Below are 56924 nucleotides of genomic sequence, written 5' to 3'. Positions count from 1 at the left end.
CCGCCTGCCGTTCGGCAAGGGCGAACAGCCGAATGAGATTGACCGGATCCTTCTCGAAGGCGCTTTCCGAAGCCAGGTTGAGCCGGCCATTCTCGATGACGAATTCGGGAAACCCCTTGACCGCGCGGCGCCGGCGGTTGCGGCCGGTGAGCTGGCCGATCAGCCGCGACAGCGGCTGCGGCGCCTTGGCGTGCTGTTCCTCCAGCGCGGCACAGAAGATCCGGGTCAGATCGCCCACATCCTTGGCCACGAGGAAGTAATGCTTCATGAAGCGCTCGACGTCCTTCATGCCCGGGTGCTGGGTATAGCCCAGCCGCACGGCAATCTCGCGCTGTACGTCGAAGGACAGCCGCTCCTCGGCCCGCTTGGTGAGAAAATGCAAGTGGCAGCGCACCGCCCAGAGAAAGTCCTCACCCTTCTTGAACCGCTGATAATCGGCACGGGAGAACACCCCGGCCTTGATCAGGCCGGCGCCGGAGCGGACCCGGTAGAAATATTTCGAGATCCAGAACAGGGTGTTGAGGTCGCGCAAGCCCCCCTTGCCCTCCTTGACGTTGGGCTCGACCAGATAGCGCGAGGTGCCCTGCCGCCGGTGGCGCTCGTCCCGCTCGGCCAGCTTGGCGGCGATGAACTCCGGCCCGGAGCCGGCGACCACCTCCGTGTCGAAGCGGCGGACCATGTCGGCGAACAGCGCCTTGTCGCCCCAGATGAAGCGCGCCTCCAGAACCGCCGTGCGGATCGTCATGTCGGAGCGGGACAGGCGCAGGCATTCCTCCACGTTGCGGGTGGCATGGCCGACCTTCAGCCCCAGATCCCACAACATGTAGAGAATGTATTCGACCACCTGCTCGCCCCAGGGCGTCTGCTTGTAGGGCAGCAGGAACAAGAGATCGACATCCGACCCCGGCGCCAGGGTGCCCCGGCCATAGCCACCGACGGCCACCACCGCCATGCGCTCGGCGGCGGACGGGTTCTTCACCCGGTAGACGTGATGCAGCGCATAATCGTAGATGACGCGGATCACTTCATCCTGCACATGGGACAGGCGCCGGGCGCACAGGGTACCGCCACCATCCTCGAACAATCGCTCCTCGGTCACCTCTCGCGCCTGACGCATGGCCGCCTTCAGCAAGGAAAGGACTTCACCGCGCACACGCATGTCCGACCCGTCGCCATCATAGGGCGCGGTGAGGGCCGTCAGCTGGTGGCGCAGCTCCTGCGAATCGATCAGTCCGGCAAGCGGATCCGCTGTCTTGCTCATGGGTTCAGGTCCGCGTTCTTCCTGTGTTTTGGCCGCGCCGGTCTATCCGGTTTTCGTGCAAGCGGAGCGGGAGGGTACGCGCCCGGCCGCATCCGGTCGAGTCCGGCGTGCAACATGCCCGCCTCACACGCCATCGCGCGCGGCCGCCGCCTTCACCTGGTAGAGCAGCTGTTCCAGGCTCTGCTTCGACAGACCGTCGATCTTCTGCGCCAGCAGATTGGCAAGTTCGGTCGCTGCCGGATCAAGCCCGCCGGTATCGATGGTGACCTTCGGGTCGGACATTTCGGCAAGCCGCTGCAGCTCCTCCGCCTCGTCCCAGATGACATTGAAGAAGGCAATGATCCGCTGCACCATGAACCAGGTCGGCCGGCCACGCCGGCCATGTTCCAGCGCCGACAGATAGGCGGACGAGACCGCCAGCGCCGCCGCCATGTCGGCCTGGGTAATGCCGCGCTTCTTGCGCAACTCCCGCACCTTGGCGCCAAAAGGGGTCACAGGCGCCCTCCACGTCCCGCCTTGCGCAGGCGCACATAAAGAGCACCGCCACCGCCATGAGTGGCGTGCGCTTCCTCAAACCCGACCACCAACGACCTCATTTCGGGAAAGGCGAGCCATTGCGGCACCACCCGGCGCAGAATGCCGCGCCCTTCCGCCGCCATGCTGCCCGCGCCCTTGCCGGTGATCACCAGCACCAGGGTGAACCCGCGCGCCTGCGCCTGAGACAAAAACCCACGCAGCCGCACATGGGCCTCGGCCTGGGTCAGGCCATGCAGGTCGATCCGGGCATCGATCGACCGGGTGCCCCGGGCCAGCTTGCGGCGCTGACGCGGCTCGATCGGCGCCAGCGGCGGGGGGGCAGGGCGCGCCGGCGGGCGAAGCGCCGTCTGGGTCTTGGACGAGGTTGGTCGGCCTGCCTTTTCCGCTGGCGCCTCTCCGGCTTCCGGCGTCTCCGGTTCCACCGGCTCGGGCCGCACCGAGCGTCCGGGCAGCGGCGTGACATGGGCGGTGATCTGGGCCCACAGCTTGCGCTCATCGGGAGACGGCAGGCGTCCGCCCTTGCGTCCCCGGCTCACGAGGCGCCTCGCGGCAGCAGCACCGTCATCGCCGCCTCATGCTGGATCGGGCCGGCCTTCTCACCCGCCGCCGCACCGGAGCCGAAGAACACATCGCCCCGGGCAGCTCCAGTGATTGCCGAGCCGGTGTCCTCGGCCAGCATCAGCCGGTGGAACGAACGCATCCCGCCGCCCGCCGCCAGCGGCAGTTCCGCCGAGACGAACACCGGCGCGCCGTAGGTGTGAAAGCCTGCATCCACCGCCAGGCTGCGGCCGGTCATCAAAGGCAGGCCCGCAGCTCCGACGGGCCCCTCCTCAGGCGAGACCTCGGTGACCTCGCGAAAGAAGATGTAGGAGCGGTTGCGCCGCAAGACCGTGTCGATTTCCTCGGGATTTTCCGCCAGCCAACCGCGCAGCACCGACATGGTCACCGTGCCGGGCTCGGCCAGCCCCCGTTCGATCATCACCCGGCCGATCGGCGCATAGGGATGCCCGGTCTTGCCGGCATAGCCGACCCGCATGACACCGCCCTCGTCCAACCGGATGCGGGCGGACCCTTGCACGTGAATGTAAAACGCATCGACCGGATCGGCGAGCCAGACCAGCTCCAGCCCGCGCCCGGAGAGCGCCCCGTCCATGATGGCGCCACGATCCGGCGGGCGTCGGAGGGTGCCGTCACGGCCACGAAGCCCGAACGGCCAATCCTTGTCGGCCCAGGCCGGGCGGTTCGCCTCGGTGAGCGCCACCAGCTCGGGCGGGCGCCGCAGGAGTGGATAGGGATAGGCGGCGCTCTTCGTCCGGGCGCCTCGATATTCCGGTTCGAAATAGCCGGTCAGGAACCCTTTGGCGGCGATCCGGTGCGGCGTGAAGCCATCCTCGAAGAAACGGCGTGCGGCCGAAGCGTCCGCTGCCGCCCAGGCCGCCCGGGCGCTGGGGCACAGCGCAGAAAGCGCCTCGGGGTCGATGCCGAAGCTGCCCTTCTTACCGGCAAAGCCCGTGTCGCAATGGCGCAGGAAAGCCGCGAGCGCGGCCCGGTGGTCATCCTCCTCCCACCCGGGCACGTCGGTAAATGTTATGGGGTGCAGAAGAGGCATTGCCTGTCCGGGCTTGTCGGATGCGGCTGGCGCCGGCGAGGCTCCGGCCAAGACCATCCCGGCCATCAGCAGCAGAACGCCAAGAGGGGCGGATGGTGACCGCCCCTCGATGGATCCCGGCCGGGCCACGGCCCTTACTCGACCGATTCGGTCGCGACCAGCTTCCAGTTGGGATCACGCGATCCGGTGTCCCGCGCGAAGGTCCAGATGTCGGTGACGTCGCTCACCGTGTTGGGGTCGCCATCGACGATGGCGCCATCCCGGTCCCGCGTCGCGGTGATCAGTTCGCTGCGGAACTTCACCGTCACCTGCGCGGTGCTGCCCTTCATCGCCGCCTCGACGATATCGGCCTTGTCGATGCCGACGAAGGTGGACTCGATGGTCTCGCCACGGGACTCCCGGTCGGAAATCGCGGCGACGAACCCTTCGTAGACATCCTTCGACAAAAGCCCCTTCAGGGTCTTGCGGTCACCGGCGGCGAAGGCCGACACGATCATCTCATACGCCGCACGCGCGCCCTGCAAGAAGCCCTGCGGCTCGAACGAGCTGTCCGCCGACAGGATCTTGCGCAACGCCTCGTTGAGGGCAGAGCCTTGCGGCGCCACCGTTTCCAGCGTCGCCGTCTGCGCGGCCGGCGTCGACGACCCGCCCTGTCCCGGCAGCGGGATGACGTTGTCTTCCACCGGCGCGGGACGCGCCGAGGCGTCCTTCTCCCGATCCGGAGCCGAATAGGGGTCGAAAGGCGGCCGCTCGTGACCTGTCCGCTTGCCCAGAACGCTGCGCAGCCTCAGGAAGATCACGACGGCCAGAACCAGGAAAATGATCGTGGTGACGTCGAACATTTCGCTCATTTCATTTCCGGTCGGTTGACATCAAGGGGAGCGCTTGCCGCCTGGCGACGCCCGGGCCGGTCGCGGGTCCACGCCACGCTCCCTGAATTTTCTTATGTAAGGCTCCTTGAACCAACATCCAACCTCAAGCACAAGCCCCCCGTTCGATTTCACGTGACGCCAAGCGCATTTTACTCGCAATCCGGCCAATTGTTTCCTACCTAAAGGGGCGTAAATCACGCCCGCGCGCCCTACCCCTTGCGCGCGTCATTCCACCGGCCCGCCCGCAGAGGCCGGCCAACCAGCGCAACGGTGCCCATGCCCATCGGTCTGATCCTGCTCCTTGTCCTGATCGGTCTGCCGCTGATCGAAATCGCCGTCTTCGTCGAGGTCGGCTCGGAAATCGGTGCGGTCTGGACCATTCTCCTGACCATCGCCACGGCCGTCGCCGGGTCGGTGATGCTGCGGCTGCAAGGGGTATCGCTGCTGACGCGGATGCGCGCCGAAATGGACGCCGGGCGTGTGCCCGGCGAGGATCTGGTCCAGGGGGCGATGATGGTCGTTGCCAGCATCCTGTTGCTGATCCCCGGCTTCGTCACCGATGCCATCGGCCTGCTTTTGTTCGTGCCGCCGCTGCGCGCGGCACTGGCCCGCGTTGTCGTGCGCAACGCACCGGTCACCGTGGTCCATGCCGATGTGCGGCGGCAGCGCGGTGAAGGGGTCGTCGATCTCGACGCCAGCGACTGGTCCTCGGTCGATCCGAACGACGGCCAACGCCCGACCAATGGCCAATCCGGCTCGCCCTGGATCACCGATGAACGCCCGCATGGCGACGACAACCGGCGCGGGCATTGACACACTCCTGATCGATTAACGGGATTTACACTCCACCTTCGCTAATCTTCGTGCGCGGCCTTGCGGGCTGCGGGGGCGAAGCGAGGATAGAGCGAACATGACGTCTGCGGCGAACGGGCGGATCGACTGGGTCGATACGGCAAAAGGCTTCTGCATCATCTTCGTGGTGATGATGCATTCCACCATCGGCGTGGAGATCGCCGCCGGAGAGCCCGGCTGGATGGGTGCGATCGTCGCCTTTGCCAAACCCTTCCGCATGCCGGATTTCTTCATGATTTCCGGTCTGTTCCTCGGGCTGGTGATCGATCGTCCCTGGCGCAGCTACCTTGATCGCAAGGTGGTGCATTTCGCCTATTTCTACGTGCTGTGGCTCACCATCCAGTTCGCGGTCAAGGCGCCGGTGATGGCCGGCGAAATCGGCTGGGCGGGCGTCGCCGGTCAGTATCTGCTGGCCTATGTGCAGCCGTTCGGCACGCTCTGGTTCATCTACATGCTGCCGGTGATGTTCGTGATCACCAAGGCGCTGCATCGTTCTGGCCTGCCCTGGTATCTGGTGCTCGGCGCCGCCGCCCTGTTGCAGATCGCCCCCATTCACACTGGCTCGGTGCTGATCGACGAATTCGCCTCGCGCTACGTCTTCTTCTATTGCGGCTATATCTTCGCCGCCCGCGCCTTCGCCCTGGCGGACTGGGCCCGGCACCACCTGCCACTGGCCTTCGCCGGGCTGCTCGCCTGGGGCCTCGTCAACGGCGGCCTCGTCTTCACCGGACACAGCGAATGGCCGGTGATCAGCCTGGCGCTTGGCGGCGCCGGCGCGCTCGCCGTCATCGTCGTTTCGGCGCTGCTGACCCAGCTTGGCGTCTCCGCGCCGCTGCGCCATTGCGGCGAGAACTCGATCGTCGTCTATCTGGCCTTCTTCTTCCCCATGGCGGCAACCCGCATCATCCTGTTGAAGACCGGGATCATCCCGGATGTCGGCTGGATTTCCCTGATCGTCACCGCCGCCGGAGTGATCGCCCCGCTGGTGCTGTGGTGGCTGATCCAGAGAACCGGTCTGGGCACCTTCCTGTTCGTGCGCCCCGCCTGGGCGCGCCTGTCCGGCACGGGCGCCGGCCGGACCCAGCCGCAGGCGGCGGAATAAGCGGAGAAAGCGACAAGCGGGGTTTTCTCAGGCCGTCAACGCAGGCATGATCCGCGCCATGTCGACACAAGATCCCGCCTCCGCCCTTTCGCCCGACGACCATCTCATTCTGGTCGACGGTTCCACCTTCATCTTCCGCGCCTATCACGCGCTGCCGCCGCTGACGCGCAAGTCGGACGGCCTGCCGGTGGGCGCCGTCGCCGGCTTCTGCAACATGCTGTGGAAGCTGTTGCAAGAGGGGCTGACACCGGAAGAGGGCGACGAGCCGACCCACATGGCGGTGATCTTCGATCATTCCTCGAAGACCTTCCGCAGCGAGATCTACCCGGAATACAAGGCACAGCGGCCGGAACCGCCGGAGGATCTGATCCCGCAGTTCGGGCTGATCCGCGAGGCGACGCGGGCCTTCTGCGTGCACAGCATCGAACAGGAAGGTTTCGAGGCGGACGACCTGATCGCCACCTATGCGCGCGCGGCGGCAGCCCAGGGCGCGCGCGTCACCATCGTGTCCGGCGACAAGGATCTTATGCAGTTGATCGGGCCGCGTGTCGGCATGATCGACACCATGAAGAACAAGATCTTCGGCGAGCCGGAGGTGTTCGAGAAATTCGGCGTCGGCCCCGACAAGGTGATCGAGGTGCAGGCGCTGGCGGGCGACAGTGTCGACAACGTGCCCGGCGTGCCCGGCATCGGCCTGAAGACCGCCGCCCTGCTCGTCAACGAGTTCGGCGATCTGGATACGCTGTTGGCGAAAGCCGACACGATCAAGCAGAAGAAGCGGCGCGAAAACCTGATCGAATTCGCCGAACAGGCTCGCATCTCCAAGAAACTCGTCACCCTCAAGGATGACGTACCGGTCGCACTTCCGGCCAGCGCGCTGGCGGTTACCGATCTGGACGGCACTCGTGCGGTCGCCTTCCTCAAGGCGCTTGAGTTCACCACCCTGACCCGGCGCGTCGGCGAAACCACCGGCGCCGATATCGCCGAGATCGAGCCGGCCGAGCTTGTCATCAAGGGCTGGCACGAGCCGGATGGCAAAGGGCGCCAGATGGACAATGGCCGCACGCCGGCGGGCACGGCGGGCGGCGGCGACAACACCACCACCGCAGCCGACCCTGACGGGGGATCCGCCGGCTGGCAGCCGCAGACGGTCGCCGATGCGGCTGCCGAAGCGGCGAAGGCCGCTCCGGTGGATGCCAGCGCCTACGAGACGGTGACGGACACCGCCCGGCTGTCCGCCTGGATCGCCGAGGCGGCGGAGACCGGATATGTGGCCGTCGACACGGAAACCACCTCGCTCGATGCCATGCAGGCCGATCTCGTCGGCGTCTCGCTGGCCACCGCGCCGGGCCGCGCCTGCTACATTCCGCTCGGCCATGTGGACGGGGACGGCGATCTTCTCGGTGGCGGTGACCTGATCGCCGGGCAGATCCCGCTGAGCGAGGCGCTGGCGCTGCTGAAGCCGATGCTGGAAGATCCGGGCATTCTGAAGATCGCCCAGAACCTCAAATACGACTGGCTGGTGCTGCAGCGCTACGGTATCGAGGTCGGACCGCATGACGACACCATGCTCTTGTCCTACGCGCTCGACGCAGGGATCGGCGGCAATGGCATGGACGCCCTGTCCGAACGCTGGCTCGGGCACACGCCAATCCCCTTCAAGGAGGTCGCCGGCTCGGGCAAGTCGATGATCACCTTCGACAAGGTGCCGATCGAGACCGCCGCCGCCTATGCGGCCGAGGATGCCGATGTCACCTTGCGGCTGTGGCAGGTCTTGAAGCCGAGGCTCGCCGCCGAGCGCATGACCACGGTCTATGAACGGCTGGAGCGGCCGATGGTGCCGGTGCTGGCGAAGATGGAAGCCCGTGGCATCGCCATCGACCGGCAGATGCTGTCACGGCTGTCGGGCGATTTCGCGCAAGGCATGGCGCGGCTTGAAGCGGAGATCCACGAGCTGGCCGGCGAGCCGTTCAATGTCGGCAGTCCGAAACAGCTCGGCGACATCCTGTTCGGCAAGATGGGCCTGCCGGGCGGCAAGAAGACCAAGACCGGCGCCTGGTCGACCTCCGCCTCGGTGCTCGACGACCTGGCCGCCGAGGGGCACGAGCTGCCGGCGCGGATCGTCGAATGGCGGCAGCTTTCCAAGCTGAAATCGACCTATTCGGACGCGCTCCCCGGCTTCGTCAATCCTGAGACCAGGCGGGTGCACACCTCCTATTCGCTGGCGGCGACCACCACCGGGCGGCTCTCCTCCTCCGAGCCCAATCTGCAGAACATCCCGGTGCGCACCGAGGCGGGACGGAAGATCCGCAAGGCGTTCATCGCCGAGAAGGGCAACAAGCTTCTCTCCGCCGACTACAGCCAGATCGAATTGCGCGTCCTGGCGCATATGGCGGATATTGAACAGCTCAAACAGGCCTTCGCCGATGGGCTCGACATTCACGCCATGACCGCCAGCGAGATGTTCGGCGTGCCGATCGAGGGCATGGACCCGATGGTCCGCCGCCGCGCCAAGGCGATCAATTTCGGCATCATCTACGGCATTTCCGCCTTTGGCCTGGCGGCCCAGCTTGGCATCTCGCGCGGTGAGGCATCGGATTACATCAAGACTTATTTCGAACGCTTCCCGGGCATCCGCGACTACATGGAAGCGACCAAGGCCTTCGTCCATGCCAACGGCTATGTCGAGACGATCTTCGGCCGCCGCGCGCATTATCCGGAGGTCAACACCAAGAACCCGAACATGCGCGCCTTCTATGAGCGGGCGGCGATCAACGCACCGATCCAGGGATCGGCGGCGGATATCCTGCGCCGGGCAATGGTCCGCATGGACGACCGCCTCGCGGCTTCGAAGCTGACCGCACGGATGCTGCTGCAGGTCCATGACGAGCTGATCTTCGAGGTGCCGGAAGCGGAAGTCGAGCCAACCATTTCGCTTGTCCGCGACGTGATGGAAAGCGCCGCCGAACCGGCGGTGCGTCTGTCGGTGCCGCTGCAGGTGGATGCCCGCGCCGCCGACAACTGGGACGAAGCGCACTAGGGTCCAGACCCATCGTCGCCCGCCAGCCCGGCCCTAGCGCCGGCGGGCGGGCGGCATACGCTCCACGGCGGAGAGCCCCTGATCGAGGGCTGCCGCCGCATCGGCCCCCATCTCCCGCACCAGATCCTCTTGGAAGCTACGCGCCAGCTGCACCAGCTCCCGATAGGCCTGCCGTCCCTTCGTCGTCAGCTCAAGATGCTCCAGCCGCCGGTCGTCGCTGTCGGCGCGGCGGGTCAGCCAGCCGCGCCCCTCCAGCGCCGCCACCGCCCGGCTGACCTTGGTCTTGTGCATGGTCGAGCGGCGGCCGATCTCCGTTGCCGTCGCCTCCCCCACTTCCCCCAGGATGGCGATGCTGCGCCATTCCGGCCGGGTCAGGCCGAAGCGCATCTTGTAGGCCGCCGCGAACCGCTGGCTGACCGCGTTCGACGCGCGCACCAGGCGGTAGGGCAGGAAAGCCTCAAGCGGCAGGATATCGGGCATGGCACTCCCTCCGGCGGATGACGCAAGACGCGCGTTGATAGTTACAAACTAAACGGTTACAAATGCAACTATCAACTGTCTGGGTTCAGGAGGGATCAGACGTGACGCTCCAGTACATGCCGGGCTTCGGCAATGACTTCGAGACCGAAGCGCTGCCCGGCGCCCTGCCGCAAGGCCAGAATTCGCCGCAGCGCGCGCCCTATGGGCTTTATGCCGAACAGCTGTCCGGCTCGCCCTTCACCGCGCCACGCGGCACCAACGAGCGCTCCTGGCTGTATCGCATCCGCCCTTCGGTGAAACACTCCGGCCGGTTCGCGGCCCATGACCTGCCCGAGTGGAAGACCGCGCCGAATGTCGGCGACCACGCGCTGGCGCTGGGGCAATTGCGCTGGGATCCGGTGCCGATGCCCGAAGCCCCGACCGACTTCCTTTCCGGCATCCGCACCATCACCACCGCCGGTGATGTGCACACCCAAGTCGGCATGGCCACCCATGTCTATGCGGCAAACGCCGACATGAGCGACGACTATTTCTTCAACGCCGATGCCGAATTGCTGATCGTGCCGCAGGTGGGCGCCTTGCGCGTCGTCACCGAGCTGGGGGCGATGGAGGTGGCGCCGAAGGAAATCTGCGTCATTCCGCGCGGCATGGTGTTCCAGGTGGCGCTGTCTGACGGTCCCGCGCGCGGCTATATCTGCGAGAATTACGGCGCCAAGTTCACCCTGCCGGACCGCGGGCCGATCGGCGCCAACTGCCTGGCCAATCCGCGCGACTTCAAGACCCCGGTCGCCTGGTACGAGGACAAGGAGACCCCGTGCCGGCTGATCGTCAAATGGTGCGGCACCTTCCACGCCACGGAACTCGATCACTCGCCGCTCGATGTGGTCGCCTGGCACGGCAACTACGCGCCCTACAAATACGACCTCACCACCTTTTCCCCGGTCGGGGCGATCCTGTTCGATCATCCGGATCCGTCGATCTTCACCGTGCTCACGGCCCCGTCGGGCGAAGCGGGCACCGCCAACATCGACTTCGTGATCTTCCCCGAGCGCTGGATGGTGGCGGAGCATTCCTTCCGCCCGCCCTGGTACCACCGAAACATCATGTCGGAGTTCATGGGGCTGATCTATGGTCGCTACGATGCCAAGGAAGAAGGGTTCGTGCCGGGCGGCATGAGCCTGCACAACATGATGCTGCCGCACGGGCCGGACGCGGCCGGCTTCGACAAGGCCAGCCGGGCCGACCTCAAGCCGGAAAAGCTCACCGGCACCATGGCCTTCATGTTCGAAACCCGCTTTCCCCAGCATCTCACCCGCTTTGCGGCGGAGCTCGACACGCTGCAGGACAATTATCTCACGTGCTGGACCGACCTGAAGAAACGGTTCGACGGCACAATCGAAGGCAATTGGGATTAATCATATGAAACTTGCCACACTTCGCGACGGCAGCCGGGATGGCCGGCTGGTTCTGGTCAACAAGGCGCTGACCCGCTGCACCGAGGCCGCGCATATCGCGCCGACGCTGCAGGCCGCGCTCGACACTTGGGACGAGGTGGCGCCGAAGCTCGCCACCCTCGCCGAGAGCCTTGAGCATGATGCCGTGCCGTCCATGCGCTTTCACGAGCATGACGCGCTGTCGCCGCTGCCGCGCGCCTACCAGTGGGCGGACGGCTCGGCCTATGTCAATCACGTGGAACTGGTGCGCAAGGCGCGCGGCGCGGAAATGCCGCCGAGCTTCTGGACCGACCCGCTGATGTATCAGGGCGGCTCCGACAGCTTCCTCGCCCCGCGCGACCCGATCCGCATGGCCGACGAAGCCTGGGGCATCGACATGGAAGGCGAGATCGCCGTCATCACCGGCGACGTGCCGATGGGCGCCAGCCGCGAGGAGGCGGCTGCGGCAATCCGGCTCGTCATGCTGGTCAATGACGTGTCCTTGCGCGGGCTGATCCCGGCGGAGCTGGGCAAGGGCTTCGGCTTCTTCCAGGCCAAGCCCTCCTCGGCCTTCTCGCCGGTGGCGGTCACGCCGGACGAACTGGGCGAGGCCTGGGACGGCGCCAAGCTGTCGCTGCCGCTTGCCGTCGACCTCAATGGCGAGGCCTTCGGCCGGGCCGAGGCCGGCATCGACATGACCTTCGACTTCCCCACCCTGATCGCCCATGCGGCCAGGACCCGGCCGCTCGGCGCCGGCACCATCATCGGCTCCGGCACCGTTTCCAACAAGCTGGACGGCGGGCCGGGCAAGCCGGTCGCCGAAGGCGGTGTCGGCTATTCCTGCATCGCCGAGATCCGCATGATCGAGACCATCGAGACCGGCGCGCCGAAGACCCCGTTCATGCGCTTCGGCGACACGGTCCGCATCGAGATGCCGGACCGCGACGGCCATTCGATCTTCGGTGCCATCGAACAGACGGTGGAAAAACATGACTAGGCTCCTTGTCGCAGCGCTGGCGCTTTCGGGTACGTTGCTCTCGGCCACGGCCCGCGCCGACGATCCGCTCGCGCCGGTGGCCGAGGTGATGCGGATCACCGCCGGCAACTGGGCCGATGACGGGTCGGAACCGCAGGAGCTGTTCACCGAGGAACGGCTCGACCGCCTGTTCAGCCGGGACTTCGTTGCCCGCTACCGGGCCGCCGCCGCCTTTCCGGCGATGGAGGCCGGCACCTCGCCGTTCGACTACGACGTGATCGTCAATGCCCAGGACGGATGTCCACTGACCGACCTGTCGATCGCCCGGGCCGAGGACGCCAAGACCGATGAGGCGGCCGGATCGAGAGCGCCCGCCATGGTCATCGCCCGCTTCAACGCCACCGCCTGTTTCGAAGAGGCGCCCGAGGCGCAGGCGCTGAGCGAGGTGCGCTTCACCATCGTCAACGAGGACGGGCGCAGCGTCATCGACGACATCCGGACCGACGCAGGCGATGAGGAATTCGGCTCGCTCAAGGCCGAACTCGACGCCATCGCCCGGCAATAGCGCAACATCCACGACAGCTGCCGGCAAACGGACGGCAAGGCGCAAGACAAGACGATCAGGAGACCAGCATGGCCAAGGCATTCGCCTCCCAGGGCGACATGAGCGAAAAGAACATCTCCTTCACCGAAATCGGCAGGGACCTTTGGGCCTTTACCGCCGAAGGCGACCCGAACACCGGGGTCATCATCGGTGACGACAGCGTCATGATCATCGAGGCGCAGGCCACCCCGCGCCTTGCCAACAAGGTGATCGAGAAGGTGCGCGAGGTGACCGACAAGCCGATCACCCATCTGGCGCTCACCCACTATCACGCGGTGCGGGTGCTCGGCGCCGCTGCCTACAACGCCCCGAACATCATCATGAGCGAGAAGGCCCGCTCCATGGTGGTGGAACGCGGTGCGGAGGATCGCGAATCCGAGTTCATGCGCTTCCCGCGCCTGTTCCAGGGCTATGACACGGTGGACCAGATCCCGCCGCTCAACTGGCCGACCACCACCTTCAACGACCGCATGTCGGTCTATCTCGGCAACCGGCGGGTCGACCTGATGTTCCTCGGCCGCGCGCATACCGCCGGCGACATCGTCATCTATGTGCCGGACGAGAACGTGATGTTCACCGGCGATATCGTCGAGTACCACTCGGCCTGCTACTGCGGCGACGGCCATTTCCACGACTGGCCGGGCACGCTGGAGGAGATCCGCGCCTGGGACGTGGATGCCATCGCGCCCGGACGCGGCGACGCGCTGGTCGGCAAGGAGATGGTCAATGCCGCCCTCGACGCTACCAGCGATTTCGTCACCTCCACCTATCGCCCGGTGGCCCAGGTGGCGATGCGCGGCGGCTCGCTGAAGGAAGCCTGGGACGCGGCCCGCGCCGAGTGCGATCCGAAATTCTCCGACTACGCGATCTACGAGCATTGCCTGCCGTTCAATGTCGCCCGTGCCTATGACGAGGCGCGCGACATCGACACGCCGCGCATCTGGACCGCCCAGCGCGACAAGGAAATGTGGGAGGCCCTGCAGGGCTGACAGAGAGAAGGCATCCGGCGGTGGAGGTCGCCGGATGCCTGGCCGGCTTCAGGTTCTCTCGGGAGGAGACATGACCAAGATTTTCGAAACGCCGCTCTACCCCTATCGGCGCGTCGCCGATCAGGATGCGGCGACGCCCGCCCGCCATCCGGTGGTGGTGCTCGGCGCCGGTCCGGTCGGCCTTGCCGCCGCCATCGACCTTGCCCAGGCCGGCGTTCCGGTGGTCGTACTCGACGAGAACGACAAGGTGAGTTGGGGCTCGCGGGCGATCTGTTTCGCCAAGCGGCCGCTGGAAATCCTCGACCGGCTCGGCTGCGGCGATGCCATGGTCGACAAGGGCGTTCTCTGGAACGTGGGCAAGGTGTTCTTCGGCGACCGCAAGGTCTACGACTTCAACCTCCTGCCGGAGCGCGGGCACAAGCGGCCGGCCTTCATCAACCTGCAGCAGTATTATCTGGAAGAATATCTGGTCGATCGGGTCCGGGAGCTTGAGGCCGAGGGCAAACCGATCGAGCTGCGCGGCGGCAACAAGGTCATCGCCATCGACCAACAGCCGGCGGGCGTGCGCCTTGCCGTGGAGACGCCCGAGGGGCCCTACAGCCTTGATGCGGACTGGCTGATCGCCTGCGATGGGGCCGGCTCGCCGACCCGGGCCATGCTCGGCCTCGATTTCCTTGGCCGGGTATTCGAGGACAATTTCCTGATCGCCGATGTGGTGATGAAGGCGGATTTCCCGACCGAACGCTGGTTCTGGTTCGATCCGCCCTTCAACAAGGGACAATCGGCACTTCTGCACAAGCAGCCGGACGATGTCTGGCGCATCGACCTGCAACTGGGCTGGGACATCGACCGGGAGGCGGAAAAGGACCCGGCGCGGATCGCCCCGAAGCTGAAGGCGATGCTTGGCGAGGACACGGCCTACGAGCTGGAATGGGTGTCGATCTACACCTTCCAGTGCCGGCGGATGGAGCGGTTCCGCCATGGCCGGGTGATCTTCGCCGGCGACGCGGCGCATCAGGTCTCGCCATTCGGCGCGCGCGGCGCCAATTCCGGCTTTCAGGACACCGACAATCTGATCTGGAAACTGAAGCTCGTCCTCGACGGGCTGGCGCCGGACAGCCTGCTCGACAGCTATGACACGGAGCGGGTGTTCGCCGCCGACGAGAATATCCTCAATTCCTCGCGCTCCACCGATTTCATCACCCCGAAGAGCCATGCCAGCCGGGTGTTCCGCGATGCGGTGCTCGATCTGGCAGAGCATCACGCCTTCGCCCGGCCGCTGGTCAATTCCGGCCGCCTGTCGCTGCCGGCGATCTATGACGGCTCGCCGCTGAACGGCCCTGACGCCGCCGAGTTGCCGACCCGCACGCGCCCCGGCGCGCCGGCCAGCGATGCACCGGTGGGCGACGGCTGGCTTCTCGACCGGCTGGGCGGCAGTTTCCAGCTTCTCACCCTCGATGCAGAGGCCCCGGACAGGCTGGACATCGACGGCATTGCCGTCACCCGGCTGGCCCTTTCCGCCGGTGACGACCCGAGCGGAGCGCTGGCTGCGCGCTATCTAGGCGAGGCGAAAAGCGCTGTCTACCTGATGCGGCCCGACCAGCATGTGGCCGCGCGCTGGACCACCTTCGATGCCGATGCCGTGGCGCAGGCGGTCCGAACCGCAACCGGACAGGCGTGAGGAGCGCATCATGACAGCAACGACGCCCAAAACGCTCACCCTTGAACCGAACCTTACGGACCCGGACGGGTTCTACGCCGAGCTGCTCGCCTTGCACGAGGGGCTGAGCCGCGAGGACAGCGAGGCGCTCAATGCCCGGCTGGTGTTGGTCCTGGCCAACCACATCGGCAACCGCGACCTGCTGCGGGCCGCCTTTGCTGCGGTGAAGCCCAGCTAGCACGCACATCTTGCCCAAGGCCCGGAGGAGGGCCTTCCCGCGAGTGTCAGACAAGCGCGGACGGGGTGTTCCCGAACACATGACGGAGGAACGACAGATGAAAATCGAGCAGATCCACCATGTCGCCTATCGCTGCAAGGACGCGAAGGAGACGGTCAACTGGTATGTCGACAACCTGAACATGGATTTCGTGCTGGCGATCGCCGAGGACAAGGTGCCCTCCACCCATGAGCCGGACCCTTACATGCATGTGTTCCTCGATGCCGGGAACGGCAATGTGCTCGCCTTCTTCGAACTGCCGACCAAGCCGGAGATGGGCCGCGACCCGAACACGCCGGAATGGGTGCAGCACATCGCCTTCAAGGTGAAGGACCGGGACACGCTGCTGGCGTTCAAGGAGAAGCTGGAGAAGAACGGCATCGACGTGCTCGGCGTCACCGACCATTCGATCTTCCACTCGATCTATTTCTTCGACCCCAACGGCCACCGGGTTGAACTGGCCTGCCCGGATCCGGCGGAAGAGGCCATGCTGAAGAAGCTCGACGCGGTGAAATGGGACATGCTGGAGGAATGGTCGAAGACCAAGCGCGCGCCTCACCACGCCGACTGGCTGCACGCCAAGGAACTGGGCAAGGACGCCACCGGCCCGGCCTGACCCATACGCCCCCTCACCCGGCAGCTTTCGCAAGGCGCCGGGTGAGGCATTCGATCGCTCGAAAACTCCGCCTAGGCTTGCCCGCCGAGGACAGCAGTGACGAAGACAAGCTCCGCATCGCCGGTGTTGGTGAGATCATGGACAAAAGCGGCTTTCGACGACAAATCCGGGAAATACCGGGTGTCGCCGGCCTGGTAGACCACATCCAGCACCTCGCCATTGCCATAGCGCGAGCGGGCCTTGCCATCGGTCAGCACCGTCCAGAAATAGGGGCGATCGTGGCGATGGGCCGGCAAGGTCTCCCCCGGTGCGAGGCGAATATGCCAGATCTGAAGACCGTTTTCCGCCAGCACCAGATCGGTGCCGATCCGGTCACCGGCCTCCATCGGGACAGGATCCACGGCAGGGCGCCGGGCGTTCACGCCACCTCCTCAAGCGCCGGATAGGTGGAATAGCCGGCGGCACCGCCGCCAAACAAGGTGGCGCCGTCATACGCCGCCAGCGGCAGATCCTCGCGAAAACGCCGCACCAGATCCGGATTGGCGATGAACGGCCGGCCATAGGCCACGAGATCGGCGAGCCCGTCACTGACGATCCGCTCGCCCCGGTCGCGGGTGTATTTGCCGGCAACGATGATCCGCCCGGAATAACCCGCGCGCAGCGCATGACGGAAGTCCTGCGGGATTTGCGGCGCATCCTCCCAATCCGCCTCGGACAGGTGAAGATAGGCAAGCCCGATACGGTCCAGCTCCCGCGCGGCCTTCAGCATGGTCGGAATGATCTCGTCATCGGCCATGTTGCGCTGGGTGATGAAGGGCGACAGGCGGAGCCCCGTGCGGTCCGGCCCCGCTTCCGCCGCCACCGCCTCGGCCACTTCGATCAGGAAACGGATGCGGTTTGCCTGATCGCCGCCATAGCGGTCCGTGCGGTGATTGGCGGACCGGCGCAGGAACTGGTCGATCAGGTAGCCGTTGGCCCCATGGATCTCGACCCCGTCGAAGCCGGCGGCCATGGCATTGGCCGCGCCTTTGCGAAAATCCTCCACGATCCCGGCAATCTCGCCGGTCTTGAGCGCCCGTGGCACCGGGCAATCGACCATGCCGCCCTGTCCGGTCTGCGGATCGACCACCCAGACCTGGGCCTCCGGCGACAGCGCCGAAGGGGCCACCGGCCGGCCATCGGCGTGGAAACTGCCGTGGCTCATCCGGCCCACATGCCAGAGCTGGAGAAAGACCCGACCGCCGGCGGCATGCACTGCATCGGTCACCCTCCTCCAGCCGGCGACCTGCGCGGGCGTGTGAATGCCCGGGGTGAAGGAGTAACCCTGCCCCTGGGGCGAGATCTGCGTTGCCTCGGTGACGATCAGCCCTGCGCTGGCCCGCTGGGCGTAATACTGCGCCATCATCCCATTGGGCACATTGCCCGGCTGATCCGTGCGCGCCCGGGTCATCGGCGCCATGACGATACGGTTCGGCAGGGTCAGCGACCCGAGCGACAGCGGTGTGAACAGATTTGCCTTCATGCGACGTCTCCATCAAGCGCATCAGGGAGCGCGAGCAAACCGGTTGGGGCGGGGTGCCTCGCGCCGGCGGAGGGCTATGGCATCGCGTTGCAATACCCCTCCCTTTCCCGGGAAAGGGTAGGCCTTGCCGTTAAGTCAGATAATTGCCTATTCTATGAAATCATAATTCGGAAAAATCGAATGGTCAGTCTTGAACATCTGCGCCTCTTCCTGCGCATTGTCGAGAAGCAGGGTCTGGCCGCCGCAGGGCGCGAGACCGGTCTGTCTCCCGCCTCGGTCTCGGAAAAGCTTGCGGCGCTGGAGCGGCACTACGGGGCGACGCTGCTCACCCGCACGACCCGCGCAATCAGCCTGACCGACGAGGGACGCCTGCTGGTTCAGGGCGCGCGGCGGCTGCTGGCGGAGGCCGAAGAGCTCGATGCCCGCATTCGCCTCGGCACGGAGCGGCTGTCCGGTCCTGTCCGTCTCAGCGCGCCGGAGGATCTCGGCCGCCGCTGCATCGTCCCGGTGATCGACGCCTATCTGGCGGAAAACCCGGAGGTGACTGTCGATCTCAACCTGACAGACGGCTACGTGGACCTGGTGGCGCAGGGGCTGGATTTCGCCGTCCGGCACGGAACGCTGGCCGACAGCAGCTTGCGGGCACGCCCGCTTGGCACCAACCGGCGGGTCGTCTGTGCCGCTCCCGCTTACCTCGCAGCCCATGGCAGGCCGGAGACCCCGGCGGATCTGGCGGAGCACCAGTGCATTCTCATGCGGTTCGGCCAGCATATCGACCGGGAGTGGCCGTTCCGGATCGATGGCAAGGTGACGAAGGTGCTGGTGCGCGGCCAGCGGATCGCCAATGATGGCGGCCTGGTGCGGCACTGGTGCCGCGACGGCCATGGCATCGCCTTCAAATCGCTGTGGGACGTGGAGGCCGATCTGGCCTCCGGCGCGCTGGTGGAACTGCTTTCCGAGTATTCCGCCGGCGAAACCGCCCTGCAGATCGTCTATCCCCAGTCGGAGGTTCAGCCGCGCCGGGTGCGCGCACTGATCGACAAGATCAGCGAGAGCCTTGCCCTCTGCATGAGGCCCGGGCAGGTCTGACCCCGGGGAGCCCCCCGTCCCACTACGGCGCGTCCTTCCAGCGCTTCAGCGTCCCGCTGTCGATATCGAACTGGTCGAGCACCCGCCCGACCGTATGCTCGACGATGTCATCAATGCTCGCCGGCCGCGCGTAGAAGGCCGGCACCGGCGGCATGACCACCGCGCCCATTTCGGTCACCGCCACCATGTTACGGCAATGGCCGAGATGCAGCGGGGTTTCGCGCACCATCAGCACCAGCCGGCGCCGCTCCTTCAGCACCACATCCGCAGCCCGGGTCACCAGGCTCCCCCCGGTACCGGAGGCGATTTCCCCCAGCGTCTTGACCGAACAGGGGGCGACGATCATGCCCTGGGTGCGGAACGACCCGCTGGCAATCGCCGCCCCAATATCCTCATTGGCATGGACGAAATCGGCCTTGGCCTGCACCTCGGGTACCTTCAGGTCCGATTCATGGGCCAGCGTCACCATCGCCGCCCGGGACATGACGAGATGGGTCTCCACCTCCAGCGCCCGCAGGATCTCCAGCAGGCGAATGGCGTAGACATGGCCGGAGGCCCCTGTGATGGCGACGATGATTCGCTTTTTCGACACGCTTTCACCTGAGAAGAATTCTACTTCCGGCTTGGGTCATACACCATGGATTGCCCGCACACGACCGCCGATGCGAGGCCCCTTAAGCCGGACCGTCCCGTCAGAACCCGGAATGATGTTCCAGAAAGGCCGCCTCGGCCTCGGTGTTGCGGCGACCAAGCGCCTTGTTGCGATGGGGAAAGCGGCCGAACCTGTCGATGATGTCGCGGTGCTCGATGGCAAAGCCCAGCGCATGTTCGTCGCCCAGATCGCGATAGAGCGCGACGCACCGGGTCTGATCGTCAAGATCCTCGCTGTGCATCAAGGGCAGGTAGAAGAACTGCCGCTGCCTGTCGCCGACCGCCTGATCATACCCTTGCGCCAGCCCATGCTTGGCCGAGGCCAGTGCCAGCGAATCGCTTTCGAAGGCACGGGCCGAACCGCGAAACAGATTGCGCGGGAACTGATCGAGAGAAATGGTCAGGGCCAGGGCGCTGTCCGCCGCTCCCTTCCAGCCATCGAGCGCGCCCGCACGCGCCGCCTCATAGGTGGCGGCAAACCGCTCCGCGATCTCCCGGTCGACCGCCTCGCTGCGGGAGAACCACGCTTGTTCAACGGCATCGGAGAACCAGAAGTCGAGGATTTCCGGGGCACTCCTGACGGTCATGGGCAAAACCTCCTCACGGGAAACAACGACCAGGGACAGATCACCGGTGGAAATAGCCGGCAAAGGCCCTGAATTCGTCCCTTTTCATCGGCATGGATCATCCATCAGGCATGAATGGCCCGAAACCCCCATCACCGCAAGGGATCCAAACATGCGACATCCGATCACCGGACTTCTGTCAGCGGCCCTCACCGCCAGTCTGCTGTTTTCCGCCCTCCCGGCTGCGGCCACCGAGGTGACCGTGACCGGTGCCCTCACCTATCGCCAGCGGGTGGCGTTGCCGCCTGACAGCATGGTCAAGGTGGAGCTGCGCGAGATTTCCATCGCCGATCAGGCAGCGCCTCTGCTGGCCGAATACCAGTACCAGGCGGACGGACGCCAGGTGCCGCTGCCGTTCGAGTTCACTATCGACGACAGCGCCTTTCAACCCGGACACCGCTACGCGGTACAAGGCCGCATCACCCAGCCGGATGGCCAGCTGCTCTGGACCACGGACGAGGTCCATTCGGTCGACCCGGACAAGCGCGAGAACGACCTGGGCATGTTGATGCTGGTGCGGGTGGAAGATGAGGCCGCCTTGCCGGCCTTCACCGCGACCGGTAACGAGCCGGGGTGGTCGCTGAAGATGGCGGAGGACCGGTTCCAGCTGAGCCTCGACTATGGCTCGAACACCACATCCGCACCGCTCGGGAAACTTGAAGCAGACGACACGACAAAGACCTACCGCACGAGAACCGAGGATGATCGCGACCTCGCCGTGACGATCACCGACGCGCTTTGCCATGACGACATGAGCGGCATGCCCTATCCGATGCGCGTGACCCTTGAGATCGGCGACCGGTCGCTGAACGGCTGCGGTGGTCACCCGGCCGATCTCCTCACCGGCGCGGCGTGGACGGTGGAGGACATCGGTTCCGCCGGGATCATCGACTTCTCCAGCACCACGCTGGAGTTCACCGCCGATGGACGCCTCTACGGCCGGTCCGGCTGCAACCGCTACAACGCCGGCTACCAATTGACCGGCGAAAGCCTGACCATTGGAGCGGCTGGGGTTACCAACATGGCCTGCGCCCCCGCCCTGATGACCCAGGAAGCGGCCTTCCTGGAAATCCTGAGCGAGGTGCAACGCTTCGACATCACCCAGGACGGGGCGCTTCGGCTGATCGCCGGCGATGGCCGGACCATCCTTGCCCGCCGCTAGGATCGTTCGCTGATGACCGCCAATGCACGCGCTGTCAGCACCTTGACAAGATGAGCCCGATAATCGGCCGCCGCGTGGAGGTCTCCCAGCATGTCCTCCACCGGCACAGCCAGCCCGGCCAGCGCCGATGCGGTGAACTCGCGGCCGAGCGCCGCTTCCGCCTCGCTCCAGCGAAACACGCCATCCGTTCCGGCGCCGGTCACGGCGATGCGCACGCCATCTGCATGGCGGGCGAGGAAGACACCGGCCAGGGCGAAACGTGAGGCGGGGTTGCGGAACTTCAGATAGGCCGCCTCGCGGCAGCGCGGAAAGGCAACGCTGACGATCAACTCCCCCGGTTCCAGCGCGGTCTCGAACATGCCGAGGAAGAAGTCATCGGCGGCAATGTCCCGGCGGTCTGTGCGGATCACCGCATTCAGCCCCAGACAGGCCGCCGGATAGTCCGCCGCCGGATCGTTGTTGGCGATCGAGCCGCCGATGGTGCCGCGATTGCGCACCTGCGCATCGCCGATCATGCCGGCGAGTTCCGCCAGCGCCGGGCAGGCCGCCCGAACCCCAGGGGCGGCGGCAACCGCCGCATGAGGACACATGGCGCCGACCTCCACATGGGTCGGCGTCACCCTCAAGCCCGCCAGCTCGGCGAGACCGCCCAGATCAATCAGGGTCTCCGGAGCGGCCAGCCCCTGTTTCATGGTCGGCACCAGGGTCTGCCCGCCGGCCAAAGGGCTGGCCTCATCCCCCTCCCGCAAAAACGCCAGCGCCTCGGCCAGATCGCCCGGTCTCAGATACGCAAAGCCGTTCATGCGGTCATCACCTTCGCTCCGACAAGGATCGCCTTGACGATGTTCTCATAGCCGGTGCACCGGCAGATGTTGCCCTCAAGGTCGTGACGCACGGTGGCTTCATCGAGAGCGGGGCCATGACGCTCGACCATGTCGATGGCGGACATGATCATGCCGGGGGTGCAGAAGCCGCATTGCAGGCCGTGGTTGTCGTGAAAGGCCTGTTGCATCGGGTGCAACACCCCATCCTGCGCCAGCCCCTCCACGGTGGTCACCTTGCGGCCGGCGCATTGCAGCGCCAGCATGTTGCAGGATTTGACCGAGACGCCATCCACATGCACGACACAGGCACCGCACTGGCTGGTGTCGCAGCCCACATGGGTTCCCGTCTGCCCCTGCCGGGCACGCAGGAAGTCGACGAGCAGGGTCCGGTCCTCGACATCGTCGGTGACCATCCGGCCATTGAGTTCTAGGGTCAGTCGGGTCATCTGTGTCTCATCCCGTCCGGATCAGCCGGCCGCGCTCAGCGCCGGCTCCAGTGCCGTATCCGCGTCTTCGCCCTCGGCGAATTCCGCCTCCAGCCGATTGAAGAACTCGGCGGCCAACTTCTGGGTGGTGGAATCGATCAGCCGCGCGCCAAGCTGGGCGATGCGGCCGCCGATCTGCGCCTGCATCCGATAGCTCAGCACCGTTGCTCCCTCCTCTTCCGCAAGCTCCACATCGGCGGAGCCCTTGGCATGGCCGGCGATGCCGCCGGTGCCTTCGCCGACCAGGGTCAGGCTGACCGGAGCCGCAACATTTTCGAACTGCACCTTGCCCTTGAACGTCGCCTTCACCGGGCCGACCTTGAGCACCACCACCGCCGTCATTTCCGTATCGGACAGCTTTTCCACGCCCTTGCATCCGGGGATGCATTTTTCCAGCATCGCCGGATCCTGGATCGCGGCCCAGACCGTTTCACGTGAAGCATCGATGCGCCGGGTGTTCGCCATTTCCATGGGGTCGGCATCCTTTCAGGCTTGGTTGAGGGCAGGCTTGGTTGGGGGGCAGGCTTGGTTTTGAGGGAGACATCAGCCGCTCAGGCGACCAGCGGCGCGGTCCGGTTCTCGATCAGCCGCAGCAGGCTGAGCGCCGTCATCTGCGAGGATTTCGGATTGTCCGGCAGCGGCTCGTTTTCAAGCCGTACGTCGAGCCGTCCGAAGGCGCCATGAGCCTTGACCGCGTGGCTGTTCAGGCGCGCGGCGGGATCGGCGACCAGCTCGATCCGGGTGCGTTCCAGGCCAAGGCCGGCCAGCGCCGAAATCACCGCCACATTGGCGTTTTGCGGGAAGCGGTTGGCTGCCTCGCGCGCGGTGCCGGAGAAGAAAACCATGCGCTCCGACAGGGTTTTCGGATCGAAGCAGGCCTCCGCCGGCGTTCCGGCCCAGGCGTGCGGCGGTTTGGTGATGGTGTGGGTCACTGCCTCAAGCTCAAGAGCGGAGGCGGCGGCCAGCGCATCCATGCCGCCAAGCGCGCCGGGCGGCACGATCAGCTGCCCCCCGGTCTCGCGCGCCGTCGCCAAAAGCTGAGAAAACAGCGCATCGTCGCAAAAGGCGCTGGTAGAGGAGACCGCGAAGGCACCGGCATGGCGCAGCGCCGCCTCGCCCCAGATCGCCACCGCCGGCCGGCCCGCCGCCTCGATCACCAAATCGAGGTCGAGCCCGGCCAGATCCTCCGGCCCGTGCAGCAACCGGGCGCCCACCGGGAGCCCGGCGCGGGCCACCTCGGGATCGCGCACCGCCACGGCGACGATCTCGACACCGGGAAGGTTTCTCGCTGCGAGCAGCTCACCGACCCGGGCGGCAATCGCCCCCCAGCCGATGAAGCCCAGCCGCAACCGGCGGACGGTGGGTGCCGGGCTAGAGACCGACATAGCCCTGCACCAGTTCGGCGTTGCGGGTCAGGTCGTCGCTCGATCCGGACCAGACCGTCCGCCCCTTTTCCAGGATGTAGTGCCGGTCGGCGATGCGCTTCAGAACGCCCAGGTTCTTGTCGATCAGCAGGATCGACTGTCCCTCGGCCTTGAGCGCCTCGATACAGGCCCAGATTTCCGCGCGGATCACCGGCGCCAGCCCCTCGGTGGCCTCATCGAGGATCAGGAGCTTCGGGTTGGTCATCAGCGCCCGGCCGACCACCAGCATCTGTTGCTCGCCGCCGGACAGGGTGCCGGCTGTCTGCCTGGCCCGTTCGCGCAGACGGGGAAACAGGTCATAGACCCGGTCGAGGGTCCAGGGACGCGGCCGACCGAGCCGATTGGCGGCGGTGGCGACCAGGTTCTCGCGCACGGTCAAGGTGGCAAAGGTCTGCCGCCCCTCCGGCACCAGGCCAACGCCAAGCCGGGCAATGGATTCCGGGGTGGCGCCCGCCACCTCCCGCCCACCGAAGCGGATGCCGCCCTCCAGCGGCTTCAACAGCCCCATGATCGAGCGGACGGTCGTGGTCTTGCCCATGCCGTTGCGGCCGAGCAGGGTGACCACCTCGCCGTCGCCGACCTCAAGCTCGACATCGAACAGGACCTGGCTGCGGCCATAGGCCGATTGCAGACGGGAAACGCTCAGCATAGGTCCTCTCCCTCGCCCAGATAGGCGGTGCGCACCTCGGCGTTCTCACGGATCTCCTCGACGGTGCCGGTGGCGATGATCCGCCCGTAGACCAGCACCGACACCCGATCGGCCAGCGCGAACACCGCGTCCATGTCATGCTCGACCAGGATCATGCTGACGCGCTGCTTGCAGCCGCGCAGCATGGCGATCATCTGTTCGCTCTCCACATGGCCGAGCCCGGCCATCGGCTCGTCCAGCAACAGAACCCGCGGCTCCGTCGCCAGCGCCACGGCCAGCTCAAGCTGCTTCTGCTCGCCGTGGGAGAGGTTTGCGGTCACCACTTCCGCCCTGTCCTCAAGCCCGGCATCGCGCAGGAAACCGCGCGCCTTCTCCCGCAAGGCGCTGTCCTTGCGGACATTGCCCCAGAAGCGGAAGCTGTGGCCCTGGCGCAGCTGGATGGCGATGGCGACGTTGTCGAGCACCGTGTAGTCCGGCAGCAGGCAAGTGACCTGAAAGGTCCGGGCCAGCCCCAGATGGACCCGCCGGGCGGTCGACAGCTTGCCGATCTCGCGGCCCTCCAGTTCGATGCGGCCCGCATCATGGGGCAACTCGCCGAGCAACTGGCTGATCAAGGTGGTCTTGCCGGCGCCATTCGGTCCGATCAGGGCGTGAATTTCGCCCGGGCGGACGTCTATGCTGACATTGTCGGTGGCCACCAGCCCGCCAAAGCGCTTGGCAAGGTCGGTGACATTGAGGATCGGCCGGGTCATGCGTCCCTCCGGAACAGGCGGGAGAACAGGGCCTGGAGCCCGCCATTGGTGTAAAGCACCAGCAGCAACAGGATGAAGCCGAGGCCGAGCTGCCAGTTTTCGGTCCAGGCGGCGAGCAGCGATTCCAGCATGATGAAGGCACCGGCGCCGATGAACGGCCCGAACAGGGTGCCGACACCGCCGAGGATCACCATCACCATCAGCTCGCCGGACTTGGTCCAGTGCATCATGTCCGGGCTGACGTAGCGCAGGAAATTGGCCATCAACGCCCCGGCGAGACCGCAGCCCATGCCGGAGATGACGAAGGCCGCCAGCTTGTAGCGATAGGCGGACAGGCCGAGGGCAGCCATGCGCCGTTCGCTTTGCCTCAGGCCGATCAACACATTGCCAAACCGGGAATTGACGATCCGCCACAGGAGGAAGAGGAACGAGACGGCAATCGTCAGACAGAGGTAATACATGGTCTGGCGGTCGCGCAGGTTCAGATCGCCCAGCTCGTTTGCCCGGCGGATGATCAGACCATCATCGCCGCCATAGGTCTTCAGCGACACGAACAGGAAGAACAGCATCTGCGCGAAGGCCAGGGTGATCATGATGAACTGCACACCGCCGGTGCGCAGGGACAGGGCGCCGATCAGGGCGGCCATCGCGCCGCTCACCAGCACCGCCAGCGGCACCGTGACCAGCAACTGGTTGGAGCCGGGAAAGACCCCGAACAGCGGCTCGCCCAGCGAATAATGCTGGTACAGAATGCCGACGACATAGCCGCCGATGCCGAAGAACGCCGCATGGCCGAAGCTGACCATTCCGCCGAAGCCAAGCACGAAGTTGAGGCTGGCGGCGGCGATGCCATAGATCAGCACGCGCGTCGCCACCGAAGTGAAGGCCGGATAGTTCGCCAGATCCGCCAGCGTCGGCAACGCGACGAGCAGGACCAGCAGCACCGCCAGCGAAAGATATGTGGTGATGGGGGTTCTCATGTTCTTGACCAGTGCCGCGAGTTGGAACGGTTCGCCGTTTCGAAGAGGCGCATCAGGTGCTTCCCGCAAAAAGCCCCTTGGGCCGGATCAGCAGGACGATCGCCATCAGCAGGTAGATCCCCATGGAGGAGATGCCCGCGCCGAGCGCATCGGCTTCCGGACCGACCATCACCTGGCGCAGAAGGCCCGGCAGATAGGCCCGCAGTGCCGTGTCGGTGACCCCGAGCAGGAGGCTGGCGTAGAAGGCGCCCTTGACCGAGCCGACGCCGCCGATGACGACCACCACGAAGGTGGTGATCAGGATCTGCTCGCCCATGCCGACCTGCACCGCGAGGATCGGACCGGCCATGTAGCCGGCGAGCCCGGCGAGCAGGGCGCCGAGGGCGAAAACGGCGGTGTAGAGCAGGCGGATATCGACACCGAGCGCCCGCACCATCTCCCGGTTGGTGGAGCCGGCCCGCACCAGCATGCCGACCCGGGTGCGGTTGATCAGCAGGTAGAGGCCGACGGCCACCAGAAGCCCGACGGCGATGATCGCCAGCCGGTAGAGCGGGTAGAACAATCCCGGCAACAGCTCGACCGAGCCGCTGAGCGCCTCCGGCAGGCCCACGAACAGGGGCTGCCGGCCGAAGATCATGGTGATCGCCTGATTGAAGATCAGGATCAGGCCGAAGGTCGCCAACACCTGATCGAGGTGATCCCGGTCATAGAGCTGGCGCACCACCAGAAACTCCACCGCGATACCGGTAAGGGCGGCGGCGGCAAGGCCTGCGGGAATGCCGAGCAGGAACGAGCCGGTGGTCGCCGCCACGTAGGTGCCGGCATAGGCGCCGATCATGTAGATCGACCCATGGGCGAGGTTGATGACGCCCATGATGCCAAAGATCAGCGTCAGCCCGGCGGCGAGCAGGAACAGCGTCACGCCGAGCTGCATTCCGTTCAGCAATTGTTCGAGAAAAAGCGTCATCGCCGATGGGTCCCGAAAGCGGTGTCAGAAAATGAGGCGGCGCGTACGCCGCCCCCAGATGGGTCGAATGGGGCCGTTTTCCGGCTTACATCTTGCACTCGGCGGCGTAGGTATCGCCGCGATCCTCGAACACCTGACCGACGGTCTTCAGCACCGGCTTGCCATCGGCGCCCTTTTCGACCTTGAGCGCGTACCAGTTCTGTACCGGGTGCTGGTTGGGGCCGAAGGCGAACTTGCCGCGCACGGAGGCGAAATCGGCCTTGCGCAGCGCCTCGCGGAACGCCGCCGGATCGTCGAGGCTGCCACCGGTCGCCTTCAGCGCCGAGGCCATCGCCAGCGCGGTGTCGTAACCCTGGCTGGCATAGTAGGTCGCCGGGCGGTCATAGGCGGCGGTCCAGGCTTTCATGAATGCCGCATTGGCCGGATTGTCGAAATCCGAGTTCCAGTGGCTGGAGACATTCAGCCCGAGCGCCGCATCGCCGACGGCGGCCAGCGTCACCCCATCCATCGACGGCGCGGCCACCACCATCGGCACCGTTTCGGCAAGACCGGCCTGCTGATACTGGCGCAGGAAGGCGATGCCGAGCCCGCCGGGGTGGAACTGGAACACCGCTTCCGGCTTGGCGGCGCGGATCTGCGCCATTTCGGCGGCAAAGTCGGTCTGGTCGAGGCTGGTGTAGATCTCGCCGACGATATCGCCCTTGAAATAGCGCTTGAAGCCGGCGATCGCGTCCTTGCCCGCCTGATAGTTCGGCGCCAGCACGAAAGCGGATTTGTAGCCAAGGTTGGTGGCGTTCTGGCCCGCGCTCTCATGCAGGGAGTCGTTCTGCCAGGAGACGACGAAGTAGTTCTCGTGGCAGCCCTTGCCGGCCAGGTTCGAGGGGCCTGCGTTCGGGCTCAGATAAAACGCGCCGGAGTCGACGATGTCCGGCACGGTGGCGCCGGCCACATTGGAGAAGACGATGCCGGTGAACAGCTTGACGCCCTCGTTGGTGATCAGGCGTTCGGCGATCTGGCGGCCGTTGCCGGGCTTCAGCCCGTCATCCTCGACGATCAGTTCGGCCGGCACCCCACCAAGGGTGCCCCCCTCCATCTCCATCGCCAGCTTGAAGCCGTCGCGAATGTCCTGGCCGAGATACCCGGCGGGACCGGACAAGGTGGTGATCATGCCGATCTTCACAGGTTCGGCGGAAGCCGGCAGCGCCACCAGCGCCGTGGCCGCGAGTGCCAGCAGAGACCCTTTGAAACTCATGTGTCCTCTCCTCCAATGCAATGCAGCGGCTTGCCACCGGGTGTGGGTCGGTCGCCGCAGGCTCATCCCTTCTAAAAGACCGGTCCGCCGGAAGCTCCCGATGGGGAAGCCGGACGGAGGATCCGGTTGGCGCCGTTTCGCGGCGTCCGTTTTATGTGCCGGCTATTCTTCTTGCGCGATTTCCAGTGGTTCGAACCGGAAACCGGCCGCATCCGCCTTCAGCCGACCGAAAACAGGCGCGGGAAAATGGTAAGGCGCGAGAATGGTGTCGCCGCTGGCAGCCTCGGCAAGCAGGGCACGCCGGGTCTTGCGGGCGAGATCCGGATCCTCGCAAAAGTTGCTGACGACGCGCTCATCGGCCAGTTGCAACGGGTGGTGCACCGCGTCGGCGAGGAACAGGATGTCGCCCGCACCGGTGTCGAGCGCGACCACGACCATGCCCGGGCAATGCCCGGGCGCGGGGCGCAGACGCAGGCCTGGCGCGACGTCCGCGTCCGGCGCGACCTCCTCGAACCCGACGGTTTCGACGATCGGCAGCACGCTGTCGGCAAACGCCCCGTGCAGGGTGTCGCCGTCCGGCGTTTGCGCGTGAACGGCTGTCCAGTGCGCCAGTTCACGCGCCGCGACCACATAGCGGGCATTGGGAAAGGTGGGACGCCAGACCTCGCCATCGCGCACCGTGTTCCAGCCGACATGATCGGCATGAAGATGCGTGTTGACGACGATGTCGACGTCTTCCGGCTCGATGCCGATTGCGGCCAGCGCCTGCAAGAAGGGCGTATCGCGCATGTGCCAGGCCGGCCGGTCGGGCCGGTTCTTGCCATTGCCGATCCCGCCGTCGATCAGGGCGGTGAACGCGGGGGTCTCGACCACATAGCAGTTGAAGCTGAGCCGGACGGTGCCGGCGGCGGCATCCACCGTACCCGCCGGAGACACCGCTTCGGCCGCCACCAGATCCGCCTGCGTCATGCCGCCGAAGATCGCCGCCGCCGGCCAGGCGATATCCGCCAGATCCGGCAGGCAGGTCACCCGCACCTTGCCCACCTCCAGCCGGTCCAGATCCATGCCGCAGTCCGCGATATGCCGCCGGATGACCTTCATCGCCGCAAGGTCCTCACAGGTCGCAATCGGCGGCGAACGGGTCGCCATGGGCGGCCATGAGCTGCTTGCGCGTCTTCAGCGCCAGCTTGCCGGCATCGTCGCGCACCACCTGCATGGCGTACCAGTCCTGCACCGGATGCTGGTTCTTGCCGAAGCTGAAGCTGCCGCGGGTGGTGTCGAAGCCGGTTGCCAGCATGGCCGCGCGGAAGGCCTCCGTGTCGTCCACGTCGCCGCCGGTCTCTTTCAGGGCCGAGGCAATGGCCAGCGCGGTGTCGTAGCCTTGCGCCGCATACATGGTCGGCGCCCGCCCATAGGCTTCCTCGAAGCTGGCCACGAAGGCGCGGTTGGTGTCGTTGTCGAGGTCGACATTCCAGGCACCGGACACATTGAGCCCCTCGGCCGCGTCGCCCACCGCCTTCAGGATCGCGTGGTCCATGGACGGTTCGGCGATCACCATCGGGATGCTGCCGAGAAGACCGGCCTGCTGGTACTGGCGCAGGAAGGCAATGCCAAGCCCGCCGGGCTGGAACTGGAACACCACATCCGGATTGGCAGCCTTGATCTGCGCCATTTCGGCGGCGAAATCGGTCTGATCGAGGCGGGTGTAGATCTCGCCGGCGATCTCACCGTCGAAGTAGCGCTTGAAACCGGTGATGGCGTCCTTGCCGGCCTGATAGTTCGGCGCCAGCACGAAGGCGTTCTTGTACCCGAGGTCGCTGGCATTGCGGCCGGCGCTGCCCTGCATGGTGTCGGTCAGCCAGGACAGGACGAAGTAGTTCTTGTGACAGCCCTTGCCGGCGAATTCCGACGGACCGGCATTGGGGCTGACGAAGATCGCGCCGGCATCGAGGATTTCCGGAACGGTGGCACCGGCCACGTTGGAAAAGACGATGCCGGTGAACAGCTTGACGCCTTCGTCGTTGAGGAACCGGTCGGCGATCTGCCGGCCGCTGCCCGGCTTCAGCGCATCATCCTCCACCAGTACCTCGACCGGCACGTCGCCGAGCTTGCCCCCTTCCAGGTCGATCGCCAGCTGGAAGCCGTCGCGAATGTCCTGACCGAGATAGCCGGCGGGGCCCGACAAGGTGGTGATCATGCCGATCTTGACCGGATCGGCGGCCAGGGCGGCGGAGGTGCACAGGGTCGCCGCGACGGCGGACGACAGAAGGCTCTTCAACATTGTTTTTCTTTCTCTCCCGAACAGGAATCGGCGCCAGGCGCCCGGTTCATGCGTGATGGACCTCCGGCGCGTCAGAGCGCGACCCAGCCCTCCGGCGGCAGCTTGCCCGGATGGATGGCACCGCAACCGGGACAGGTGCGCGCGGCCTCGTCGGCATAGAAGGCCTGATAGATCGGCGGCAGGTCACGGACGATGCTCTGCAGGGAGACCTCGACCCGCTTCACCAGGGTGCTGCACTCGAAGCAGTACCATTCGAACGCATCCTTCTGATCGGCTGCGCGTTTCGGCTCGACGACCAGACCGACCGAACCCTCCTGCGGGCGCTGCGGCGAATGGCGCACATGCGGCGGCAGCAGGAAGATCTCGCCTTCGCGGATCGGTACGTCGTAGAAATCGCCGTTGTCGATCACCTTCAAGAGCATGTCGCCCTTGAGCTGGTAGAAGAACTCCTCGACCGGATCGTCATGGTAGTCGGTGCGCTGGTTCGGACCGCCGACCACCGTCACCATCATGTCCGCGTCTTCCCAGATCTGCTGATTGCCGACCGGCGGCTTCAACAGGTGCTGGTGCTCATCGATCCACTTGGAAAAGCTGAATGCCGAAAGGCGCCGCTTGCTGCTCATTGTCTTCCTCCCTGGGGCGCCCGGTCCGGTCCTCTCCGGCCCGGGCGATGTGTCAGCTCATTTTCAATCCGCAGGCCTCGAAGGCGGCGCGGGTCACCCGCTTCTCCTCCTCCGTCAGCGGCAGCATCGGCGGGCGTACCGCGCCGCCGACCTGGCCGAGCAGGTCCTGCCAGTATTTCTGATGGGCATGGGGCTTTTCCGCCGGACGGGTGCCCTTGAGCGCCGCCCGCACCGGATCGAGACTGTCGCGCAGGGCCCGCGCCTTGTCCGCCTCACCCCGGAACGCCAAATCCGTGTACTCGCGCATCCTGAGATCATGCTTGCTCTGGATCAGGTAGGGCGGCGAGGAGCAGAGGTAGAGCTGCCAGCCCAGCTCCAGGATGTTGTCCAGCCATTCCTCTTCCGACGCGGTGCTGACCAGGATGCGGTCGCCCGCAAGCCGGTTCAGTTCCGTGTACATCGGCCGGGGAACGCTATACTTGATCGCCACCACATTCTCGATATCGGCCAGACGGTTACACAGCTCGGGGCTCATCAGATAGCCGCTGTCCGGGTGGCTCCACAAGGCGATACCGATATCGACCTTGTCGGCGATGGTGCGGTAGTAGTTGTAGAGGGTTTCGTCCTGCTCCTTGAAGAAGTGCAGGATCGGCGCGTGGACGACGATGTAGTCGGCGCCGGCCTTCTGGGCGTGCCGGGCAAGGTCGATCACCACATCCATATTCTGATCCGAACAGGACATGATGGTCTGGGCGCGGCCGGCACAGGCCTCCACCGCCAGATCGAAGCTGCGCTTGCGCTCCTCCAGCGACATGGAGAAGAACTCGCCCTGCTTGCCGGCGACGAAAAAGCCGTCGATCTTCAGATCCTCGATCCAGTGATCGAAGTTGCGGCGAACGCCCTCCTCGTCGATGGCGAGCGTCTCGGTGAAGGGCGTCAGCGCGGCGGCCCAGATCCCCTTCATAGTCTGCCGCGAATAGGCCTTGGCGTCTTTCTTCGTGTATTTCATCACTGATCCACGTTGCTGCGGCGGCCGGCTGCGTCTTGCATGGCACGCCAGATTCGTTCGCTGGTGAGCGGCATTTGCAGGCCGCGCACCCCGAAGGGAGAAAGGGCATCGCCGACCGCGTTGACGATGGCCGCCGGGATGCCGATGCATCCCGCCTCGCCAACGCCCTTGGCGCCGAGCGGATTGGTTGGGGAAGGTGTTTCGATCTTCTCGATCCGGACCGGGGGAATGTCGGCAGCGCGCGGCACCGCGTAATCCATCAACGAGCCGGTCAGCATCTGGCCGTCCTCGTCATAGACGATGCGCTCCATCAGCGCTTCGCCGAGGCCCTGCGCCATGCCGCCGACAAGCTGCCCACGCACCAGCATCGGGTTCAGCACCACGCCGGCGTCATCGACCCAGACCACCTCCTCGATGGTGGGCGTGCCGGTGTCTTCATCGATAATGACGGTGGCAATGCAGCAGCCGCTGGCCCAGGCCTCGCCATCGGCATGGAAGACGACGGAGGAACACAGCGCCGCCTCCTTGGGATCGCCCGTTTCCGGTCCGAGCAGGTGTCCGGCCAGCGTCTCCCAGGAGGCCATGCGCCCGGTATCGCTGGCGACGGAGACGCCAGCCTCACCCGGCACGATCTCGTCTTCGCGACACTGCAAGAGCTCCGCCCCGGCGCGGCGGACCTGCTCCAGCAGCCCCTCGCAGGCCCGGACCATGGCGCCGCCGCCGATCGCGGTGCTGCGGCTGGCGAGCGCGCCGATGCCGGTCGGGCTTTCTTTCGTGTCGCCATGGCGCACCGTCACCTGCTCCGGAGCAACCTGCAACAGATCGGCGACGATCTGCGAAAACGCGGTTTCCCGGCCCTGACCCTGGGCGCTCGATCCGGTCGCGGCGATGATCGTGCCGTCGCGACAGAGCGAGGCAGTGGCGCTCTCCCAGCCCTGGCCGCAGGGCTCGATGTAAAGACTGACGCCGATGCCGAAGATCTTGCCATCGCGGCGCAGCTCCGCCTGGCGGGCACGCAGGGCGTCGTACCCAGCATGATGCCGCGCCATGTCGACCAGGGCCTGATAGTTGCCGGAATCGAGCGTTTCGCCGGTTGGGGTCGCATACGGGAAGGCGTCGGCGGCGATCAGATTGCGCTGGCGGAACTCCAGCGGATCGAGCGACAGGACGCGGGCGGCCTCGTCCATCAGCCGCTCCATCAGCATGGTCGCCTCGGGCCGGCCGGCGCCGCGATAGATGCCAACGGCCGCGCGGTTGGCGAAATACCCTTTCGCGCCGATGTCGATGCCCTCGACCCGATAGGGCCCCGGCAGGATCCGCCCGGCGTTGCGGGCCGGGATCACCGCGCTGAACGGCATCCAGGATCCGAGCTGGAAGGCAAGCTTCGCCCGCAGGCCGAGGACCGTGCCATCGGCGGCCACGGCAAGCTCGCCGGAGGTGGTGGCGCCGCGCCCGTGGGTCGCCGCCAGAAGGTCGTCGCTGCGGGTGGCGCACCACTTGACCGGCGCGCCGAGCCGGCGCGCGGCAAAGGCCACCATCACATCCTCGGGATAAATCGACGCCTTGCCGCCGAAAGCCCCACCCACATCCGGCGCGATCACCCGGACCTGCGCCAGCGGCAGGGCCAGCATGCGGGCAAGATCGTCCCGCGCCCGGTGCGGCGTCTGGGTCGAGAGCCAGGCGGTCAACCGCCCCTCCCGCCAGTCGGCCAGCGCGGCGCGCGGCTCCAGCGCCATCGGCGCCAACAGGGAATGTTCGACCGTGATGCCGACCACATGATCGGCGGCGGCAAAGGCCGCCTCCGCATCGCCGGATCGCCAGTCATGGGTCAGAAGCTCGCGGCGCTCGTCACCGGCAGCGACGGGCAAGGCGTCGATGTCCAGCCCGGCGAGCTGCGCCGCATCGCGGGCAATCGCCCGTGAGGTCGCGACGATGGCCGCGACCGGCTGGCCGACCGCCTCGACCCGCTCCGCCGCCAGAACGCGCATCGGCTGAGGTTGCACATCCGGAATCAGCAGGTTGATCGCCGCCGCACCGAGATCGGCGATATCGGCCGCGGTGAAGACCGCCACCACCCCATCAAGGGCGCGGGCCTCGTCCAGATCCAGCTCGACAATGTCGCCATGGGCGAACTGGCTGCGGACGAATTCCAGATGCAGGCAGCCTTCCGGAGTCAGATCGTCGACATAGCGCCCCTGGCCGGTGACAAGCCGCTGGTCCTCGCGACGGCGCACAGTCTGCCCCATCCAGCTTTTTCCGGCCCTGTCGATCTGTCCGTTCGCGTCCAAGAGAGGTTCTCCGCCCGCCGCGCCCGCCGGGCGCCGCCTTTCCTAAACTTCCCTCAGGAAATCACGGGCGGCATCTATACGGCAATCCTGTTTCATCTTATTAATTGATAAGCAAAAACGATAAATAAGGTCCTGCACGATGAAGGTCACCCTCCGACAGATCGAGTGCTTTCTGGCGGTTGCCGAGTTCGGCAATTTCTCCAGAGCCTCCCGGCGCATGAACCTGGCGCAACCGGCTCTGTCGCAGGCGATCCGCGACCTTGAGGCGGAACTGGCCACCCGGCTTTTCGACCGCACCACCCGGCGCGTCGAGCTGACCGAGGCGGGTCGGGAGTTTCGCGCCTCAGCGCAGAAGATCTATGAGGATCTGGAACTTGCGGTGCAAAGCGTGCACGAGCTTGCCGAGCGGAAACGCGGGCGCATCCGCATCGCCGCCCCACCGTTGCTGGCGGCGGTGGTGCTGCCGCAGGCGATTGCCGATTTCCACCGCCGGCACCCGGGCATCTCCGTGGAGCTGGCCGATGTCGGCACCGAGCAGATCCTCGACAGCGTCCGCAGCGGCCGGGCCGATTGCGGCCTGGGCACGTTTTCTCCGGCGGAGGACGGGATCGAGCGGGTGCCGCTCAGCCGCGACAGCCTGATGCTGTTCTGCGACCAGAAAAGCGCCTTCAACGGCGCCGCATCGGTGAACTGGCGCGATCTTGCCGGTCAGCCGTTGATCACCCTGACCCGGGACAGCGGCATCCGGCTACTGGTCGAGGTTGGCTTCGAGACCGCGGAAGTGCCCCTGAAGCCGGCTTACGAAGTGTCGCAGATCACCACCGCCATCGCTCTGGTGGAAGCCGGCCTCGGCATTGCCGTGCTGCCGACCTATGCGCTGGCGGCGGCGCAATATCGCAAGGTCTCGGGCAAGTTGCTGACCGGCCCGAGCATTTCCCGCGAGGTGGTGATGATCCATGCCACCGGCCGGTCGGTCTCACCGGCGGTTTCCGCCTTCGCGGCGGTGCTGCGGCGCTACGCGCAGCAGCTCACCCCGCGCGAGACCAGTTGAGGCGTCAAGCGCCTGCCGGTGTCTGGCCCGTGCCGATCAGCGCCAGCAGAGCCCGCGTCAGCTCCGTGTCCTCCCGGGCAAGATCCAGCACCACATCGAAATGATTGCGTTCGGCCACCTTCAGCAAGGTGGAGGGGAAACCCGCTTGCTGCCAGAGCCGGTGATAACCGACCGACTGACGCTCGAACCCGGCCGGCTCGCCCTCCGCATAGGCGGTGACGATCGGGCAGCCGCTGGCCGGCAGGTTGAGCGCCGGGCTCAGGCTGGCAACATCACCGTCTTCGAGCGGCAGCCACTCGCGCACGAAGGAGTGCGCAATCGGGCCGAGGTGAAACAGGCCGCTGATCGGCAGCGCGCCCTTGATCAGGGTCTCCGGCACGTCGAACTCGCGATGCCAGCCACCGGACAAGAGCGCGCCGGTGAGATGGCCGCCGGCGGAACTTCCGCCCACAAAGATCCGCTCCGGATCAAGGCCATAGTCGGCCCCGTGGTGCCAGAGGAAGGCCGCGGCCGCGCGCACCTCGCGCACGATCTCGTGCAGATCGACCTCCGGCGCCAACCGGTAGTCGACCACCGCCGTCGCAATGCCATGGGCGGCCAGGGTGCGGGCCATGAAGGCGGAGTCGCGTTTCGACAGAGCCCGCCAATAACCGCCGTGGATGAACAGGAACACCGGGCGCGGCGTGTCGCCGAGGCCATAGATATCGAGGGTCTGGCCGCTTTGCCGGTCATAGACCACATCGAGATGGCCGGGACAGGCGACACGCGCCACATCCGAGCCGGCGCGGTAATCGCGCATGGCCGCCTCGAAGGTCTCCACCGGCACCGAAGCGCGCGCGTTGTAATCCCGGTCGATCTCCGCGCGCGGCAGCGTCGCTTCCGTGTCGAGCCCCGCTCCCTTATCGAGCATGGTCATTGGCGTGGTCTCCTCCCCTTGCCGCTCCCGGTTGCCAATCACGGCATCCGGGACGGTCCCTGATACAGGACCGACCCGAAAGCGTCCATCCAGCGGCGGATCAGGTCACGGCGCGGCGCGCGGCAAAGCGCGGATCGCGCCAGCTTTCGCTTTCCAGCACCTCCACCAGCGCCATCGCGGCGGAATGGATGTCGCGGTAGCTGAGATAGGCAGGGGCCATGCCGAAGCGCATCAGATTGGGTGCCCGGAAGTCGCCGACGATGTCCCGGGCGATCAGCGCCTGAATGATGGCATAGCCATCCGGATGGGTGATCGACACCTGGCTGCCCCGCTCCATTGCAGCCTGCGGCGTCACGATTTCCGCGCCATGCGCCGCGCAAGGTTCGCGCACCAGATCCATGAACAGATCCGTCAACGCCAGGCTTTTCGCCCGGAGCTCGGCCATGTCCACATCCTCAATGGCGGCAAGCCCGGCGTTGAGCGCCCGCATCGACAGGATCGGCTGGGTGCCGCACAAGAGGCGCCGGGCGCCGGCATCGGGCCGGTAGCCCAGTTCGAAGGCGAAGGGTGCCGCATGGCCCCACCAGCCGGACAGCGGCTGGCGCAGGGTTTCATGGTGCCGGCGGGCGGCATAGATGAAGGCCGGCCCCCCGGGGCCGCAGTTCAGATATTTGTAGGTGCAGCCCACCGCCAGATCGGCGTTGGACGCATCGAGCGCCACCGGCAGGATGCCGGCCGAGTGGCATAGGTCCCAGACCACCACCGCGCCCGCTTCGTGGACGCGCCGGGTCAGCTCCGCCATGTCGCGCAGGGCGCCGGTGCGATAGTCGACGTGATTGACCAGCACCACCGCCGTGCGCTCGTCGATCAGCTCTTCCAGGGTGGCGCCATCCACCCCCTCCAGCAGAAGGGTCACATCCGGGCGGCCGGCGACCACCCCTTCAGCGACGTAGAGATCGGTGGGAAAACTGCCGCTTTCGGCGACGATCGTCGTGCGACCCGGGCGCAGCGACAGCCCCGCGTGCAGCGCCTTGTAGACGTTGACCGAGGTGGTGTCGCAGGCAACCGTCTGCCCCGCCGCTGCGCCGATCAGCGCACCGATGCGGTCGCCGAGCCGATCGGCCAGGGCGAACCAGCCGGCATTGTTCCAGCTGCCGACCAGGCCATCGGCCCATTCCCGCCGCAGCGCCGTCTCCATGTCGTCGAACACCGCGACCGGCGCCGGTCCCAGCGAATTGCCGGCCAGATAGATCAACCCCTCGGGCACATGAAAGCGGTCCCGCAGATGGGCCAGCGGATCGGCGGCGTCCCGCGCCTCGATCTCCGCCCGCGTGGGCGCGCCAGTGGAATGATCGCCAACCAGGGTCATTTTCGTCCTCACATGCCTGTCGCCGGAAGCAGTCTCCGGACCATCCGTGCTTCGAAGACAGATCATTCTCTCATTATCGAAAATGTCAATTAATATATATAATATCGACTATCAGGCTGTGATATATATAGTTTCAAGCTCACACCCGTGGACATCGATGGCCAAGACCGAAGCCCCCACCAAGACCGAAGCCGCCTACCAGCGCCTGCGCCAGGAGATCCTGGAAACGCGGCTGCGGCCAGGCGCACCGCTCAAGCTCGGCGCCCTGCGCGAGGCCTATGGGATCGGCTGGACGCCCTTGCGCGAGGCCCTGTCGCGGCTTGAGGCGGAGCATCTGGTCGTCTCCAGCAGCAACAAGGGCTTCAGCGTCGCGCCGGTTTCGGTGGAGGAGCTCAACGACCTGACCCGGGCGCGGCATCTGGTGGAATTGCCGCTCCTGGCCGAGTCCATCGCCTGCGGCGACGATGCCTGGGAAACCGCGCTGGTCGCCGCCCATTACCGGCTGTCGCGCTGCAAGCCGCCGGTGGAAGATCCGCGCGAACTGGTGATCAGCGACTGGGAACAACGCCATGAGGAATTCCATCATGCGCTGCTGGCCGCCAGCCGCTCCCCCTGGCTGATGCGGTTCTATCTGCAGATCACCGACCAGACCCGCCGGCATCACCGGGTGCTGGCGATCACCCCCGGACTTTCCGCCGGCGCCGGAGACGGCTGGCGCGACAGCCCGGCCTTTCACGCCTTGCAGGGCGCGCTGGCGCTGGAGCCGCATACGGCGCTGATGAAAGCGGCACTCGACCGCAACACGGACACCGCGCTTGCCCTCATGGCCGAGCACATCCAGTTGATGAAGGGGGTGTTTGCCGCAGCCGATCTCGACGGATCATCCCCGCTGATCGGCACCTGACCGGCATCTCCGGCAAGGGCCGTCAGCTGGCTGCGGCCGTTTCCGCCCCCACCTGCCCCGCTCGCACCGACCGGCGCCAGCGCATGGTGGCGGTCAGATCCACCCGGCAGGGCACATCCCCATTCTCTCCGCGCGCGATCCAGTCGACGGCGGCGGCGGCGGTTTCCTCGATCGGCTGGGTGAAGGTGGTCAGCTGATAGGCCTCCCATCCGGCCTGGGGAATATCGTCGAAACCGATCACGCTGAGATCGGCCGGGATCGACAGGCCGAACCGCTGACGGGCGGCGTCCATCACCCCGCAGGCGATCAGGTCGGTGGTGCAGAACACCGCATCCGGCCGCTCCGGCCGCACCAACAGGCGCTCGCCAAGGGCAAGGCCGCTCGCATAGCCGGTCGCGCCGAACCGCTCGCACTGCACATCGAGGCCCAACGTGCGGGCCTCTTCCAGAAAGCTGCGCTCGCGGGCGAGCAGGCTCGGCGTGTCATCGCAGGAGGTGGCCACCGCAAGCCGCCGGCAGCCGGCCCGCAGAAACGCCAACAGCGCCATGCGCGCGGCCTGCGCATCGTTGACGCGCAGCTGGATCGAACCGGGGAGGCTGTCGTCCCGATTGATCAGCACCAGCCGCTGACCGTTGCGGTGGCACAGATCGGCGATCGACCGGTCCGGCATGCCGGACAGGATGACCGCCGCATCGGCGCGGTAGCGCAGGGCCTGGCGCAGCGCAAGCTCCACGGTGGCTTCTTCCTGATCGGTGTTGATGATCATCGCGACCTTGCCGGCCGCCTGCAGCTTGCCGGTCAGCGCCTGCACCATGGCGGAGCGGTAGGGCGTCGCCAGTTGCGCCACGATCAGCGCGACAATCCCGGTCTGCTGCCGGGTAAGCCCCCGCGCCAGATGATTGACCTGATAGCCCAGCGCATCCGCCGCCTCCAGCACCTTACGCCGGGTTTCGGCGGAAACGCTGGCGCCGGGGGTGAAGGTGCGCGACACCGCCGCGCGGGAGACCCCGGCCAGCGCCGCCACGTCCTTGGCGCTCACCGATTTCGCGCCACCCTGCCCGGTACCTTCGGCCCGAGCGCCCCCGGAGATCTTCCGCGCTGTCACCTTGCCCTCGCCGCCTCCCGTCCAATTGCGCCGCGAAATTACTCCCGCTTGCACGGCTGTGCAAACTTTCAATCTTCTTCAAGCATGATTTTTTATGACGAATTGATGACAACAAGGATTGACTTGTTTCCGCCCCTTGTCAAACATTGCACACGTGTACAAACACATGGCGGCGGGAACCGCCTGGAGGGAGGATCTTCTGATGAAAAAGAGCTTGATGGCCGCGACCATGATCGCCACGGGAACGCTCTTCGGCGCGGCGGGGACGGCGAATGCCGCCGAACTCAACCTGATCTGCTCCGCCGATGTGGTGATCTGCGAATTGCTGGTGGAGACCTTCGAGGCCAGTCACGACATCGACGTGTCGATGGTGCGGCTGTCGTCCGGCGAGACCTATGCCAAGCTGCGCGCCGAGGCGCGCAATCCGAAGACCGACATCTGGTGGGGCGGCACCGGCGATCCGCATCTGCAGGCGGCGACCGACGGGCTGACCATGGAGTACAAGTCGCCGATGCTGGCCGAGTTGCACCCCTGGGCCGTCAAGCAGGCGGAAAGCTCCGGCTACAAGACGGTTGGCGTTTATTCCGGCGCTCTTGGCTGGGGCTACAACACCGACATCCTGAAGCAAAAGGGCGCTGAAGCGCCGAAATGCTGGGCGGATCTGCTCGATCCGGCCCTGAAGGGCGAGATCCAGGTCGCCAATCCCAATTCCTCCGGCACCGCCTACACCGCACTGGCGACGCTGGTGCAGCTGATGGGCGAGGACGAAGCCTTCGCCTATCTGAAGAAGCTCAACGACAACGTGGCGCAATACACCAAGTCCGGCTCCGCACCGGTCAAGGCGGCGGCGCGCGGCGAAACCGGTGTCGGCATCGTCTTCATGCATGACGCGGTATCCCAGGCGGTCGAGGGCTTCCCCATCACGGTGGTCGCGCCGTGCGAGGGCACCGGCTACGAGATCGGCTCCATGTCGATCGTCAACCGGGCGCGCAATGCCGACGAGGCCAAGGTCTGGTACGATTGGGCCCTGAAGCCGGAGACCCAGTCGCTCCTGAAGGACGCGAAATCCTTCCAGCTGCCGTCCAACAAGAACGCGGCGGTGCCGAAGGAGGCGCCGAACCTCGATGAGGTCAAGCTGATCGACTACGATTTCGCCACCTATGGCAGCACCGAGCGCCGCCGCGCGCTGCTGGAGCGCTGGGACCGTGAGATCGGCGCCATCGCCAACTGATCGCGCCCTTCCCAAGAGCGGACCTCCGGCCACGGCGCCGGAGGTCCGTCCATCTGACCTGCCACAGGATCGCGCCATGACCCGCGAAAACCGCCGGCTCGACATCATGTTCGGGCTCGGCCTGCTCTCCGTTTGCCTGTTGCCCTGGTACCGGGTGGAGGGCGGCTTCTTCTCCTTCGGCTGGCTGGCCGAGATGGCCGAAAAGCCCGAGCTCTATCCCGGCATCCTGCAGCCGTTCCTCGGCCGCGGGTGGCTTGCCGTGGCCCTGGCGCTGTTCGCCGCCGCCATCGGCGTTCGGGCACTCGGTCAACCGGGGCGGCGCGGCGGCACGCTTGCCGCTATCGGCACAGCCGGGCTGATCTTCATGGTGCTGCAGGGCCTTGCCATCACCCTGTGGGGCTGGTCCTGGAGCCTCGGCGACACGGTGTTCGGCCCGCTCGACCCCGGACAGCCGGCCTTCGGCGCCGGCGCCGTCATGCTGTTCCTGTGCTTCCTCGCGCTCCTCGCCTTCGGGCTGGCGGAACGCGGGGTCATGAAGGGCGATGCCTTCACCATTGGCGCCATCGCCCTGCTCATCGCCCTGGTCGCCACCTTCGTCTTCTACCCGATCGTCAGCATGTTCGCCGGCTCGTTCCAGGATTTCGACGGGTCGTTCAACCCGGACGGTTTCCTGCGCAACATCCAGGATCCGGCGATCTGGAGCCTTGATTGCGTGATCGGCGGCAACCGCTGCGGCGTTGCCTGGCGCACCCTGTTCCTGGCGCTGATGACCGCGACCGGCTCCACCCTGCTCGGCCTTGCCTTCGCGCTGGTCGCCACCCGCACCCGCTTTCCGGCAAAGAAGGGCCTGCGGCTGCTGACGGTGCTGCCGATCATCACCCCGCCCTTCGTCATCGGCCTGGCGCTGACGATGATGCTCGGTCGCGCCGGCGTCGTCACCCACTGGATTGAGGCGGCCTTCGATGTCGAACTGGGCCGCTGGCTCTACGGCCTCACCGGCATCTGGATCGCCCAGGTGCTGTCCTTCACGCCGATCTCCTTTCTCGTGCTGATCGGCGTGGTGGAAGGGGTCAGCCCGTCGATGGAGGAAGCCTCGCAGACCCTTCGCGCCGGGCGCTGGCGCACCTTCCGCATGGTCTCCCTGCCGTTGATGGCGCCGGGTCTTGCCAATGCCTTCCTGATCGCCTTCATCGAAAGCATGGCCGATTTCGGCAATCCGCTGGTGCTCGGCGGTAGCCACGGCGTGCTGTCGACGGAGATCTTCTTCGCCGTGGTCGGCGCCCAGACCGATCCGTCCCGCGCCGCAGTGCTGGCCATCGTGCTGCTGACCTTCACGCTCTCGGCGTTTCTGGTGCAGCGTTTGTGGCTGTCGGGCCGCAACTTCGCCACCGTCACCGGCAAGGGCGATTCCGGCAAGCATGTCGCCCTGCCGGCTCCGCTCGCCGCCCTGCTCTACGCCATCGTCGTTCCCTGGATCGTCTTCACCCTGGCGATCTACGGCATGATCCTGTTCGGCGGGCTGGTGACCACCTGGGGTCTCGATCACACCCTGACCTTCGAACACTATCTGCGCGGCTTTTCCGTCGAATGGCGCGATGGCGGGCTTGCCTGGACCGGGGTCGCCTGGGACAGCTTCTGGACGACCATGGAGATCGCGCTTCTCGCCGCGCCGCTGACCGCCGCGGTCGGCCTCCTGACCGCCTATCTCATCGTCCGGCAGAAATTCGTCGGCCGCAATGCCTTCGAGTTCGCCTTGATGCTGAGCTTTGCCATTCCCGGCACGGTGATCGGCATCAGCTACATCATGGCGTTCAACCTGCCGCCGCTGGAGATGACCGGCACGGCGCTGATCCTCATCGCCTGCTTCGTCTTCCGCAACATGCCCGTGGGCGTGCGCGGCGGCGTCGCCGCCATGAGCCAGCTCGACAAGAGCCTGGATGAAGCCTCGATCACCCTTGGCGCCAGCAGCCCGCGCACCATCCGCAAGGTGATCCTGCCCCTGCTGCGGCCGGCGATCATGGCGGCGCTGGTCTATTCCTTCGTGCGGGCGATCACCTCGATCAGCGCGGTGATCTTCCTCGTCAGCGCCAAGTACAACATGGCCACCGCCTATATCGTCGGCCTGGTGGAGAACGGCGAATACGGCATCGCCATCGCCTATTCCTCGGTGCTGATCTTCGTGATGATCACCGTGATCGCCGGTTTCCAGCTGCTGGTCGGCGAACGCCGGCTGCGGCGCGAGACCAGCGTTGCCCACAAGCCGAAAGCGGCCCGCCCATCCCTTGCCCAGGAGGCAGAAGCATGACCCAACCAGCGCGCGGATCCGTCCGTTTTCGCAATGTTCGCAAGTGTTTCGGCACCTTCACCGCGATCCATGACCTTGATCTGGACATCGAGCCGGGAACCCTTGTGACCCTGCTCGGGCCGTCCGGCTGCGGCAAGACCACCACCTTGCGCATGCTTGCCGGGCTGGAAACACCGACCTCGGGCAGCATCGAGATCGGCGGGCGCGACGTGACGCGGCTGCCGGCCAACGAGCGCGACGTCGCCATGGTGTTCCAGTCCTATGCCCTGTTTCCGCATATGTCGGTGCTCGACAATGTCGCCTACGGGCTGCAGGCCGGCGGCCAGTCCAAGGCCGAGGCGCGGGAAAACGCCGATGCCGGCCTGACGCTGGTCGGGCTTGGCGGCTATGGCGGCCGACTGCCGGCGGAACTGTCCGGCGGGCAGCAGCAGCGGGTCGCGGTGGCGCGCGCCCTGGTGCTGGAGCCGCAGGTGCTCTTGCTCGACGAGCCCCTGTCCAATCTCGACGCACGGCTGCGCCGGCGGGTGCGCACGGAAATCCGCGAGCTGCAGCAGCGCCTCGGCTTCACCGCCGTCTATGTCACCCACGACCAAGAGGAGGCGCTCGCCGTCTCCGACCGGATCGTGGTGATGGACAGCGGCCGGATCGCGCAGCAGGGTCCGCCGCGCGAGCTCTATGAGGCCCCGGTGTCCGAGTTCATCGCCGATTTCATGGGCGAGGCCAACGTGCTGCCCTGCCAGATCGTCGATGCCAGCGACGGCCGGGCCACCATCGAGATCGGCGGTTTTCGCCACAGCCTGGCCGCCCGAGCCGCCACTCCGGGGCCGGCCAAACTGGCGGTGCGGGCCAATGCCATCACACTGACACCTGAAACCGGGACAATTGGAACTGGAACGCCGGGAACCGGAAACCGGTTGCCGGGCCGCATCCAGAGTTCGGCCTATCTCGGCGATCATGTCGAATACGAGGTGGAACTGGAAAACAGCACCATTTTCGTCATCGACACCGGCACCGCCGATCCGCTGCCGCCCGGGGCCGATGTGTCCGTCGGCTTTCGTGATCGCGGCATCGCGCTGATCGCCGGTTAGCCGGCTCGCTTACTTTTCAGGAGACTGCCTTGACCCTTGATGACCCCGCCCCGGCCGAGACCGGGATTGCCGACCGTTTCGCCTTCGCCAAGGAGCTGGCCGAGGCCGCCGGCGCGCTGGCGCTCGACTTTTTTCAGCGCCGCGATGCCCTTGCCGTGGAAACCAAGCGCCACGCCCAGGATCTGGTGTCGGAGGCCGACCGCTCGGTCGAAACCCTGATCCGCGAGCGCATCGCCAAGGCCTTCCCCAAGGACGGCATTCTCGGTGAGGAGTTCGGTCTTGAGCCCGGCAGCAGCGGCCTGACCTGGGTGATCGACCCGATCGACGGCACCAGCCCGTTCCTCAACGGCATGCCGAACTGGTGCGTATCGGTCGGCGTCAGCCTCAGCGGCGAACCGGTGATCGGCGTGATCGCCGCCCCCTGCCACCGGGAGCTCTACGCCGCCATGCGCGGCGGCGGCGCCACCCTGAACGGCACGCCGATCCGGGTCACCGACACGCTGGATCTGCGCAGCGGCGTGGTCGGGCTCGGCTCCAACGACCGGGTGCCCCCTTCGGCTGTCGCCGGCATGATCGCCAACATCCTGGAGATCGGCGGTGGGTTCATCCGCAACGGCTCCGGCGCGCTGATGCTGGCCTATGTCGCCGCAGGACGGCTGGTGGGCTATGCCGAGCCGAGCATGAACGCCTGGGACTGCATGGCCGGCCATTGCCTGATCCTGGAAGCCGGCGGCAAGGTGCTGCCATTTCCCGGCGATGCACTGACCATACCGGCGCGTATTCTTGCCGCCGCGCCGGACAGCTTCGACGAGTTGGACCGGCTTTCGGCGGTCAGCGTCCCGCTGCGATAGGCCGGAACAAACGCGCGCCGGCCACGACGGACCGGCGCGCGTTTTTTTCAGATAGCAGGTCAGACCGCTCGGGTCAGACCGCTCGGGTCAGGCCGGGCGGGTCAGGCCGGGTGGGTCAGACCGCCAAGGCATCCGTATTTGAGTTCGGTGAACTCATGGATGCCATGGTGCGAGCCCTCGCGGGAATTGCCGCTTTCCTTGATGCCGCCAAACGGCGCCAGCTCGGTGGAAATCGCCCCGGTGTTGATGCCGACCATGCCGTATTCCAGCGCTTCCAGCACCCGGAAGATCCGGCCCGCGTCCCGGGCATAGAAATAACCGGCGAGACCGAATTCGGTATCGTTGGCGGCAGCGACCACCTCTTCTTCGGTGGAGAAGCGGAACACCGGTGCCAGCGGGCCGAAGGTTTCCTGCGAGGCCACCAGCATGTCGGCGGTGGCACCGGTCAGCACCGTCGGCTCGAAGAAAGTGCGGCCGCGCTCGTGACGCTTGCCGCCGGTGACAAGCTGAGCGCCCTTGGCCAGGGCGTCGGCGATGTGGCTTTCCACCTTCTCCACCGCCCGGTCGTTGATCAGCGGCCCCTGCACCACGCCATCCTCGAAGCCGTCGCCGACCTTGAGCGCGGCGACCCGTTCCGCCAGCCGCTCGACGAAGGCGTCATGCACCCCGTCCTGCACGTAGATGCGGTTGGTGCAGACGCAGGTCTGGCCCATGTTGCGGTACTTGGAGACAATGGCACCATCGACCGCCGCGTCGATATCCGCATCGTCGAAGACGATGAACGGCGCATTGCCGCCCAGCTCCAGCGCCACTTTCTTCACGGTGGTGGCCGCCTGGGCCATCAGCATCTTGCCCACTGCGGTGGAGCCGGTGAAGCCCAGGAGCCGCACCTTCGGATGGCTGGAAAGCACACCGCCGATGGCGACCGCATCACCGGTCAGCACATTGACGGTGCCCTCCGGGAATCCGGCGCGCCGGGCCAGTTCCGCCAGTGCCAGCGCGGTCAGCGGCGTTTCCGGCGCCGGCTTGACCACCACCGTGCAACCGGCAGCGAGCGCCGGGGCGATCTTGCGGGTGATCATCGCCGCCGGGAAATTCCACGGGGTGATGGCGGCGACGACGCCAATCGGCTGACGCAGGACCAGAAGCCGGGCATCGGCGGTGTGGGAGGGCAGGATCTCGCCCATCACCCGCTTGGCTTCCTCGGCATAGAACTCCACGTAGGACGCGGCGTAGTCGATCTCGCCCAAGGCTTCGGCAAAAGGCTTGCCCTGCTCGCTGGTCAGGATCGTCGCCAGGTCCTCGCGGCTCTCCCGGATCAGATCGAACCAGGTCCTGAGGATGGCGCTGCGCTGCTTGGCGGTCTGCGCCGCCCAGGGGTGGAAGGCAGCGGCGGCGGCCTCAACGGCGCGGGTCGCCTCTTCCGCCCCCATGTCCGGCACCTTTGCGAGGGTCTCGCCGGTCGCCGGATTGGTGACGGGCACGCGGCCCTCCCCTTCAAAGGCGCCGCCAATGAAGCTCTGGGTCTTCAGCAGAGCGGGATCGGTCAGGGTTCGCATGGTCATCCCCTTTCCTCTCAGGCCCGGGCCGCGACGAGCGCGCGGGTGAGCTTTTCCAGCCCCTCGTCGAGCAGCGCGTCGGACACCGTCAGCGGGTTAAGAATGCGGATGGTGTTGCCGTAGACGCCGCAGGACAGGATGATCAGCCCCTCGGCCAGCGCGGCGGCCACCACCCGGCGGGTCGCTTCCGCATCCGGCGTTCCCTCGCCATCGGCGCTGACGATATCGAAGGCGACCATCGCCCCGGGACCACGGATCGCCGCGACCGGAACCGCATCGTTGCGCGCGGCGGCCTTGTCCAGCGCCGCCTTGATCCGGGCGCCGACCGCGTTGGCACGCTCGATCAGCCCCTCTTCCTCGATCACGTCGAGAACGGCCAGCGCCGCCGCACAGGCAATCGGGCTGCCCGCATAGGTGCCGCCAAGGCCGCCCGGGCCGGCCGCATCCATGATCTCGGCGCGGCCGATCACGCCAGACAGCGGGAAACCGCCGGCGAGCGACTTGGCCACGGTGACAAGATCCGGCTCGACGCCGGAATGCTCGATGCCGAACATCTTGCCGGTGCGGGCAAAGCCCGTCTGGATTTCGTCAGCGATCAGGACGATGCCATGGGCATCGGCGATCTTGCGCAGCTCGGCGATCAGCTCGGCCGGCGCCGGCAGGAACCCACCCTCGCCCTGCACCGGCTCGATGATGATGGCGGCGACATCGCTCGGATCGATATCGGCGCGGAACAGCAGATCGAGGCTGCGCAGCGCATCGTCGACGCTGACGCCATGCTCCTCGGCCGGGAACGGCACGTGGTAGACGCCGGCCGGCGCAATGCCGAAGGACTTCTTGTAGGGTGCGACCTTGCCGGTCAGCGCCATGGTCAGGCTGGTGCGGCCGTGGAAGCCGCCGGTGAAGGCGATGACACCGGCACGGCGGGTATGCGCCCGGGCGATCTTGATGGCGTTTTCGACCGCTTCCGCGCCGGTCGACAAGAGGATCGTCTTGGCCGGACCGGAGAACGGCGCCAGCGCATTGAGCCGCTCGCACACCGCCACATAGGGCTCATAGGGAATGATCTGGAACGCGGTGTGGGTGTAGGCCTCAAGCTGCCGCGATACCGCCTCGATCACCTTGGGGTGGCGGTGGCCGGTGTTGAGCACGGCGATGCCGCCGGCGAAATCCACATAACGGTTGCCGTCGACGTCCCACAGCTCGCCATTCTCGGCGCGGGCGGCATAGACCGGAAAGGCCGTGGCGATGCCGCGGGGGATGGCGGTCTCGCGCCGCTGCTGCAAATCGGTGTTGGTCATGATCGAGGGACTCTCCATGGACTGTTTGCCGGGGAGAATACGGGGGAACGGGCGGGCCCCGGTACGTGATTGATTTACACGCTGTGGTGCATCATAGTTTCCACTGACCGGGCATGAGGCGCCGGGCAGGGATCACCGGATGACCGCCGCATGACCAACAGGGACGACACGGGCGAGGACGCGGCACCGGCGGCGCAGATGCCACCGCTGATCATGCTGCGCGCCTTCGAGGCGACCGGGCGGACCGGCAGCATGCGCAAGGCCGCCGACAACATCGGTGTCAGCCACACGGTCGTCAGCCGGCATGTGCGCAATCTGGAAGCCTGGATGGGCTGCAAGCTGGTGCAGTCGGGACCGCGCGGCGCGGTGCTGACGGATGAGGGGGCGAGCCTGTTCGCCTCCGTCACCCAGGCCTTTCAACTGATCGCCAACGCGGCCAGCGACCTGCGTCCGCGCCACCGCAACCGGGGCATCCGCATCTGGTGCGTGCCCGGGCTGGCCTCGCGCTGGCTGGCGCCTCGGATCTCGCGGCTGGAGGAGCTGTTTCCCGGCGCGAATGTGATGGTCCGCTCGACGACGGAGCTGCCGGATTTCAGCCGCTCCCAGGCGGATCTGGCCATCGGCTTCGGCGATTTCGACGATCTGCCCGCCGCCGCCGTGCCCCTCTTGCGCCCGCGCATGTTTCCCGTGGCCTCGGCCAACTGGATCGCCGATCGCGGCGTGCCGGACGGACCGGACGGGCTGCCGCGCCTGCCGCTGATCCATGAAGAAAGCCACCGGCAGTGGCGCAACTGGTTCGAGGCCGCCGGCATTGCCGCCGGCACGCTCGGCGGGCCGCGCCTTGGCGATGCGAACCTTGGCCTCGACGCGGCAATGTCGGGCCAGGGCATCGCTCTTGCCAGCCGCATCCTGACCCGGCGCGAGTTGGAGGCGGCCAACCTGACCGAGCTGTTCGACACCGATATCCGTCTTGGCGGCTACTACATCGTCGTCGCTCCGACACGGCGGACCGACCCGGCGACTGTCCGCCTGCGCGACTGGATCCAGGCCGAGCTGGCCCTGTCGGAAGCCTCCGGCGCTTGACGCCGCCGCCGGACCGCCGCACGCCCTCCCTTTGCCCGAGATGATGCAGGACATCGCCACGCTTGCAGCAACGGCCCGGAACAACCACTCACCAGTTTGTCTAAGGAAATGATTTTATATTGCGCAGGAAAATGAGCGCGGATATGGTCTGGCTCGGGAGGAGTGATCGAGGCGATGGGGAGCGGGATTCCGGCTAGAAGCCACGAAAATCCGCCAATTTCCCGCCTGAATTTCAGTACGCATCAGGACGTCGAGGCCACCACCGCGTGGCGCCTCGCACAGGATAATACGTAAAATCACGTCGTATTGTCACGAATCTTGAGCGCGGAAATTGCACCCCTGTTTGCGTTCGCCTTCACCGATCCATGCGGGATCACCCGCGACCGGGCATCTGAATCTAGGGAGAAACACCATATGGCCAGCACATTCCTCAAAGCTCTCGCCCTTGGCGTGACCATGTCGATCGCGCTGGGAAGCGCGGCCTCGGCCGAGACGGTCCGCCTGCGCTTCCACACCTTCTACGGCACGGAAATGGACGCCTTTGCCAAGAAGATGCGCAACACGGTGAAGGAAGCCAGCGGCGGCTCGCTGCGCATCCAGTATTTCCGCGGCGGCGAGCTGGTGGCCAGCGACCAGTTCGTCGACGCGGTGTCCAAGGGCACCATCGACATTGCCTATGGCGTGGGCAGCTACTGGTCCGGACAGGTCGACATCGGCAACATCGAGGCGGGCCTGCCCGGCGCCTGGACCAGCGCCGAGGAAGCCCGCGCCCTGTTCGAGGACCAGGGACTCAACACCCTGATCGCCGAGGCCTATGCGGAAAAAGGCGTCACCCTGGTCGGCCGCGGCTATGGCAGCAACTACGACATCCTGACCAAGACGCCGATCACCGGCCTCGACGACCTCAAGACGATGAAGATCCGCGCCACCGGGCAGATGGCCAAGGTGCTGAAGGCCTTTGACATTCCCACCGTCTACCTGCCGGCGCAGGAGCTCTACATCGGCCTGTCCACCGGCGTGATCGACGGCGCCATCTACGGCGGCCCGGTGGAATACGAGCAGCTCAAGCTGCATGAGACCGCCACCCATTACACCTTCCTCAACATGCTCAATCCGGGCTGGATCGAAACGGTGATCGCCAACCCGAAGGTTTGGGACGGCCTGTCCGAGGAGCACCGCGAGATCCTGACCAAGGCGATCGACCAGTATGCGGCCGACATTCACGCCTGGCTGGAAGAGGGCAACCAGAAGATCGTCGATGCCGGTGAGATCTTCGAGTTCTCGACCATTCCGGCCGAGGATTCCGCCCGGCTGACCGCCGCCGCGCAGACCGTCTGGCAGGAGGAAGCCGCCAAGTCGGAGCGCAACGCCAAGGCGATCGAGATCCTGGTGGAGAACGCCAAGGCCAAGGGACGCCTGAAGTGAAACGCTTCACGCGATACCTGGTTCTCCAGGATGGCCTGTCCGAGTTCGTCGGGCAGGTCATTTCCTGGATCACGCTGGGGCTGATCGGGGTGCTGCTGATCGAGATCGTTGCGCGTTACTTCCTGAACGCGCCGACGATCTGGGCCCATGAGCTGTCGACCATGCTGTTCGGCGCCTTCTGCATTCTCGCCGGCAGCTACGCGCTGCGCCACCACGACCATGTGCGCAGCGAGGTCATCTACGCCTTGATGCCACCGCGCGTGCAGGGCTTCTTCGACACCATCGTCTTCGGCCTCGGCCTGGTGGTGCTTGCGGTCTTCTTCCGGCTGTCGGTGGACTTCGCCGCTGCCTCCTGGGCGATGAACGAATTTTCCGCCCGCAGCGTCTGGCAACCACCGCTCTACCCGATCAAGACCGTGATCCCGATCGCCGTCGGCCTGCTGCTCCTGCAGAACATCGCCGAATTCCTGCGGGCGTTGCTGCGCTGTCTCGGCGTCGCGTTCGAGGATCCGCGCAGCGAGGAAGACGAGCACGTGGCGGAAACCCACGCCCCGGAAACCCTGCATTGACGCTGCCCGGGCACCACGACCCGTCCCGGCCGGACGGAGCGAGCGCAGGGCGGACACGGGATGCGGGCATCGCCCGCTGAGCAGGCCGCGCGCGGCTCTGCCGAAAGGAATGGAAATGGCCGAACTCGACCCGATGACGATCACCGCCATCATGTTTGTCTCGATGCTGGGCCTGATGGCCATCGGCGCGCCGCTGGCGTGGGCGCTGATGATCTCGGGCATGGGCAGCGCCTATCTGATGTTCGGCGCCGGCGGGCTCGACCTGCTGCTCGCCTCCGCCTACGAGACCATGGACAATTTCCTGCTGGTGGCGCTACCCCTGTTCATCTTCATGGGGCTGGTGCTGGAGCGCTCCGGCATCACCGACGACCTGTTCGAGATGATCCACAAGCTGGTGGGCGGGCTGCCCGGCGGACTGGGCGTCGGCACGGTGCTGATCTGCGCGATCATTGCCGCCATGGCGGGGGTGTCCGGCGCGGCCACCGTGAGCCTTGGCATCATCGCCCTGCCGGCGATGCTGAAGCGCTCCTATGACAAGCGCCTGGTGACCGGCACCATCATGGCTGGCGGCGCGCTCGGCTTCCTGATCCCGCCCAGCGTGCTGATGATCATCTACGCCTTCCTGTCGCGGGATTCGGTCGGCAAGCTGTTCGCCGCCGGGCTGATGCCCGGGCTGATGCTGGCCGGCATCTATATCGCCTATATCCTGATCCGCTGCCGGCTCAACCCCGAGCTCGGGCCGCCGACGCCCAAGGCGGAGCGTGCCAACGGGATCGAAAAGCTGAAGTCGCTGCGCCACCTGATCGGCCCGGGGCTGCTCGTCGGCGTGGTGCTTGGCGGCATCGTTGGCGGCGTCACCTCCCCGTCCGAGGCCTCGGCAATCGGTGCGGCCGGCGCGCTTCTCATCGCCGCCCTGCGGCGGCAGGTCGATCTGGCGATGCTGAGCTCGGTGCTGCAGACCACCGCCAAGCTGATGGGCATGCTGATCTGGATCGCCATCGCAGCGGTGTTCTTCAGCAAGATCTACGTCGGCCTCGGCGCCGGCATGATGGTTCAGGACCTGATCGACGATTACAGCCTGTCGCCGCATGCGGTGATCATCGCCATGCTGGTCAGCTACTTCCTGCTCGGCATGTTCCTCGATGATTTCGCCATCATCTTCATCACCGTGCCGCTCTACGTTCCGGTGGTGCGGGAGCTCGGGTTCGACACGGTGTGGTTCGCCGTCCTGTTCATCCTCAGCATGCAGTCGGCCTATCTGACGCCGCCGTTCGGCTACAACCTCTTCTACATGCGCTCGGTCGCGCCGAAGGAGGTGACCATCGTCGACATCTACATGTCGGCCCTGCCCTTCGTCGCGCTGCAGATCCTCGGCCTGGCGCTGGTGGTGATCTTCCCCGGCATCGCCCTGTGGCTGCCCAGCCTTCTGTTCTGACGGCCAGAAACGCCAGCACGCCCGGGCGGGAAGCCGTCCGGGCCTCACCATCGCGGGATTCTCGGAAGAAGAAACAGGACAAGGGGCCGGCGCGACCGCCAGCGAAGGCAGACGTTAGAGATACGGCGGAACGCAGGCGGAAATCATGGTGGCCGGACGGTCGCTCACATTGCGAAACCGATGCGGATCCTGGGAATTGAACAGATAGGAATCGCCCGCCTTCAGGATCATGGTGTTCTCGCCGACGGTCACCTCGATTTCCCCGGCGACCACCACCCCGCCCTCATGGCCGACATGTTCGAGCATGGTCTCGCCGGTATCGGCGCCCGGCTCATAGGTCTCATAGAGGATCTGCAAACCATGGCTGCGCGCATCGCCGACCTGCTTCAGGCTCATCTTGCCCTCCGCCCCCTTCACCTCGGAGTACACCCGCGAGGTCAGGTCGCGCAGTTCCGACGGGGTGAAGAACACTTTCGACGCATCAAGGGCCTCGGGTTCAAAAAACTCGACCATTCCAACCCCGAGACCGCCCAGAATCTTGCGCAAAGATGCAATGGAAGGACTGCTCTTGTTGGTTTCGATCATCGACACCTGGCCATGCGGCACCCCCGCCGCCTCGGCGAGCTGACGCTGGGACATGTTATGCGCCCGGCGCAATTGCCGAAGCCTTGCACCTACATCGAAATCTGCCATCCGCACCTCCGTTCCTGATGGCGCCACGTTAGTGGCAGCCGAACGGCGCATCAATAGCACAAAAAGCGATTGCTCATTATTCTGAGCATATGATATGAAATTCTGAGATTAGGAGGATCATCATGACTGCAACCGTCGATTTGAAATCCCGCCGCGAAACCGCCGTCGCCCAGGGTGTGGCCACCCGTGGCATCTATGCCGTCAAGGCGGAGAATGCCGAGCTGTGGGACGTGGAAGGCAAGCGCTACATCGACTTCGCCGCCGGCATCGCCGTCAACAACACCGGCCACCGTCACCCGAAGGTGATGGCTGCGGTGGCCGAGCAGGCCGAGGCCTTCACCCACACCTGCTTTCATGTCGCCCCCTATGAGGGCTACATCCGGCTCGCCGAACGGCTGAACGCCGCAGCCCCAGGCGATTTCACCAAAAAAACCATGCTGGTAACCACCGGCGCGGAAGCGGTCGAGAACGCGGTGAAGATGGCCCGGGCCTACACCGGACGGTCCGGTGTAATCGCCTTTGCCGGCGCCTTCCATGGCCGGACGCTGATGGGCATGGCCCTGTGCGGCAAGGTCGCGCCCTACAAGAAGAGCTTTGGCGCCATGCCGCCGGAGGTGTTCCACGCCCCCTTCCCCAACGCCTATCACGGGGTCACGGCCGAGGCGAGCCTGGCGGCGCTGAACCAGCTGTTCAAGTCGACCATCGACCCGGAGCGGGTTGCAGCCTTCATCATCGAGCCGGTGCAGGGCGAGGGCGGCTTCAACGTCGCCGATGCGGATTTCCTGCGCGAGCTGCGCAAGATTGCCGACCAACACGGTATCCTGCTGATCGCCGATGAGGTTCAGGCCGGCATGGCCCGCACCGGCAAGCTGTTCGCCATGGAACACGCCGGCGTCGCCGCCGATCTGGTGACCATGGCCAAGGGGCTGGCCGGCGGCTTTCCGCTGTCCGCCGTCACCGGCCGGGCCGAAGTGATCGACGCAGCGCCGGTCGGCGGCATCGGCGGCACCTATGCCGGCAATCCGCTGGCGGTGGCCGCCGCCAATGCGGTGCTCGACGTGATCGCCGAGGAGGAGCTTTGCGCCCGCGCCAACCAGATCGGCGCTGAGCTGACCGCCCGGCTGACCGCTCTCTCCCAGCGCCAGGGCATGGAGCCGATCGGCAATGTGCGCGGCCTCGGTGCCATGGTCGCCTTCGAGCTCGTCACCAGCCGCGACAGCCGCGCGCCGGATACGGCGCTGACCCAGCGGATCGTCGCCGAGGCCGAAGCGCGCGGGCTGATCATCCTGCCCTGCGGCACCTATGGCAACGTCATCCGCCTGCTGCCGCCGCTGACGACGCCGATGGACCAGGTCGAGGAAGCACTCAACATCATCGAAGCGGCAATCGAGGCAGCAATCGGTGCAGGCGCGGCCGCGGCCTGATATGAAGCGACGGACCCCGTCGCCGCCGATGCGGCGACGGGGCCGACGGCATTGCCGCAGGGAAGGCACTGCCAGACAACGAACAACCGGTGCGGACGGGTGCCTGGTGCAGCAGACAAAGCGCCAGGCACAGGTGGGAGACGATCATGGACCTTCGGAAGAACCTCATTGCCGGCGAATGGCTGGCGGGCGTGGATGCGGTGGAAAACCGCTCCCCCTCGGATGTCACCGATCTGGTGGGGCTTTACGCCCGCGCCGATGCGGATCAGGTGAACCGGGCGGTGATGGCGGCGCGCGCCGCTCTGCCGGCCTGGGCCGGAGCCAGCCCGCAAGTGCGCGCCGACCTGCTCGACCGGGTGGGGCTGCGCCTGGCGGAGCGCAAGGAGGAACTTGGCCGGGTGCTTGCCCGGGAGGAAGGCAAGACCCTGGCCGAGGCCATCGGCGAGGTCGGCCGTGCCGCCCAGGTGTTCCGCTTTTTCGCCGGCGAGGCGATCCGGGTCGCCGGCGATGCGGTGGCCTCCGTGCGGGCCGATGTGGATGTGGATGTGACCCGCGAGCCGGTCGGCGTGGTCGGCCTGATCACCCCCTGGAACTTCCCCATCGCCATTCCCGCCTGGAAGATCGCACCAGCGCTTTGCTACGGCAACACGGTGGTCTGCAAGCCCGCCGACCTGACCCCGGCCTCCGCTCATCTTCTGGCGGAAATCCTGCATGAGGCCGGTGCGCCGGCCGGCGTCTTCAACCTGGTGATGGGCACCGGCGCCATCGTCGGCAACGCGCTGGTCGAGCACCCGGAAGTCGATGCCATCTCCTTCACCGGATCGGTGGGCGTCGGCCGGGCGCTGGCGGTACGGGCCGCGTCCGGGCTGAAAAAGGTTCAGCTCGAAATGGGCGGCAAGAACCCGATGGTGGTGATGGAAGACGCCGATCTCGATGTCGCCGTCGCCGCCTGCCTCAACGGCGCGTTCTTCTCCACCGGGCAGCGCTGCACCGCCTCCTCGCGGCTGATCGTCTGTGATCCGATCTATGACGAGTTTGCCGAGCGGCTTGCGGCAGCGGCGGCGGCGTCCAAGGTCGGCGATGCGCTCGATCCGGCCACCGCGATCGGGCCGGTGGTCTCGGCCAAGCAGCTGAACAGCAATCTGGAATATGTGGCGCTGGCCGCCAGCGAAGGCGCCGAGGTGATCGGCGGCGAACGGCTCAACGAGGAGCGCGAGGGCTACTACCAGCGCCCGGCGCTGTTCCTCAACGCCACCAACGACATGCGCACCAGCCGCGAGGAGATCTTCGGTCCCTGCGCCAGCCTGATCCGCGCCCGGGATTTCGACGAGGCGCTGGCCCTGGCCAATGACACCGAGTTCGGCCTGTCGGCTGGCATCTGCACCTCCAGCCTGGCCTATGCCCGCAATTTCAAGCGCCACGCCCAGGCCGGCATGGTGATGGTCAACCTGCCCACCGCCGGCGTCGATTATCACGTGCCCTTCGGCGGCCGCAAAGGCTCCTCCTACGGCTCGCGCGAACAGGGCCGCTACGCCGCCGAATTCTACACCACCGTGAAGACCGCCTACAGCTTTGCCGGCTAACTCGACCGAAGGACAGACAAAGATGAAGATCCTTGTGCCCGTAAAGCGGGTTATTGACTACAACGTGAAGGTTCGCGTGAAGTCTGACGGTTCTGGCGTTGATCTTGCGAATGTTAAGATGTCGATGAACCCGTTTGACG

General features: G+C 66.2%; 54 protein-coding genes and 1 pseudogene (1 of these 55 running past the window's edge). 25 read left to right on the top strand and 30 right to left on the bottom strand.

Going from position 1 to position 56924, the window contains the following annotated elements:
- The 5 genes from LC062_RS14280 to LC062_RS14260 form a co-directional block, all read right to left on the bottom strand.
- On the bottom strand, positions 1-1261 hold the beginning of the coding sequence (locus tag LC062_RS14280) for a [protein-PII] uridylyltransferase (RefSeq protein ID WP_224911709.1). The gene continues 1556 nt to the left of window position 1, outside the view; 1261 of the gene's 2817 nt are visible here — the first part of the coding sequence; its start codon is at positions 1259-1261; its stop codon lies off the left edge, out of view.
- 123 nt (positions 1262-1384) lie between these two features.
- On the bottom strand, positions 1385-1756 hold the full coding sequence (locus tag LC062_RS14275) for a helix-turn-helix domain-containing protein (RefSeq protein ID WP_224911708.1): 372 nt from the start codon (positions 1754-1756) through the stop codon (positions 1385-1387).
- Positions 1753-2334 carry a Smr/MutS family protein gene (locus LC062_RS14270; protein ID WP_224911707.1) on the bottom strand — a complete coding sequence of 194 codons (582 nt, stop codon included), beginning with the start codon at positions 2332-2334 and terminating at the stop codon, positions 1753-1755. Before LC062_RS14270 ends, LC062_RS14275 begins: the two co-directional genes overlap by 4 nt.
- Positions 2331-3407 carry a murein transglycosylase A gene (mltA, locus tag LC062_RS14265; protein ID WP_224911706.1) on the bottom strand — a complete coding sequence of 359 codons (1077 nt, stop codon included), beginning with the start codon at positions 3405-3407 and terminating at the stop codon, positions 2331-2333. The genes LC062_RS14270 and mltA overlap by 4 nt, the downstream gene beginning before the upstream one ends.
- A gap of 134 nt (positions 3408-3541) precedes the next feature.
- A complete protein-coding gene (locus tag LC062_RS14260; RefSeq protein ID WP_224911705.1) occupies positions 3542-4258 on the bottom strand; it encodes a Tim44/TimA family putative adaptor protein in 717 nt (238 codons plus the stop codon).
- Between the two features lie 297 nt (positions 4259-4555).
- On the opposite strand from LC062_RS14260, the gene LC062_RS14255 reads away from it, so the two are divergent.
- The 3 genes from LC062_RS14255 to polA all read left to right on the top strand — a co-directional run bounded on the left by LC062_RS14255 (position 4556) and on the right by polA (position 9273).
- Positions 4556-5092 carry an FxsA family protein gene (locus LC062_RS14255; RefSeq protein WP_224911704.1) on the top strand — a complete coding sequence of 179 codons (537 nt, stop codon included), beginning with the start codon at positions 4556-4558 and terminating at the stop codon, positions 5090-5092.
- A gap of 97 nt (positions 5093-5189) precedes the next feature.
- Positions 5190-6233, top strand: coding sequence for an acyltransferase family protein (locus LC062_RS14250; protein WP_224911703.1), 1044 nt, complete (start codon positions 5190-5192; stop codon positions 6231-6233).
- Positions 6234-6279: 46 nt separating this feature from the next.
- Positions 6280-9273: a DNA polymerase I gene (gene polA, locus LC062_RS14245; protein ID WP_224911702.1), complete on the top strand. Its 2994-nt coding sequence runs from the start codon at positions 6280-6282 to the stop codon at positions 9271-9273.
- A 33-nt stretch (positions 9274-9306) separates the two neighbouring features.
- Here the strand turns inward: polA and LC062_RS14240 are convergent, their stop codons facing one another.
- Entirely contained in the window at positions 9307-9753 is a 447-nt protein-coding gene (locus tag LC062_RS14240; protein ID WP_224911701.1) for a MarR family winged helix-turn-helix transcriptional regulator, read from the bottom strand.
- A 101-nt stretch (positions 9754-9854) separates the two neighbouring features.
- Here LC062_RS14240 and hmgA point away from each other — a divergent pair, with 101 nt between their 5' ends.
- The 7 genes from hmgA (at position 9855) to LC062_RS14205 (ending at position 16308) form a co-directional block, all read left to right on the top strand.
- Positions 9855-11168, top strand: coding sequence for a homogentisate 1,2-dioxygenase (gene hmgA / locus LC062_RS14235; RefSeq protein ID WP_224911700.1), 1314 nt, complete (start codon positions 9855-9857; stop codon positions 11166-11168).
- A 4-nt stretch (positions 11169-11172) separates the two neighbouring features.
- Positions 11173-12183 carry a fumarylacetoacetate hydrolase family protein gene (locus tag LC062_RS14230; RefSeq protein WP_224911699.1) on the top strand — a complete coding sequence of 337 codons (1011 nt, stop codon included), beginning with the start codon at positions 11173-11175 and terminating at the stop codon, positions 12181-12183.
- Positions 12176-12727 (top strand): hypothetical protein, encoded by a 552-nt coding sequence (locus tag LC062_RS14225; protein ID WP_224911698.1) that lies wholly within the window; start codon positions 12176-12178, stop codon positions 12725-12727. Before LC062_RS14230 ends, LC062_RS14225 begins: the two co-directional genes overlap by 8 nt.
- Before the next feature lie 68 nt (positions 12728-12795).
- Entirely contained in the window at positions 12796-13755 is a 960-nt protein-coding gene (locus LC062_RS14220; RefSeq protein ID WP_224911697.1) for an MBL fold metallo-hydrolase, read from the top strand.
- Positions 13756-13825: 70 nt separating this feature from the next.
- Complete coding sequence (locus LC062_RS14215) at positions 13826-15436, top strand: FAD-dependent oxidoreductase (protein ID WP_224911696.1); 1611 nt, start codon at positions 13826-13828, stop codon at positions 15434-15436.
- Positions 15437-15446: 10 nt separating this feature from the next.
- Positions 15447-15653, top strand: a complete 207-nt coding sequence (locus tag LC062_RS14210; protein ID WP_224911695.1) for a DUF2783 domain-containing protein — start codon at positions 15447-15449, stop codon at positions 15651-15653.
- A gap of 97 nt (positions 15654-15750) precedes the next feature.
- Positions 15751-16308: a VOC family protein gene (locus LC062_RS14205; RefSeq protein ID WP_224911694.1), complete on the top strand. Its 558-nt coding sequence runs from the start codon at positions 15751-15753 to the stop codon at positions 16306-16308.
- Between the two features lie 71 nt (positions 16309-16379).
- Here the strand turns inward: LC062_RS14205 and LC062_RS14200 are convergent, their stop codons facing one another.
- Together LC062_RS14200 and LC062_RS14195 are read right to left on the bottom strand one after the other, a co-directional pair.
- A complete protein-coding gene (locus tag LC062_RS14200; protein ID WP_181760161.1) occupies positions 16380-16694 on the bottom strand; it encodes a cupin domain-containing protein in 315 nt (104 codons plus the stop codon).
- A 32-nt stretch (positions 16695-16726) separates the two neighbouring features.
- Positions 16727-17830: an alkene reductase gene (locus LC062_RS14195; protein ID WP_224911693.1), complete on the bottom strand. Its 1104-nt coding sequence runs from the start codon at positions 17828-17830 to the stop codon at positions 16727-16729.
- Positions 17831-18010: 180 nt separating this feature from the next.
- Between LC062_RS14195 and LC062_RS14190 the strand changes: the two genes are divergently transcribed.
- Complete coding sequence (locus tag LC062_RS14190; RefSeq protein WP_224911692.1) at positions 18011-18919, top strand: LysR family transcriptional regulator; 909 nt, start codon at positions 18011-18013, stop codon at positions 18917-18919.
- Positions 18920-18941: 22 nt separating this feature from the next.
- On the opposite strand, the gene LC062_RS14185 is transcribed toward LC062_RS14190, so the two are convergent.
- On the bottom strand, positions 18942-19511 hold the full coding sequence (locus tag LC062_RS14185; protein WP_224911691.1) for a UbiX family flavin prenyltransferase: 570 nt from the start codon (positions 19509-19511) through the stop codon (positions 18942-18944).
- Between the two features lie 100 nt (positions 19512-19611).
- Entirely contained in the window at positions 19612-20157 is a 546-nt protein-coding gene (locus tag LC062_RS14180; protein ID WP_224911690.1) for a DUF924 family protein, read from the bottom strand.
- A 151-nt stretch (positions 20158-20308) separates the two neighbouring features.
- Here LC062_RS14180 and LC062_RS14175 point away from each other — a divergent pair, with 151 nt between their 5' ends.
- Positions 20309-21358 (top strand): META domain-containing protein, encoded by a 1050-nt coding sequence (locus LC062_RS14175; RefSeq protein WP_224911689.1) that lies wholly within the window; start codon positions 20309-20311, stop codon positions 21356-21358.
- On the opposite strand, the gene LC062_RS14170 is transcribed toward LC062_RS14175, so the two are convergent.
- The 14 genes from LC062_RS14170 to LC062_RS14105 form a co-directional block, all read right to left on the bottom strand.
- A complete protein-coding gene (locus tag LC062_RS14170) occupies positions 21355-22161 on the bottom strand; it encodes an FAD binding domain-containing protein (RefSeq protein WP_224911688.1) in 807 nt (268 codons plus the stop codon). The genes LC062_RS14175 and LC062_RS14170 overlap by 4 nt on opposite strands.
- Positions 22158-22628, bottom strand: a complete 471-nt coding sequence (locus tag LC062_RS14165; protein ID WP_224911687.1) for a (2Fe-2S)-binding protein — start codon at positions 22626-22628, stop codon at positions 22158-22160. The genes LC062_RS14170 and LC062_RS14165 overlap by 4 nt, the downstream gene beginning before the upstream one ends.
- A 21-nt stretch (positions 22629-22649) precedes the next feature.
- On the bottom strand, positions 22650-23138 hold the full coding sequence (locus LC062_RS14160; RefSeq protein WP_224911686.1) for an SRPBCC family protein: 489 nt from the start codon (positions 23136-23138) through the stop codon (positions 22650-22652).
- 80 nt (positions 23139-23218) lie between these two features.
- Positions 23219-24052, bottom strand: coding sequence for an aspartate dehydrogenase (locus LC062_RS14155; protein ID WP_224911685.1), 834 nt, complete (start codon positions 24050-24052; stop codon positions 23219-23221).
- Positions 24039-24740: an ABC transporter ATP-binding protein gene (locus LC062_RS14150; protein ID WP_224911684.1), complete on the bottom strand. Its 702-nt coding sequence runs from the start codon at positions 24738-24740 to the stop codon at positions 24039-24041. Before LC062_RS14150 ends, LC062_RS14155 begins: the two co-directional genes overlap by 14 nt.
- Positions 24734-25438 (bottom strand): ABC transporter ATP-binding protein, encoded by a 705-nt coding sequence (locus tag LC062_RS14145; RefSeq protein WP_404829729.1) that lies wholly within the window; start codon positions 25436-25438, stop codon positions 24734-24736. Before LC062_RS14145 ends, LC062_RS14150 begins: the two co-directional genes overlap by 7 nt.
- Positions 25439-25488: 50 nt before the next feature.
- On the bottom strand, positions 25489-26472 hold the full coding sequence (locus LC062_RS14140; protein ID WP_224911682.1) for a branched-chain amino acid ABC transporter permease: 984 nt from the start codon (positions 26470-26472) through the stop codon (positions 25489-25491).
- 52 nt (positions 26473-26524) lie between these two features.
- On the bottom strand, positions 26525-27439 hold the full coding sequence (locus tag LC062_RS14135) for a branched-chain amino acid ABC transporter permease (RefSeq protein WP_224911681.1): 915 nt from the start codon (positions 27437-27439) through the stop codon (positions 26525-26527).
- Between the two features lie 85 nt (positions 27440-27524).
- Entirely contained in the window at positions 27525-28691 is a 1167-nt protein-coding gene (locus LC062_RS14130; protein ID WP_224911680.1) for an ABC transporter substrate-binding protein, read from the bottom strand.
- Between the two features lie 162 nt (positions 28692-28853).
- On the bottom strand, positions 28854-29792 hold the full coding sequence (locus LC062_RS14125) for an MBL fold metallo-hydrolase (protein WP_224911679.1): 939 nt from the start codon (positions 29790-29792) through the stop codon (positions 28854-28856).
- Between the two features lie 13 nt (positions 29793-29805).
- Positions 29806-30972, bottom strand: coding sequence for an ABC transporter substrate-binding protein (locus tag LC062_RS14120; protein WP_224911678.1), 1167 nt, complete (start codon positions 30970-30972; stop codon positions 29806-29808).
- A 71-nt stretch (positions 30973-31043) separates the two neighbouring features.
- Positions 31044-31595 (bottom strand): 3-hydroxyanthranilate 3,4-dioxygenase, encoded by a 552-nt coding sequence (locus LC062_RS14115; protein WP_224911677.1) that lies wholly within the window; start codon positions 31593-31595, stop codon positions 31044-31046.
- 52 nt (positions 31596-31647) lie between these two features.
- The gene (locus LC062_RS14110; RefSeq protein ID WP_224911676.1) at positions 31648-32604 is read right to left on the bottom strand and encodes a dihydrodipicolinate synthase family protein; all 957 of its coding nucleotides are present in this window, start codon (positions 32602-32604) and stop codon (positions 31648-31650) included.
- Positions 32604-34850: a xanthine dehydrogenase family protein molybdopterin-binding subunit gene (locus LC062_RS14105; RefSeq protein ID WP_224911675.1), complete on the bottom strand. Its 2247-nt coding sequence runs from the start codon at positions 34848-34850 to the stop codon at positions 32604-32606. Before LC062_RS14105 ends, LC062_RS14110 begins: the two co-directional genes overlap by 1 nt.
- 181 nt (positions 34851-35031) lie before the next feature.
- Here LC062_RS14105 and LC062_RS14100 point away from each other — a divergent pair, with 181 nt between their 5' ends.
- Entirely contained in the window at positions 35032-35943 is a 912-nt protein-coding gene (locus tag LC062_RS14100) for a LysR family transcriptional regulator (protein WP_224911674.1), read from the top strand.
- 4 nt (positions 35944-35947) lie between these two features.
- Here the strand turns inward: LC062_RS14100 and LC062_RS14095 are convergent, their stop codons facing one another.
- Together LC062_RS14095 and kynU are read right to left on the bottom strand one after the other, a co-directional pair.
- The gene (locus LC062_RS14095; RefSeq protein WP_224911673.1) at positions 35948-36859 is read right to left on the bottom strand and encodes an alpha/beta hydrolase; all 912 of its coding nucleotides are present in this window, start codon (positions 36857-36859) and stop codon (positions 35948-35950) included.
- Positions 36860-36959: 100 nt separating this feature from the next.
- Positions 36960-38228 (bottom strand): kynureninase, encoded by a 1269-nt coding sequence (kynU, locus tag LC062_RS14090; RefSeq protein WP_224911672.1) that lies wholly within the window; start codon positions 38226-38228, stop codon positions 36960-36962.
- A 157-nt stretch (positions 38229-38385) separates the two neighbouring features.
- Between kynU and LC062_RS14085 the strand changes: the two genes are divergently transcribed.
- On the top strand, positions 38386-39132 hold the full coding sequence (locus tag LC062_RS14085; protein ID WP_224911671.1) for a GntR family transcriptional regulator: 747 nt from the start codon (positions 38386-38388) through the stop codon (positions 39130-39132).
- A 22-nt stretch (positions 39133-39154) separates the two neighbouring features.
- On the opposite strand, the gene LC062_RS14080 is transcribed toward LC062_RS14085, so the two are convergent.
- Positions 39155-40171: a LacI family DNA-binding transcriptional regulator gene (locus tag LC062_RS14080; RefSeq protein WP_224911849.1), complete on the bottom strand. Its 1017-nt coding sequence runs from the start codon at positions 40169-40171 to the stop codon at positions 39155-39157.
- Between the two features lie 295 nt (positions 40172-40466).
- Here LC062_RS14080 and LC062_RS14075 point away from each other — a divergent pair, with 295 nt between their 5' ends.
- The 4 genes from LC062_RS14075 to LC062_RS14060 all read left to right on the top strand — a co-directional run bounded on the left by LC062_RS14075 (position 40467) and on the right by LC062_RS14060 (position 45712).
- Positions 40467-41468, top strand: a complete 1002-nt coding sequence (locus LC062_RS14075; RefSeq protein ID WP_404829728.1) for an ABC transporter substrate-binding protein — start codon at positions 40467-40469, stop codon at positions 41466-41468.
- 76 nt (positions 41469-41544) lie between these two features.
- Positions 41545-43773, top strand: coding sequence for an ABC transporter permease (locus LC062_RS14070; protein WP_224911669.1), 2229 nt, complete (start codon positions 41545-41547; stop codon positions 43771-43773).
- Positions 43770-44861, top strand: coding sequence for an ABC transporter ATP-binding protein (locus tag LC062_RS14065; RefSeq protein WP_224911668.1), 1092 nt, complete (start codon positions 43770-43772; stop codon positions 44859-44861). Before LC062_RS14070 ends, LC062_RS14065 begins: the two co-directional genes overlap by 4 nt.
- A gap of 29 nt (positions 44862-44890) precedes the next feature.
- Entirely contained in the window at positions 44891-45712 is an 822-nt protein-coding gene (locus LC062_RS14060; protein ID WP_263625674.1) for an inositol monophosphatase family protein, read from the top strand.
- Positions 45713-45813: 101 nt separating this feature from the next.
- On the opposite strand, the gene LC062_RS14055 is transcribed toward LC062_RS14060, so the two are convergent.
- Together LC062_RS14055 and gabT (LC062_RS14050) are read right to left on the bottom strand one after the other, a co-directional pair.
- Positions 45814-47271 carry an NAD-dependent succinate-semialdehyde dehydrogenase gene (locus LC062_RS14055; protein WP_224911847.1) on the bottom strand — a complete coding sequence of 486 codons (1458 nt, stop codon included), beginning with the start codon at positions 47269-47271 and terminating at the stop codon, positions 45814-45816.
- A gap of 17 nt (positions 47272-47288) precedes the next feature.
- Positions 47289-48572: a 4-aminobutyrate--2-oxoglutarate transaminase gene (gabT, locus tag LC062_RS14050; protein ID WP_224911667.1), complete on the bottom strand. Its 1284-nt coding sequence runs from the start codon at positions 48570-48572 to the stop codon at positions 47289-47291.
- A 150-nt stretch (positions 48573-48722) separates the two neighbouring features.
- On the opposite strand from gabT (LC062_RS14050), the gene LC062_RS14045 reads away from it, so the two are divergent.
- The 4 genes from LC062_RS14045 to LC062_RS14030 all read left to right on the top strand — a co-directional run bounded on the left by LC062_RS14045 (position 48723) and on the right by LC062_RS14030 (position 53084).
- Positions 48723-49655: a LysR substrate-binding domain-containing protein gene (locus tag LC062_RS14045; RefSeq protein WP_224911666.1), complete on the top strand. Its 933-nt coding sequence runs from the start codon at positions 48723-48725 to the stop codon at positions 49653-49655.
- Positions 49656-50069: 414 nt separating this feature from the next.
- Positions 50070-51080, top strand: coding sequence for a TRAP transporter substrate-binding protein (locus tag LC062_RS14040; protein WP_224911665.1), 1011 nt, complete (start codon positions 50070-50072; stop codon positions 51078-51080).
- The gene (locus LC062_RS14035) at positions 51077-51649 is read left to right on the top strand and encodes a TRAP transporter small permease subunit (RefSeq protein ID WP_224911664.1); all 573 of its coding nucleotides are present in this window, start codon (positions 51077-51079) and stop codon (positions 51647-51649) included. Before LC062_RS14040 ends, LC062_RS14035 begins: the two co-directional genes overlap by 4 nt.
- A 115-nt stretch (positions 51650-51764) precedes the next feature.
- On the top strand, positions 51765-53084 hold the full coding sequence (locus tag LC062_RS14030; protein ID WP_224911663.1) for a TRAP transporter large permease: 1320 nt from the start codon (positions 51765-51767) through the stop codon (positions 53082-53084).
- 114 nt (positions 53085-53198) lie between these two features.
- Here the strand turns inward: LC062_RS14030 and LC062_RS14025 are convergent, their stop codons facing one another.
- Positions 53199-53777, bottom strand: a complete 579-nt coding sequence (locus LC062_RS14025; RefSeq protein ID WP_181760145.1) for a cupin domain-containing protein — start codon at positions 53775-53777, stop codon at positions 53199-53201.
- A 122-nt stretch (positions 53778-53899) separates the two neighbouring features.
- Here LC062_RS14025 and gabT (LC062_RS14020) point away from each other — a divergent pair, with 122 nt between their 5' ends.
- The 3 genes and pseudogenes from gabT (LC062_RS14020) to LC062_RS14010 all read left to right on the top strand — a co-directional run.
- Entirely contained in the window at positions 53900-55201 is a 1302-nt protein-coding gene (gene gabT / locus LC062_RS14020) for a 4-aminobutyrate--2-oxoglutarate transaminase (RefSeq protein WP_224911662.1), read from the top strand.
- Positions 55202-55347: 146 nt separating this feature from the next.
- Positions 55348-56784, top strand: a complete 1437-nt coding sequence (locus LC062_RS14015; RefSeq protein ID WP_224911661.1) for an aldehyde dehydrogenase family protein — start codon at positions 55348-55350, stop codon at positions 56782-56784.
- Between the two features lie 22 nt (positions 56785-56806).
- Positions 56807-56924, top strand: a pseudogene (locus tag LC062_RS14010) (electron transfer flavoprotein subunit beta/FixA family protein); the annotation flags it as partial.

The sequence above is a fragment of the Stappia indica genome (genome assembly GCF_020177335.1).
In the GTDB taxonomy this organism is placed as follows: Bacteria; Pseudomonadota; Alphaproteobacteria; order Rhizobiales; family Stappiaceae; genus Stappia; species Stappia indica_B.
Note: the sequence above shows the minus strand (reverse complement) of the source record. Positions and strands in the feature narration are given on the sequence as shown.

Bases quoted from the DNA above. Each gene is read 5' to 3' on its own strand.
- mltA (WP_224911706.1), bottom strand. From the start codon at position 3,407: ATGCCTCTTCTGCACCCCATAACATTTACCGACGTGCCCGGGTGGGAG.
- LC062_RS14260 (WP_224911705.1), bottom strand. From the start codon at position 4,258: ATGAGCGAAATGTTCGACGTCACCACGATCATTTTCCTGGTTCTGGCC.
- LC062_RS14255 (WP_224911704.1), top strand. From the start codon at position 4,556: ATGCCCATCGGTCTGATCCTGCTCCTTGTCCTGATCGGTCTGCCGCTG.
- LC062_RS14250 (WP_224911703.1), top strand. From the start codon at position 5,190: ATGACGTCTGCGGCGAACGGGCGGATCGACTGGGTCGATACGGCAAAA.
- polA (WP_224911702.1), top strand. From the start codon at position 6,280: ATGATCCGCGCCATGTCGACACAAGATCCCGCCTCCGCCCTTTCGCCC.
- LC062_RS14240 (WP_224911701.1), bottom strand. From the start codon at position 9,753: ATGCCCGATATCCTGCCGCTTGAGGCTTTCCTGCCCTACCGCCTGGTG.
- LC062_RS14230 (WP_224911699.1), top strand. From the start codon at position 11,173: ATGAAACTTGCCACACTTCGCGACGGCAGCCGGGATGGCCGGCTGGTT.
- LC062_RS14225 (WP_224911698.1), top strand. From the start codon at position 12,176: ATGACTAGGCTCCTTGTCGCAGCGCTGGCGCTTTCGGGTACGTTGCTC.
- LC062_RS14220 (WP_224911697.1), top strand. From the start codon at position 12,796: ATGGCCAAGGCATTCGCCTCCCAGGGCGACATGAGCGAAAAGAACATC.
- LC062_RS14215 (WP_224911696.1), top strand. From the start codon at position 13,826: ATGACCAAGATTTTCGAAACGCCGCTCTACCCCTATCGGCGCGTCGCC.
- LC062_RS14210 (WP_224911695.1), top strand. From the start codon at position 15,447: ATGACAGCAACGACGCCCAAAACGCTCACCCTTGAACCGAACCTTACG.
- LC062_RS14205 (WP_224911694.1), top strand. From the start codon at position 15,751: ATGAAAATCGAGCAGATCCACCATGTCGCCTATCGCTGCAAGGACGCG.
- LC062_RS14200 (WP_181760161.1), bottom strand. From the start codon at position 16,694: ATGGAGGCCGGTGACCGGATCGGCACCGATCTGGTGCTGGCGGAAAAC.
- LC062_RS14195 (WP_224911693.1), bottom strand. From the start codon at position 17,830: ATGAAGGCAAATCTGTTCACACCGCTGTCGCTCGGGTCGCTGACCCTG.
- LC062_RS14190 (WP_224911692.1), top strand. From the start codon at position 18,011: ATGGTCAGTCTTGAACATCTGCGCCTCTTCCTGCGCATTGTCGAGAAG.
- LC062_RS14180 (WP_224911690.1), bottom strand. From the start codon at position 20,157: ATGACCGTCAGGAGTGCCCCGGAAATCCTCGACTTCTGGTTCTCCGAT.
- LC062_RS14175 (WP_224911689.1), top strand. From the start codon at position 20,309: ATGCGACATCCGATCACCGGACTTCTGTCAGCGGCCCTCACCGCCAGT.
- LC062_RS14170 (WP_224911688.1), bottom strand. From the start codon at position 22,161: ATGAACGGCTTTGCGTATCTGAGACCGGGCGATCTGGCCGAGGCGCTG.
- LC062_RS14165 (WP_224911687.1), bottom strand. From the start codon at position 22,628: ATGACCCGACTGACCCTAGAACTCAATGGCCGGATGGTCACCGACGAT.
- LC062_RS14160 (WP_224911686.1), bottom strand. From the start codon at position 23,138: ATGGAAATGGCGAACACCCGGCGCATCGATGCTTCACGTGAAACGGTC.
- LC062_RS14155 (WP_224911685.1), bottom strand. From the start codon at position 24,052: ATGTCGGTCTCTAGCCCGGCACCCACCGTCCGCCGGTTGCGGCTGGGC.
- LC062_RS14150 (WP_224911684.1), bottom strand. From the start codon at position 24,740: ATGCTGAGCGTTTCCCGTCTGCAATCGGCCTATGGCCGCAGCCAGGTC.
- LC062_RS14140 (WP_224911682.1), bottom strand. From the start codon at position 26,472: ATGAGAACCCCCATCACCACATATCTTTCGCTGGCGGTGCTGCTGGTC.
- LC062_RS14135 (WP_224911681.1), bottom strand. From the start codon at position 27,439: ATGACGCTTTTTCTCGAACAATTGCTGAACGGAATGCAGCTCGGCGTG.
- LC062_RS14130 (WP_224911680.1), bottom strand. From the start codon at position 28,691: ATGAGTTTCAAAGGGTCTCTGCTGGCACTCGCGGCCACGGCGCTGGTG.
- LC062_RS14125 (WP_224911679.1), bottom strand. From the start codon at position 29,792: ATGAAGGTCATCCGGCGGCATATCGCGGACTGCGGCATGGATCTGGAC.
- LC062_RS14120 (WP_224911678.1), bottom strand. From the start codon at position 30,972: ATGTTGAAGAGCCTTCTGTCGTCCGCCGTCGCGGCGACCCTGTGCACC.
- LC062_RS14115 (WP_224911677.1), bottom strand. From the start codon at position 31,595: ATGAGCAGCAAGCGGCGCCTTTCGGCATTCAGCTTTTCCAAGTGGATC.
- LC062_RS14110 (WP_224911676.1), bottom strand. From the start codon at position 32,604: ATGAAATACACGAAGAAAGACGCCAAGGCCTATTCGCGGCAGACTATG.
- LC062_RS14105 (WP_224911675.1), bottom strand. From the start codon at position 34,850: ATGGGGCAGACTGTGCGCCGTCGCGAGGACCAGCGGCTTGTCACCGGC.
- LC062_RS14100 (WP_224911674.1), top strand. From the start codon at position 35,032: ATGAAGGTCACCCTCCGACAGATCGAGTGCTTTCTGGCGGTTGCCGAG.
- LC062_RS14095 (WP_224911673.1), bottom strand. From the start codon at position 36,859: ATGACCATGCTCGATAAGGGAGCGGGGCTCGACACGGAAGCGACGCTG.
- kynU (WP_224911672.1), bottom strand. From the start codon at position 38,228: ATGACCCTGGTTGGCGATCATTCCACTGGCGCGCCCACGCGGGCGGAG.
- LC062_RS14085 (WP_224911671.1), top strand. From the start codon at position 38,386: ATGGCCAAGACCGAAGCCCCCACCAAGACCGAAGCCGCCTACCAGCGC.
- LC062_RS14075 (WP_404829728.1), top strand. From the start codon at position 40,467: ATGATCGCCACGGGAACGCTCTTCGGCGCGGCGGGGACGGCGAATGCC.
- LC062_RS14070 (WP_224911669.1), top strand. From the start codon at position 41,545: ATGACCCGCGAAAACCGCCGGCTCGACATCATGTTCGGGCTCGGCCTG.
- LC062_RS14065 (WP_224911668.1), top strand. From the start codon at position 43,770: ATGACCCAACCAGCGCGCGGATCCGTCCGTTTTCGCAATGTTCGCAAG.
- LC062_RS14055 (WP_224911847.1), bottom strand. From the start codon at position 47,271: ATGCGAACCCTGACCGATCCCGCTCTGCTGAAGACCCAGAGCTTCATT.
- gabT (WP_224911667.1), bottom strand. From the start codon at position 48,572: ATGACCAACACCGATTTGCAGCAGCGGCGCGAGACCGCCATCCCCCGC.
- LC062_RS14045 (WP_224911666.1), top strand. From the start codon at position 48,723: ATGACCAACAGGGACGACACGGGCGAGGACGCGGCACCGGCGGCGCAG.
- LC062_RS14040 (WP_224911665.1), top strand. From the start codon at position 50,070: ATGGCCAGCACATTCCTCAAAGCTCTCGCCCTTGGCGTGACCATGTCG.
- LC062_RS14030 (WP_224911663.1), top strand. From the start codon at position 51,765: ATGGCCGAACTCGACCCGATGACGATCACCGCCATCATGTTTGTCTCG.
- LC062_RS14025 (WP_181760145.1), bottom strand. From the start codon at position 53,777: ATGGCAGATTTCGATGTAGGTGCAAGGCTTCGGCAATTGCGCCGGGCG.
- gabT (WP_224911662.1), top strand. From the start codon at position 53,900: ATGACTGCAACCGTCGATTTGAAATCCCGCCGCGAAACCGCCGTCGCC.
- LC062_RS14015 (WP_224911661.1), top strand. From the start codon at position 55,348: ATGGACCTTCGGAAGAACCTCATTGCCGGCGAATGGCTGGCGGGCGTG.